We start from the raw sequence: 54,155 nt of genomic DNA on the forward strand, positions 1-54,155 counted from the left end.
AGAGTGCCGTTGCGAGGGTGTTCAGGTTGTTCGTCACAAAACGATCATGAACGCCCTCGCTTCATGCCCGCAGGCCATCCCTTGGAATCAATCATCTAGGCGGGGGCGGTGAGGTAAGCCCCTGATGACCGGCACCCGTCCGAGCGTCCGGCCTGGGAGACCGCGTCGGAGATCTTCTACCGGTGGGCGGCCGGCCCCGAGGGAGGGGTTCGTGGAGTTCGCCGGGAACATCCCCGCGACGCCCGCCTCGCTGATCGACGCCGGGAACGGATTCGCCGCGATCGCCGGCCGCGAGCCGCGCTGCCATGAAGTCACAGGCGAGTCCGACGTCTGATCGCGTCGAGACCGGCACCCTGCCGTATTCGTCTGTGTCGTACTGGCCGGACCGGCGCGGCTGCCGGGGCAGCGGCCGGCAGCGATGAGGTGCTTGGTGGCGGTGCCGTGATGGCAGCCGAGGGCCTGAGCGACGAAGGTGCAGGGACTTGGAGCACGAGTTGCCGGAACGTCGCGGTGCGGGCCTGGGCGACCGGCAGGCCGTGCGCGCGCAGTTGCCGTAGGAGTGCGCGTGGGCGGGGCGTCGGCCGGTTCCTGGCCGGCGTGGTACCGCGAGCGTGGACGCGGCGTTCCCGCAGTTCCGCTCCTGGCCAAGCGCCTGCCGATGCCGGGACCCGGGGAAACTGGCCCGGTCACGTGTGGGTCCGTTTCACCGACGTCCGCCCGCTGTGAGCGGGTGCCAGGCGTCCGGCTCTAGGGCGCCTCTGCGGTGTCGGTGGTCGTGATGCCGCTTGTTCGGTGCTGGGCGCTCAGTACGGAGTCCAGCAGGCCGGGGAACAGGGCGTCGAGGTCCTCTCGGCGCAACCGTACGAGCCGGGATCGGCCCTGCACCGTCGTCCACGTCACGCCGGCCTCGCGCAGCACCCGGTAGTGGTGCGACAGCGTCGTCTGATGCACGTCGATCTCGGCGCCGATCGCGTTGCAGAAGTCCTCGCCCATCCGGTCCAGGCGCAGGACGAGGTCCAGCCGCACCGGATCGGCCAGAGCGCGCAGCACCTCCACCAGCCGGATGGCCTCGGTCGCGGGCTGTGACACCTCACGCATCGCCGCCCCCTGTGTTCAGCACGCCCGCTACGCTACCAACTCATTGATAGATGGACAAGTATCCATGTATCGCCTAGGGTTCCGCTCGGTACTTCCGAGGTCCCTTCGAAAGGCGGCACCACCCGGTGTTCAAACGACTGCTTCCGCTGGCCCTGGCGACCTTCGCCGTCGGCACCGACAGCTACGTCATCGCCGGCCTGCTCCCGGCCATCGCCACCGACCTTCGGGTCTCCACTCCCGCCGCCGGGCAGCTGGTGACGGTGTTCGCCCTGGTGATGGCCTTGTCGGCGCCCATCATGGGCGCGCTCACCAGTGGACTGGACCGGCGGTCCGCGCTGCTGATCGCGTTGAGCGTCTTCGTGGCCGGCAACGCCGCCACCGCCCTGGGTACGACCTACGAGGTGGTGATGATCGCTCGCATCGTCACCGCCGCCGGGGCCGGAATGATCAACTCCGCCGCGTCCAGCACCGCGGGGGCCATCGCGCCTCCGGAACGCCGAGGCGGGGCCCTGGCCTTCGTCCTGGGCGGCCTCACGCTGGCGACGGCGCTGGGGCTTCCGCTCGGCACGCTGATCGGGCGTACCGACTGGCACATCACCCTGTGGGCCGTCGCGGGCATCGGCCTCGTCGCGATCCTCGGGATCGCCTTCGGCCTGCCCAAGGTGAGGCTCCCCGCCGCCTCACTGGGTGACCGGCTGCGCCCGCTCAAGCAGGGCCGGGTCCTCGCGCTGCTGGCCGTCACCGCACTGAGCTTCGTCGGCGCCTACACCCTCTACACCTACATCGGCCCCGCCTTGGAGGACGTGACCGACGGCTCCGAATCGGTGCTCACCGTCATCCTGTTCGCCTGGGGACTGGGCGTCCTGGCCGGGAACATCATCGCCGGACGGCTCGTGGACCGGCATGACCCCGCGCACGTGCTGACCGGTCCCCTGGCCGTCGCCGCCATCGCCCTCGCCCTCGCTCCGGTGGCGACCGCGACGCTCGTGTCCACCCTGGTGTGGGCCGCGATCTGGGGCGCGGCACTGGGCGTCGTCGTCGTGCCCCAGCAGCACCGGCTCATCGCCCTCAGCCCGGCCGCGGCACCGGTTCTGCTCGGCCTCAACTCCTCGGCCATCTATGCCGGGATCGCCCTCGGCGGCGGCTTGGGCGGACTGGTGCAGGAATGGTTCGGCGTCGAGCCGGCCTCACTGGGGCTGCCCGCCGCCGCCGTCACGATCCTGGCACTGCTCTACCACCTGACGACCGCACGCCGCCGCGCGTCCGCGACTCCCCGGCAGGCCCCCTCCACCACGGAGGCCCTCAGGGACGGCTCGCGCCGGTGAGGCGGGCGGCGATGCCGTCGAGAACGTAGATCAGGCCCTGGTCGAAGGTGGCGTCCCAGTCGTGTCCGCTGAGGTGGCCGTGCTCGGCCAGGGTCGGATAGCGGTCGCGCCGCTCCCGCAGGTGCTCGTCCGCGGCCCGCCGGACGTCGCCCTCGTCCTGGCCCCCGTCGCGGCCCTGCCATGCCGCCTGCATCATCGCCGCGCCGATGACGTGGTGGGACAGCGCGTAGGCGGCGGCCGTCCGCTCCAGGCCCGCCAGCCCCGCGTCCAGGAGCGTCGCGTGCAGGAACTCGGTGCGCTCCAGCACGTTCGGCCCGAGCAGGGGACGGGCCAGCAGCGTCGCGGTCCAGGGATGCCGCAGCATCGCGGCGCGCCACTCCCCCACCAGCGCGGTCACGTCCGCCCGCCAGCCGCCCGACGGCGGCTCCGGCAGGCGCGCCTCCCCGAACACCGCGTCCAGCGCCAGGTCCAGGACGTCGTCCTTGGTCTGCACATGCCAGTACAGCGTGGTGGAACCGGTGTCCAGCCGCTCGGCGAGACGGCGCATCGTCAGCTTGCCGATGCCCTCCTCGTCGAGCAGGGCCACGGCCTCCGCCACGATGCGCTCCCTGGTCAGAGGGGGTCCTTCGCGCCTGGGCCGCGTCTCCCTGAACCAGACCCGTCCCGCTTCGCCGCTCACCATGGCGACCACTCTAGTACGTTGTGCGGTGACCGGATCATTGGTCTAGTACTGGACCGACGTACTAGTGGGGGTTCGCATGGGGCACATCGAGGTGAGCGGGCTCACGCACGTCCTGCCCGACGGGCGGGTCCTGCTGGACGAGGTCTCCTTCCGCGTCGGGGAGGGCGGCAAGGCCGCTCTCGTCGGCCCGAACGGCGCGGGAAAGACGACCCTGCTGCGGGTCATCGCGGGCGAGGTGGCGGCGTTCGCGGGAACCGTCGTCCAGTCGGGCGGGCTGGGGGTGATGAGGCAGTTCGTCCCCGGCGACCGCACCGTCCGGGACCTGCTGCTGTCGGTGGCCCCCGACCGGATCCGGGCGGCCGCCGAGGCGCTGGCGGCGGCCGAGGCGGCGCTGGACGACGGCGAGGCGAGCCAGCTTGCCTACGCGGAGGCCATCACCGACTACACCGACGCGGGCGGATACGACCTGGAGGTCGTCTGGGACGCCTGTACCACCATCGCGCTCGGGCTCTCCTACGACGTGGCCGGGGATCGGAAGGCGGGCACCCTGTCGGGCGGTGAGCAGAAGAGGCTCATGCTGGAGGCGCTGCTACGAGGTCCCGACGAGGTGCTCCTGCTCGACGAGCCGGACAACTACCTGGACGTGCCGGGCAAGGAATGGCTGGAGGAGAGGCTGCGGAGCACCACGAAGACCGTCCTGCTCGTCTCGCACGACCGCTGGCTGCTCGACCGGGCCGCCGACCGGATCATCACCGTGGAGGCCGGGACCGTCTGGGTGCACGGCGGAGGGTTCGCGAGCTATCCGCAGGCGCGGCACGACCGCGCCGCCCGGCTCGACGAGCGCCGCCGTCGCTGGGACGAGGAGCACGCCCGCCTGCGGCGCCTCGTGCACGTCCTGCGGCAGCGGTCGGCCGGGAACGACGCGGTGGCCGGGGCCTACCAGGCGGCGCGGACCCGTCTCGCCCGGTTCGAGGAGGCCGGGCCGCCGGAGAGCCCGCCCCGCGAGCAGCGGGTGCGGATGCGGCTGCGCGGCGGGCGGACCGGCAAGCGCGCGGTCATCTGCGACGGCCTGGAGCTGACCGGGCTGGCGCGGCCCTTCGACCTGGAGATCCACTACGGGGAGCGCGTCGCGGTGCTCGGCTCCAACGGCTCCGGCAAGTCCCGCTTCCTCCGGCTCCTCGCCGGGCTGCCCGCCGCCGACGTCCCGCACCTCGGCTCGGCGCGGCTCGGCGCCCGCGTCGTCGCGGGGCACTTCGTCCAGACCCATGCCCGGCCCGACCTGCTCGGCCGCACCCCGGCCGAGATCATCATGACCGGCCACGCGCAGACCCTCAACGACGCGATGCGCGCCCTGGCCCGCTACGAGCTGGCCCCCGCCGGGCGGCAGCCGTTCGAGACACTGTCGGGGGGCCAGCAGGCCCGGTTGCAGATCCTGCTCCTGGAACTGTCCGGCTGCACGTTGCTGCTCCTCGACGAGCCCACCGACAACCTCGACCTGGCCAGCGCCCAGGCGTTGCAGGACGCCCTGGAGGACTTCTCCGGGACGGTGCTCGCCGTCACGCACGACCGCTGGTTCGCCGCCGCGTCGGACCGCTACCTGATCTTCGGTGCGGATGGCCGGGTGCGTGAGAGCGACGAGCCGGTCTGGCGTGACGGCTGAGCGGTGGGCGCTCCTAGGAGGCGGAACCGGTTGGGCGGCCCGCCGCCCGCGCGGTGAGAACGCCGAACGCGCAGATGACGGCGAACCCGAACATCACATATCGCGCCGAGACGGCCGTCGACCCGCCCAGGTTGACCAGCACGCCCGCGACGGCCGTGCCGAAGGCGGTGGACAGCGTCGTCACGGCGGCGACGGCCGCCGCCGCCCGCCTCCCCTCGTCCGGGTCGGGCGCACTGGACATCGCGGCGACCGACAGGTGCGGGAAGGCGATCCCGATGCCGGACCCGGCGACGACCAGCACCGGCACCCAGACGGCCACCAGCCAGCCCGGGGCGTCCTCGCGCTGCAGGAGCCCCTGGAGGAGGAACCCGGACGCCAGCAGCACCGGGCCGAGGGCCCGGAGCCGCCGCACCGTCCGCGCGCCGGTCGCCGACGAGCTGCCGATCTGCGTGACCGACCAGCCGAGCGAGACCGCCGCGCCGAAGAACCCGGCCGCGAGCGGCGGCAGCCCGCCGAGCCGCTGGCCGAACAGCGGGACGAACGACTCGACCGCGACACCGAACGTCAGCAGCGCGAGCGTCAGGTACACCCACTTGAGCGGCGAGCCCGCCCGGTACGTGGCGCGCGGGAAGACCCGCACCTCGCTGCGCCGCTCGTGGACGACGAACGCGGCCACCAGCAGCAGGCCCGCCGCGACCGACACGGCCATCCAGAACGTCCCGGGCACGACGCCCGCCACGCTGACGGCCACGGTCGCGGCCGTGACCAGCGCGAGCGACCCGGCGGGCACCGGGACGCGCGCGCCGCCGCGCTCACCGCGCGGCAGCACCTTCGGGACGGCCGCGCAGCACAGCCCCGCGACGGCCGCCACCAGCACGAACGCCAGCCGCCACGAGCCGAACTGGGCGCACAGCCCGCCGAGCGCGGGCCCGGCGAAGTTCCCCACGCCGTACATCGCGGACATGAGCGCGTTGCCGCGGGTCCAGAGGCGTCGCGGCAGGGCCGAGTGGACGGCGGCGAACCCGAGCCCGGACAGCAGCCCGGCACCGAGCCCTTGGACGCCCCGCCCGGCGAGCAGCACCGGCATAGCCGGGCTCGCCGCGCAGGCCAGCGACCCGGCCGCGAACCCGGTGAAGCCGAGCAGGTAGGCCGGGACGGTCCCCCACCGCGCCAGCGTCCGGCCGACGAGCATCGTCGCGACCACCATGGCGACGAGGTAGACGGTCATGTTCCAGGCGTAGAAGCCGGCGCCGCCGAGGTCGGCGACCGCCGTCGGGAGCAGGCTGGAGGCCAGGTAGATGTTGACCGCGCCGACGAGGACGCCCCCGGCCAGCACGATCACGGCTCCGAGGTGCTCGGGCCCCAGCAGCTCGCGCCACGCCGGCGGGCGCTCCGGGACGTCCTCCTCCAGGGCGCGGGCCGCGCCGCGCGGTTCGTCAAGAGTCATGCCTTCAGCCTGTCGTTGAAGGCGTCCCGGAGACTTCGCGGCGATCACGCCGTCACGTGCAGGCGCGGCGCGCGCGGAGGTCTCAACCCCCGCTCAGGGGTTCAGCTCTTGAGGAACTCCAGCAGGTCGGTGTTGAACTTCTCCTTGTCGCCCGGCACCAGGGCGATGCCGTGGGAACCGTCCTCGTAGACCTTCAGGGTGGCATCGGGGATGATCTCGGCGGACTTGCGGGCGGTGGCGTCGATCGGCACGATCTGGTCGTCGTCGCCGTGGACGATCAGCGTGGGCACATCGATCTTCTTCAGGTCGGCGTGGAAGTCGGTGTAGGCGAAGGCGTCCACGCACCTGACACCGGCCTCGATGCTCTGGTGCATCGCCATGAACCAGAAGGCGTCCTTGTTGCCCTGGGTGACCCGGTTGCCCGGCCGGTTCGCGGAGAAGAACCCCTCGGCGGTGTCCTTCCAGAACTGCGAGCGCTCGGCGAGGATGCCGCTCTTGAGGCCGTCGAAGACCTTCTCCGGGACGCCCTCGGGGTTGTCCGGCCCCTGGAGCATCAGCGGCGGGATCGCCGACAGCAGCACGGCCTTGCGGACCCGTCCGGTCCCGTGCCGTCCGATGTAGCGCGCCAGCTCGCCGCCGCCCATGGAGTGCGCGACCAGCGTCACGTCGCGCAGGTCCAGCGCCGTGATCAGGTCGTTCAGGTCGTCGGCGAAGGTATCGAAGTCGTAGCCCTCCCAGGGCTGATCGGACCGGCCGTGGCCGCGCCGGTCGTGGGCGATGCCGCGGAACCCGTCGTCGGCCACCGCCTTCATCTGGTCCTCCCAGGCGTCGGCGTTCAGCGGCCAGCCGTGGCTGAACACGACCGGATCGCCGGAGCCCCAGTCCTTGTAGAAGATCCTGACGTCGTCGCGCGTGGTGATGAAGGGCATGGCGGTCCGCCTCCTGCGTCGCTGCGATATGGGAACCCGGGCGGCCTGGCGCCCTCCGGGGAACCGGGCGCCCCGCACCGGCGGTCGCCCGTGGACGCCATACCCCTCCCGGCCGCCTCCGACCACCAAGCCTCGGTCGGAGGATCTTTACCGAGGAGGGCCTGCCCTCATCGTCCCGGCCGTCGGCCGCGCCACTCCGCCGATCGTGTTCGACAACAGGTGCGCGTGGAGCTGGCGGCGCTGCTCGGCACGATCACGCGGCCCTTCGGGACTAGAGTCGATCAGGTGAGCACTGTTCTCGAACTGCGCGTCTACGCCATCCACCCCGGGCAGCGGGACCGGTTCCACACGCTGATGGCCGAAGGCGTCGTCCCGATGCTCGGACGGCACGGCGTCGACGTGGTCGGCCACGGCCCGTCACGGCACGACGCCGACCACTATTACCTGCTCCGGGCCTTTCCCAGCGTCGAGGCCCGGGAGAAGGCGCTGACCGCCTTCTACGGCAGCCGGGAATGGAACGACGACCACGACGGGCCGGTCATGGCACTGATCGCCTCGTACAACACGGCCGTGCTGCCCGCGTCGGCGGAGACGGCCCGCAGCCTCGCCGCCGACCTGGCCTGACGCTGCGCTCCCTTTGATCGGGTCGAGTCCCTGCTGATTCGGGGGCGCAGGGAGCCCAGCGCGTGCCGACGGTCAGCGCCGAGGTTGGATGCCGAGACGCGGCACGCGTCGCTCAGGCGAACCGCCGCCGGGTGGATGCGTCGGCAGGTAGGAAGGTCTCCTTGTGCAGGCCCTCCAGGGCGGCATCGGCAGGAGTGGTGAGCTGGGCCGAGGTGCTGAAGAAGCGCAGTGTGCCTCCCTCGCCCGTGGCGAGTTCCAGGATGAGGACCGTTCGTGCTCACCATGACCTCTGAGGTCATGGTGAAACGTGCGATGCCCGTCCACGGTGGAGCCGTCAACGCAACGGCTATCCAGAGGATCGACATGGATGCGAATGCTGTCGTCGGGGCTTACCTGGCCACGTGGAACTCCGAGGGCGAAGACCGGGTGAAGCTCATCGCCGAGCACTGGGCGACCGACGTGCCCGCCGGCGCCTGAGCCCGGGCCCGGCCTCCGGCGGCGCAGAGCCGCAGAGCGCAGCCGCCGGCTTTTCTCACAGGGAGCACCAGAATGACCACGGACGTCAGTCCCACCAGGCCCGATGCAGAGGCGACACCACCGGACGAGGCGGGCAGCGCTCACGGCTGGGGTGCGCTGGCCCTCGTCATGGTGGGGACCTTCCTCACCGTCCTCGACTACTTCATTACCAATGTCGCGATTCCCACCATTGAGACCGATCTGGACGCCAGCCACGCCCAGACACAGTTGGTCGTCATCGGCTACGGCGTGACCTTCACCGCGGGCATGATCACCGGTGGACGACTCGGCGACCTCTACGGCAGGCGACGCCTGTTCACGCTCGGCATGCTGGGATTCACCATCGCCTCCGCGCTGTGCGCCGTGGCGCAGAGCGCCGACACCCTGGTCGCCTTCCGGGTGCTGCAGGGGGGCGCGGCCTCGCTGATGGTTCCCCAGGTGCTCGGCATCCTCGGGGTCGTCTACACCGGGGCCGCCCGGGCGCGCGCCTTCGTCGTCTACGGCTTGGTGATCGGCATCGCCGGAGTCTTCGGCCAGGTCATCGGCGGCGCTCTGATCTCGGTCGACGTGGCCGGACTCGACTGGCGGAGCATCTTCCTGATCAACGTGCCGGTGGGCGCGGTGGCCCTCGCCCTGATTCCGCGCGTGATCCCCGAGTCCCGCAGCCCCGAGGGTGGACGGCTCGACCTCGTCGGCGCCGTCCTTGCGACGGCGACCCTGGCGGCCATCGTGTACTCGCTCGTCCAGGGCCAGGAGCGGGACTGGCCGCTGTGGAGCTGGCTGCTGCTCGCAGCCGCGGTGCCGCTGGGCGCCGTCTTCATCGCCCACCAGCGCCGCCGCACCCGCCAGGGGCTCAGTCCGCTGATCGACCTGGAGCTGTTCCGCAGTCGCGCGTTCTCGGTCGGGCTGGTCGGCATGTTGACGTACTTCCTGGCCATGGGCTCGTTCTTCTTCCTGCTCGCGCTCTATCTGCAGCAGGGGCGGAGCCTGTCGCCGATCGAGGCCGGGGTGGTGTTCCTCACCCTCGGCGCCGGGTACTTCGGCTCGTCGTTGCTGTCCATGAAGCTGGCCGCGCGCCTGGGTCACCGCTTGTACGCGGCAGGCCCGCTGACCCTGGCCGCCGGTTACGCCCTGACCGGGCTGACCGCCTCGTGGCTCGGTACCGAGGGCCACATCTCGTGGATCATCGCTCCGCTGATCATCTCGGGTGTCGGCATGGGTATGACCACGGGCCCGCTGACCGGTGCCGTCCTCGCGGGCGCCGCTCCGGAGCACGCCGCCGCGGCCTCCGGGGTGACCAACACGGTGCAGGAGGGCGGGGTCGCGATCGGTGTGGCCATCGTCGGTGCCGTGTTCTTCCCGGCGCTCGGGAACGCGGCACCGGACGACTATCCGCACGCCTTCGGCGTGGGGCTGATCCCCCTGGTGGCCTTCAGCCTCGCCTCCAGCACGATCGTGCGGTTCATGCGGTCGCGCGCACCGGGGAGAGCGGGTCGCCGAATCTGAGCCTCGCGGCCGTCGACGGCCGGATCGACGCACCACGCCGGTCCGGCCGTCACACGCGACGGAGCCGAACCGGCGGCGGGTGAGCGGCGTAACAGGGGCCAGCCCACATAGGCCCAGAACCCACATTGAGATGATCTTGCGCATGCCACGAGGCTCTGAGCTGCGTGTTTGAGGGCATCCGTTGGGATCTGGCTTCCAGGGCCGGCGATACGGACGCGGCTGGCAGGTCAGCCGGCTACGGCCGCCGCTGTGATCGCTGTTGTGATGCGGTCCAGGTCGGTGTCGTCGGTGATGTAAGGCGGCATGGTGTAGACGAGGTCGCGGAAGGGGCCTACCCAGACGCCGTGCCGTGCTGCGGCCCTCGTGGCGGCGGTCATGTCCACTTCGTGATCGAGCTGGATGACGCCGATCGCGCCGAGTACTCGGACGTCGCGTACCCCGTCCAGTCCGCGGGCGAGGGTAAGGCCTGCTCGCAGCCTCGCCTCGATCCGCTTGACCTGCTGTCGCCAGTCTTGGTCCCCCAGCAGGTTGAGCGAGGCGTTGGCGACGGCGGCGGCAAGGGGGTTGGCCATGAAAGTGGGGCCGTGCGCGAGCACCGGGAATGCGCCGCGGCTGATGCCGCGTGCCACGTCGGGTGTGCACAGGGTGGCCGCCATGGTGAGGTAGCCGCCGGTGAGGGCCTTGCCCACACACATCACGTCCGGCGCGACGTTCGCATGGTCGGCCGCGAACAGCTCACCCGTACGGCCGAATCCGGTGGCGATCTCGTCGAACACCAGCAGAACCTTGTGCGTGTCGCACAGTTCGCGCAACGATGACGGCCGCCAGCTCATCCGCGTGCCGTTCGATCAGCTCAGCCAGATGGGCGACGTAGCCGGGGTCGGGTTCGGCATCGAAACCGGCGGGCGGGGCGTCGGCGAAGACCTGCCGCGGCAACACCCCGGTCCACAGACGGTGCATGCCTCCTTCGGGATCACACACCGACATCGGGTGGAAGGTATCGCCGTGGTACCCGCCCCGCCAGGTCAGCAGGCGACGTTTGTCCGGCCGCCCGAGCGATCGCCAGTACTGCAGGCACATCTTGGCCGCCACCTCAACTGCCACCGAACCAGAGTCGGCCATGAAGACGTGCTGGAGCGGATCGGGAGCGAGTTCGGCCAGGCGGGTGGCGAGGCGTATCGCGGGCTCGTGGGTGAGCCCGCCGAACATGACGTGACTCATCCGGCTCAGCTGGTCGTGGACTGCGGCGTCCAGGACCGGGTGCCGGTAGCCGTGGACGGCGGCCCACCAGGAGGACATCGCATCCACCAGTTCGACCTGGCCCTCGATCGGCTGGGCCAGCCGCAGCCGAACGCCTTCGGCGGACTCGATCAGCAGCGGTTCTTGTGTGCTCGGCATCGGCGCGTACGGGTGCCACACGTGAACCCGATCCAGCTCCAGCAGGTCGGCGACGCGCTGTGGGTCACGCATTGGGCGGCACTTCCGTGCCCGCGCCGCGGCGGCGCAGTGCCATCAAGTCGGCATAAGCGGAGCCAGGCGGCCGGCTGGTTCGGTCGTTGACCCGGCGCCCGAACCAGTGCCGGCGTACCTTACAGGCGGCGGCCACCACGTTGAGCAGGTCGTCATCGGAGGTGCCGAGGATCGCGCGTGCCTCGTCCCGAGTCGGCAGCTCACGCCGCAGTTCTTTGTCGGCCAGAGTGTCCAGGAGATCCATGGCGTTGATCCTCGCCTGGTGCGTAGGCCGCGACCAAGGTTCGCACCCTACAAGGCGGGCCGATCAAGATATGTGCGAAACCTCGGCCAGTAGCCGGTCGAAGGCCTGGGGCCGTAGCCGCAAGTACGTCGGTGGCGTACACGCCGAACCGAGCGATGTGCTCGGTGATGTACGGCGACAGATGGGCGACCTCCTCGGCCGAGATCTCCCAGCCTCCGCGATGAGCTGGCGGATCACCTCGGTCATGTCCAGTGAGACCGCCGTTGCCGAACCGCAGCCAGGCGGCGAACCGTTGTGGGCCTCGACCGGCTCGGGAGTCATGACGCTCCCCATGATGTGGGCCCTCAGCTGGCCGCTGCTCGCAGGATGCGCTCTCGCGATGGCGATGACGGCCTGTGCGCCGCCCCTCGTACGCCGCGTCACCGTTCGCCGTCCGGCTCCGGGGCGTTCGCCGCGCGGGCGGCTCGTCCGGCCAGGGCGTGGACGTGGGAGCGCAGTTCGGGCGGGCCGTGCACCTCGAACTCGCAGCCGAGCATGATCAGGCGCGCCGCGAGCCAGTCGAGGGTGTCGGCGTGCCCGGTGAGGCGGCAGGTCGCCGGTGTGAGCGGGCGGATCTCGCCGGTGTCGGCGCCGAGGCGCGCCCGAGCCTGTGCGGCGGGCAGGTGCAGGGTCGCTTCGGCGTGGTAAGTGGGCGCCATGCCCCGCAGGCGGCTCTTGAGGAACTCGGCGGCGTCGCCGCCGGGCAGCTCGCGCGGTGTCCGGCGCTGGCCGGTGGGACGGGGCTGGGCGATGCGGTCGACGCGGAACATCCGCCAGTCGTCGCGGTCGAGGTCGTAGGCGATGAGGTACCAGCGGCGTCCGGCGGCGACGATGCGGTGCGGCTCGGCCAGGCGGCGGCTGTGCGTGCCGGCACCGGACCGGTAGCCGAACCGCACGCGCTCGCTGTTGGCCGCCGCGGCGGCGAGGACGGCCAGGTGGGCGGGGTCGACGGTGGGACCGTCGGCCGCGGGGAGCGGGACGGTGGCGGCGCCGAGCGAGGCGACGCGGTGCCGCAGCCGGGACGGCAGGACCTGCTCCAGCTTGGCCAGGGCCCGCGCGGACGCCTCGCCGATGCCGTCGACGGGATGCCCGGCGGCGGTGCGCAGCCCGACGGCGATCGCGACGGCCTCCTCGTCGTCCAGCAGCAGCGGCGGCATCGCGGTGCCCGCGACCAGCCGGTAGCCCCCGTCGGGCCCCTTCGCCGACCGGACGGGATAGCCGAGCTCACGGAGCCGCTCGATATCGCGCCGAACCGTCCGGCCACTGACCGCCAGCCGCTCGGCGAGCTCCGCGCCCGGCCACTCTCGGGGCGTCTGCAGCAGCGACAGCAGGTTCAGCAACCGGACCGACGGATCGGACATGCGCCCCAGCATGCCGCAAATAGAGGACAGGGCCCGGCCTAAACGGGCTCTAACCTGCTCTCTCGCCAGGATGTGTTGTCCCGGCGGACACGGAGGAGGCTCGACGGTGACCATCATGTCGTGGACCCAGGTATGCGCGCGGCGCCTCGAACGGCACGCTCTGTCCGCGCCGTCCAAGGAGGCGCCCGCCGAGGTGGTGGCGGGGCTGGCAGGGGTCCACGCGCAAGTGATGTCCGCGGCGGAGCTCGGCATCGGCCTGCGCCTCGACGGGGCGACGCGCGCGGACGTGCGGCGGGCGCTGTGGGACGAGCGGAGCCTGGTCAAGACCTACGGGCCGCGCGGGACCGTGCACGTCCTGCCCGCCCGGGACCTGCCGATGTGGGTGGGCGCCCTGTCCGCCTCGCCCGCGCCGCCGAGCCCGTTGCGCGACCCGGTCCGGATGACCCCGGGGCAGACCCGGGAGGTCGTCGCCGCGATCGGCGCGAGCCTCGCTGAGGAGGACCTGACGATCGACGAGCTGAACGAGGCCGTGGTGGAGCGGACCGGCCCGTGGGCCGGTGAGCTGGTGATGCCCGCCTTCCAGACGCTGTGGCCGCGCTGGCGCCAGGCCATGGGGCAGGCCGGTATCGAGGGCGCGCTCTGCTTCGGCCCCGCGCGGGGCCGCAAGGTCACCTACTCCAGCCCGCGGCGTGTGCTGCCGGGCTTCCGGCCGGCCGAGCCCCGCGCCGCGCTCGGCGACCTCGTCCGCTGCTACCTGCGCGCCTATGGCCCTTCGGCCCCGGACCGGTTCGCGCACTGGCTCAACACGCCCTCCGCCTGGGCGGCGGAGCTGTTCGCCTCGCTCGACCTGGAACGGGTCGAGGTGGAGGGCCGGGCCGCCTGGGTCTCCCCCGGGGACACTCTCGCGCCGCAGGACGAGCCGCGCGGCGTCCGGCTCCTGCCGTACTTCGACGGATACGCCTACCGGGTCGGCAACCAGCCCCCGGACCTGCTCTACCCGGGGCGCGCCGCCGAGCGCGTTCTGCGCGGCAACTTCCAGGTGCTGCTGGTGGACGGCGTCGTCGGGGGCCTGTGGCACCAGCGCCGGTCGGGGCGCCGGATCGACGTCACGGTCGAGCCGCTGATCCCGCTCACTGCGGCGCGGCGGGCGGAGCTGGACGAGCAGGTCGACCGGGTCGCCCACGTCCTGGAGGCCCGCCCGCGGCTGGAGATCGGCCCGGTCACGGTGGGCGGGCACGCCTAAGGGAACGCCTAGGCGCGCAGGTCGAGGCGCCAGTCGTTGGAGCGGTTGATGTGGCCGGGCGGGTATTCGAAGTCGCACTCGGACATCAGGACGAACCCGGCCTTCCGGCAGACCGCGTTCGAGGCCGGATTGCCCACCGAAGGGAAGGCGTGCAGATACCGCCTGTCGCCTCGGCGGGCGGCGGCCACGACCTCGCGGACGGCGGCGATGGCGATGCCCCGGCCCTGGAACGAGGGAAGGACTCTCCAGCCGCTCTCGTACACGGGCTCGTCCTGCCAGACGCGCCCCCAGAAACCGACGTTGCCGGCCGGCTCGCCCTCGGGCAGCGCCACGATCCGGTACATCTGCCCGCCGAGAAAGCCGTCGCCGTTGACATAGCGGCGATGCCGCGCGAGCACCTGCTCCTCGGTCTCGGGCCCTCCGAGGTGCTCCTTCATCTCCGGGGCGTTGATGCGCCCCAGGAGTGCGAGGTCGTCCTCGGACCAGGGCTCGATCCGTACCGCCGCCGCACCGCTCACGCCGCACACCTCCCGGTCGGGTCCCCCGCGTCTCGTTGCCTTCCCGGCAGGAGTCGAACCTGCGACGCACGGCTCCGGAAGCCGGTGCTCTGTCCTCTGAGCTACGGGAAGAGGCCCCGCCCCCGGGTGACGAGGGGCGGGGTGGTGACCTCGGCGGGAATCGAACCCGCGTTCGGCGGCGCGGGGTGCGCCGGTGCTCTGCCAGAGCTGCGAGGACGAAGCGAAAAGGGGATCCCGGGCGGGCGGCGCCGGGCCGCTCACACGACGATCAGGATGCGTCCGGGCGGGGACGCGGGGCGTTGTGCCGGTCCATGATCCGCTCTCCCCTCGATGTCGGCGTTCACTGACCAGACTGCTCCGCGGCCAGGACGTCCGCAACGGGTTTTCCGGTCGTGCGGGGCGAGGGGCAGATGCCCTCGCGGTAGGCGCGCTGGCGGCAGGCGGCCGAGCAGTAGACGCGCGGCCGTCCGCGGCCGCGGACGGGCAGCGGCGCCCGGCACATCGCGCAGGACGGGTTTTCGTCACGCGGATGGTCATGCTTTTCGTCATGGACGCGGGACGCGAGCCACGCGTCGAGATCTTCGCCGCACACCGGGCACTCGGTGATGTCCGGGCGTGAGCAGCGCAGCATCCACTCGATGTAGCGCTGGGCGGCCCGCGCGGCGGCGACGCGCTCCTCGAGTTCGGCGATGCGGCCCCGGGCCACCCGGCGCCAGTCCGCGCGGGAACCGGGATTCATCAGCGAGCCGAGGTCGTCCAGGCTGAACAGGCCGGTCTCCTGCCACATCCGGATGAAGGCCAGGCGGCGGACCTCGGCGGGCCCGTAGCGGCGCTGCCCGCCCGCCCGCACCCGCGGGGTCACCAGACCCCGCTCGTCGTAGTAGCGGAGCGTGGACACGCTCGTCCCGAGCCGGCGGGCGACCTGCCCGATGGTCAGCAGTTCCTCGGCCATGTGCGGCTCCCCGGTTTGACCTCCAGTCGGCTGGAGCTTCCATCGTAGATCGCGTCATGGACGGGAGGGGGCCGGATGCGCGACGGGACGGCCGCGGGACGGGCGGCGATCTTCGCCGGGACGTTCGCGGCGCTGCTCAACATGAGCGTGGTGACGGTGGCGCTGCCGCGGACGGCGTCCGGGCTGGGCGCGGACCCGGCGTTCCTGCGGTGGGTGGTGGACGCCTACACGCTGTGCCTGTCGGCGCTCATGCTGTCGGGCGGGGCGCTCGGCGACCGGTACGGGCGGCGGCGGGTGTGGCTCTGGGCGGTGGCGCTGCTGGGCTGCGGGTCGGTGGTGTGCGCGACGGCGCCGTCGGCGGAGGTGCTGGTCGCCGGGCGGGTCGTGCAGGGCGCCGCGGCGGCGGTGATCGTCCCGGGGGCCATGTCGCTGATCGCGCAGGCGCGTCCGGAGCCCGCCGGGCGAGCCCGGATGATCGGCTGGTGGAGCACGGTGGCGAGCCTGTCGGTCGGGCTGGGCCCGCTGCTCGGCGGTGTCCTGGTGGACGTGGCGGGCTGGCGGAGCGTGTTCTGGATCGACGTGCCGGTCTGCCTGGCGGTGCTGGTCCTCGGCGCGTCCGGCCTGGCGGAGAGCCGGGACCCGGCGCACGCGGCGCTGGACCTGCCGGGGCAGGTGCTCGGCGTGGTGTGGCTGGGCTCGCTGAGCTACGGGCTCATCGAGGGCGGGCGGCTCGGGTGGACGTCGGCGGCTCCGGCGACCGCCCTGGTGGTGGCGGTGGCGGCGCTGGCCGCCTTCGTGGCCGTGGAACTGCGGGCGCGGCGGCCGATGCTGCCGATCCGGCTGCTGCGGGACGGGCGGTTCGCGGCGGCGAACGGCGCGGCGCTGCTGCTGGGCCTGGGCGCCTACGGCATCTTCTTCCACCTGTCGCCCTACTTCCAGGAGGTGCGGCACGGCTCGGCCACCGGGGCGGGCCTGCGGATGCTCCCGATGGCGCTGGGGATGAGCCCGCTCGGCGCGGTCGCGGGGCGGCTGACCGCGCGGCACGGCCCGTACGGGCCGATGGCCGGGGCGTTCGGCCCGTACGGGCCGATGGCCGGGGCGTTCGCGCTGATCGCGGCGTCGCTGCTGGCGATGGCGGCGGTCCTCGGGGTCGGCACGCCGTACGCGGTGCCGGCCGTCCCGCTGCTGTGCCTGGGCGCGGGCATCGGGGTGGTGCTGCCGCCGCTGAACGCCTCGGCGCTCGCCGCGGTGCCGCGCGAGCGCTCCGGCGCCGCCGCCGCGACCGTGAACGCGGTGCGGCAGACGGGCACGGCGCTCGGCATCGCCGGGCAGGGCGCGATCCTGGCGGCGCGCGGCGGCGGGGGCGCGGGAGGCGCCGGGTTCACGTCCGGGCTGCGGGTGGTCGCGGCGGCGGCGGGCGCGATCTCGGTCGCGGCGATGATCATGGTGCTGGTCCTGCGGCGGGCCGCGGCGCCGGGGCCTGGAGGCGCTCCGGCCGAGGACGTCGCCCTTGAGTTCCGGCCAATGGAAAACTGAGGTTCCACGCGCCCCGTGATCTGGACAGGCTTGGGGCGGGAGACCCGTGACCACCCCGCGGGTCGTACGGGCGTGCTCCTGAGGAGGAACGATGACGTTGCTCGACCCCGGAGTCTGGACCGGGAAGATCTTCGATGGCGGCTGGGGCCCCGGCGAGGGCGGCGGCTACGACGTCGTCGAGCCCGCGACCGGCGGCTCGCTGGGCGTGCTCGGCCAGGCCGGTGCGGCGGACGTGGCGCGGTCGGCGGCGACGGCCGCCGCGGCGCAGCGGGACTGGGCCGCCCGGCCCTACGAGGAGCGCGCGGCGATCCTGCGCCGGGCGGGCCGGGTGTTCGAGGAGCACGCCGAGGAGATCCGGGGCTGGCTCGTCCGGGAGGCGGGGTCGATCCCGGGGAAGGCGGAGCTGGAGGCGCACTTCGCGGCGAACCTCTGCTACGAGGCGGCGGCACTGGCCTCGCATCCGCAGGGCCTGGTGCTGCCGTCGGCGCAGCCGCGCTGGAGCCTGGCGCGGCGCCGCCCGGCGGGAGTGGTGAGCGTGATCGCCCCGTTCAACTTCCCGCTGATCCTGTCGATGCGCTCGGTCGCCCCGGCGCTGGCGCTCGGCAACGCGGTGCTGCTCAAGCCCGACCCGCGCACGGCCGTCTGCGGCGGCGTCGTGCTCGCGCGGGCGTTCCAGGAGGCCGGGCTGCCCGAGGGGCTGCTGCACCTGCTCCCCGGCGGCAAGGACGTGGGCGAGGCCGTCGTCGAGGCGCCGGAGGTGCGGGTGGTGTCCTTCACCGGCTCCACCCGGGCCGGTCGCGCGATCGGCGAGGTGTGCGGGCGGCTGCTCAAGCGCGTCCACCTGGAGCTGGGCGGCAACAACGCGCTGATCGTCCTGCCGGGCGCGGACGTCCCGAAGGCCGTGTCGGCGGGAGCGTGGGGCTCGTTCCTGCACCAGGGCCAGATCTGCATGACGACGGGACGGCACCTGGTCCACGAGAGCCTGCACGAGGAGTACGTGGCGGCGCTGGCCGACAAGGCCGACGGGCTGCCGGTCGGCGACCCGGCCGCCGGGCCGGTCGCGCTCGGGCCGATCATCGACGAGCGGCAGCTCGCGCACGTGGACGGGCTGGTGCGCGACACCGTCGCGGCGGGCGCGCGGCTGGCGGCGGGCGGCACCCACGAGGGCCTGTTCTACCGCCCGACGGTGCTGGCGGGGGTGACCCCGGCGATGCCCGCCTACGCCCAGGAGGTGTTCGGGCCCGTCGCGCCGGTGGTGCCGTTCTCGACGGCCGACGAGGCGATCGCGCTGGCCGCCGACAGCGAGTACGGGCTGTCGCTCGGGATCCTCGGCGACGTCGGGCAGGCGATGCGGATCGCCGACGCCGTCCCGACGGGGCTGGTGCACATCAACGACCAGACGGTGAACGACGAGCCCGTCGTCCCGTTCGGGGGCCTCGCGGCCTCGGGCAACGGGTCGCGGTTCGGCGGGCCGGACGCCAACATCGAGGCGTTCACCGAGACGCAGTGGGTGACCATGCGCGGCGAGATCGCCCCGCACCCCTTCTGAGCGGACGGGAGGACGCCCCGGGCCGTCGTGCGCGCCCGTCCGGGCGTGCGCGGCGCGGCCGTGCTCGGGCTCGCGGCGAGCGGGCCCACCGGCGGGTCATCTCGGGATGGCGGGGCCGATGCCGGTCTCGCGCAGCCGCCGGGATTCGCAGGCGCCCGCGTCGGGGGCCACGGTCACGGGCGCCGCGGATCTCACGACATGGCCCGCCTCCTCGTCGCCGGGCTCGGCGACGACCTTCTCGTAGTGCGGCGGCCATCGCAGCATCAGGCGGCGGCCGCAGGTCGGGCAGACCCACTCCTCCAAGCCGGACTTCCCGGTCCTGACCATCCGCATCTCGTGCGCTTTCCGCACGACGGTCCCCCTTCACCGCCGGGACCGCACGGTCCTCCGGACCGATCGCGGTTCCGGCATCGGTACGGACCATCATTGCCCTTGACATCGCCTTTAAACGGCTTTACCGGATCTGACCTGCGCCGATGCCTTCTTTGGACGATCGGACGAGCCGGGAACCCCCGCGGCGCGCGGCCATCGGCGAATTCAAGATCCGCGTCGTGGACGGGGCGCCGGCGCTCACTCCTCGGGCAGCAGCGTCCCCAGGGGCCCCAGGTCGAGATTGAGGTCGTGATCGTCCAGGCCGAAGTGGTCCTTGAGCTTGGTCATCGCCTCGTCCAGGCGCAGCAGCGCCAGGCCGAGGCTCTCGACCTGCTCGTCGGTGAGGCCGCCGCCCTCCGCGCGGCGCAGCGCCTGCCGCTCCATGAGCTGGCGGATCAGCTCGACCAGGGTGAGCACCAGCTTCACCAGGTCGCGTTCCACCGTCTCCGGATCGGTGCGCAGGCGCCGCGCCGTGCGGGAGGAGGACGGTCCGGGCCGGCGGGCGGGCGCGGCCCGGACCGGGGCCTGCTCGGCAGGGCCGCTCGCGCGGCCGGCCGCGATGTCGAAGGCGTCGGCCGCCACCGGGTCGCGGACGGAGAGCTTTCCGGTCACGGGGTCGCGGGACGGTGAGGTCACTGCTCCTCCTCGGGGTCCAGGCCGTCCCGGACGGCGGTGACCAGGGCCCGCAACGAGACGTGCACCAGATCGATCTCGGCGATGGAGATGACGAGGTCGCCGGTGATGACGACGCCGCCCGACAGCAGCCGGTCGAGCAGGTCGACCAGCGCGACCCGCTCCGCCGGGGCGCCGGGCCCGGTGTCCAGGACGGCCGTCACCGGGGCGCGTCCCGCGGGCCCGGCGGCGGGGTGGTCTCGCCGGTGTCGATGAAGGAGTACGGCGGCCACGGCCCCGTCACCTCGACCTCGACGTCCGTCATGCGCTCGGCGAGGGCCCGGACGACCGCCTCGAAGCCGGGCGCCTGCTCATCGTCGAGGAGGTAGGAGACGTTGAGGATCTGGGGGTCCGGGCGGCCCGACAGCCGCGGGTCCTGCGCGGGGTGGTGGCGCGCCGCCACGGCGTGGTCGGCGAGCTCGGCGTGGACGGCGGCGGCGCGTTCGGCCACCCGCCGTTCCGCCTCGGCCCGCCGGCGGCGCTCGTCCTGGCGGCGGCGCAGGTAGGCGGTTCCCACCCCGGCCGCCCCGGCCGGGGTGGGCGCGTGCGTGCCGGTGAGGGGCTCGGCCCTAGACACGAGCCCCCCACCGGGATCATGGCCGGGCTCGGGCCCGGCGGTCGTCGGCGCGGCGGTCGTCGGCACGGCACGCGCGTACGCCTTGACGCCCCATTCGGAACGTCCGGTGATCCGGTCGAACACCGCGCCGAACCGCGCGCCCTCCTCGGTGAGGACCTCGGCGACCCGCGCGTCGTCGCGGTACAGGGTGGCGATCCGCACCGGCGCGGTCGGCGCCGCGTGCGCCGCCCGGTCCACCACCTCGTGGTGCGCGCGGGCGGTCGCCTCCAGCCAGGCGAGGTCCTCCAGGTTGGCGCGCAGCGCCGCCTCCCCGTAGTCCTCCAGCCGGACGGTGCTCACCAGCGCGGTCAGCCCGCCCGCGACCACCCCGCGGACGGTCGTGCCGGCCACGCCCTCGGCGCCGCCGAGCGCGTCCGGGTCGAGGCCGCGGGCGACCCCGTACAGGTACACGGCGGTACCGGTCATGACGTTCCCTCCTCGCCGCCGTCCGCGCCGGACCCGCTCACGCCCGCACGGGCCTCCAGGGCGGCGAGACGCTCGCGCAGCAGCCGGTTCTCCTCGAGCAGCGCGTTCTCCGTCGCGCCGTCCACCTGGTGGTCGCCGTCGGCGGAACCGAGGCGCCCGTCTCGGGAGTCGTTCTCTCTACGGGCCCCCGATGACAGCGTGGGGTCGTGCTCCCACCAGTCGATTCCCATCTCCTTGGCCTTGTCGACCGAGGCGACCAGCAACCGCAACTTGATCGTCAGCAGTTCGATGTCCAGCAGGTTCACCCGGACGTCCCCGACGATGACGATGCCCTTGTCGAGGATGCGCTCGAGCAGGTCGGCCAGGTTCGCGCCCTGCTGCGGGGACGCGGGCCGGGCGGGCGACCGGCCGCCGGTCCAGGAGATCTCGCTCAACGGTGCTCAGTCCCTCTCGACTCGTCCACGGGGGTAGCGGCGGGCGCGGCGGTAGGAGACCAGCTCGCCGTCGGCGTCCACCTCGGTGTCGTACGCCGCGAGGATGTCGGCGGAGTCGGGGATGCGATGGGTCTCCACCACCTCCACCGTGACACGCCAGCCGTCGCCGGCGCGCTCGATGCCGACCACGCTCTCGGCGCTGCGGCCGGTCATCACGGTGACGTGCTCGACCGCGTGCTTGGCCGCCTCCGCAGCGGAAATCATCACTGGCCTCCCTGTCGCCGCCCGTCACCCGCCCGCTCGTCACCCGCGCCGCGCGCGGCCCTCGTTCAGCCGGCGGATCAGTTCCTCCTCGCGCTCCGCGGCCTCCTCCTCGGTGATCTCGCCGGCGGCGGTCTCGTCGGCGATCTGCTGCATCTCCGCGGCGATGCGCCCCGGGTCGTACAGCTGCGCCTCGGCCTGCTCGGTGAGCACGTCGGCGAGCCAGACGACGCCGCGGACGGGCGCCACCGGCAGGGTCAGCAGCCCGGAGAAGAAGCCCATGGCCTCATGCCTCCGGGACGAAGTCGTACGGCGGCAGCGGCCCGATGAGCCGGACCTTGATGCGCTCGCCGTGCGTCTCCCCGAGCTTGTCCACCGCCTGCTCGAACTCCGCCCGCCGGTCCGCCTGGACGAGGAACGACGCGTCCAGCACGTCCTCCTCCCGGGCGGGCGTCTTGCGGACGAACGCCTCGGCGGAGGGCGCGACGGCCTCCAGCAGTCCCTGCCCGTCCCGCTCGCGCAGGCGTTCCATCGCCTGCGCGATGAGCTCGCCGAGCCGGACGCGGTCGTAGTAGACCGCGTCGGCGGCGTCCGCGGGGACCTCGCGCAGCCGGGCGCCCAGCTCGGCGATCTCCGGCTCGCCGGTCATGATCTCGCGGAGCACGGCGTCCTGGACGTAGGTGGCCTTGACGCGCATCTCCAGCCGGCCCTCCAGCTGGTCGAGGACCTGCCCGAGCCGTTCGGCGTTGTCGGCCAGCAGTTCCTTCTCCACGGCCGCCCGGTCGGCGAGCGCGGCGCCGAACCGGAACGGCAGCACCACGAGACCGGCGTCCAGCAGCGTGTTCAGCACCCGCTGGTGCGCCACGAGGTCGGCGCGCTCGCCGAGCGCCCGCTCGCGCGGCAGGTCGCTGATCACGGCGGCGCACCGGCCGCCGTCTCCGGCCAGGGTCACCGGCTGGTCGTCCAGGCCCGTGACGTCCTCGGGGAGCCGCGCGCCGGCGCGGGTCACACCGTAGACGTACTGCGGCACGGCCGAGGTCTCCGGGGTCTGTGGCGTGGTCATTCGTCGTCCTCCTTCTTGCCGGACGAGCGGCGCCGCGCGGGTCGCCGTTCCTCTTCCTCGTCCGACTCGTCGGAGTCGCCGGAGCCGAAGGTCTCCTTCAGCCGTTCCTGCGCGCCTTCGAGCGCGCCCTTCGTCTTCTTCTTGGCGCCTGACTCCTGCATGCCCTCGACGAACTGCGGCAGCCCCTGGGAGGTGCCGTCATGGGCGATGTCGAGCCGGTTGACGGCCTCGGCGAACCGCAGGTACGTGTCCACGCTGGCGACGACGATCCGGACGTCCACGGTGAGGATCTCGATCCCCACCAGCGACACCCGGGCGTACAGGTCGATGACCAGACCCTTCTCCAGGATCAGGTCGACGACGTCGGCCAGGCCGCTGCCGGAGCCGCCGCGCTGGACAGTGCTCGTGCCCGAGGTCTGCTGGGCGATCGGCCCAGTCATCTCATCCACTCCTCACGGGGGATTGGGGGGGTTGAATGTCGGGGTTGGGGATGTTCGGGCCATCCCGTACCCATATCGATCTCCCTAAACAGAAAGATCTGTTTCGGTCCACGATCGGACGGGGCGGTCAGCGCCGCCGCGACACGCGCCGCCCGACCGCCACGGCCACGCCCGCGGCCGCCACCACCGGCGCGGCGCGCAGCAGGCGCCGCAGGGTCACCAGCCGCGCGAGACCGGCGACCCGGCCCGGCAGCGCCGTCACCTGGGAACCGACCTGGGCACCGGCCCGGGCCGCTCCCCCGGCCGTGTCCTTCGCCGTGCGCTCGACGGCCTTCCCGGCGCTCGCACCGGCGGATCCGGCCTTCCGGCCGGCGGATCCGGCCTTCCGGGCGGCGTCCTTCGTCCCTGTCCCGGCCGCGCGTCCGGCGCTCTTCGCGGTGTCGCGTGCGGCATCGCCCGGTACCTCGGGGGGTTTCATCGTGCTCCTTCCATGGGGGGGTGTGCACGGCGGTCTACCCGGCTCGGCATGCGCAAACATGCCGGCGCGACGGAGCCCACGGTTGGAACCGTCCGGAGGGGTATGCGAGAGACCATGACGACGCCACGGCCCGCCCGGTACCTGCGCCCCGGCCTCGCGCGGACCGCGGCCGAGCCGCTGGCGTGGTGGACGGTTCTCCTGGCCGTGTACCTGGCGCTGGTCTCGGCCGTCTCCCCCGGCGAGATCGCCGTCGGCGCGCTCGCCGCGGCGGCCGGTGCGGCGGCGGCCGTCGCCGCGCGCCGCGTCCTGCTCACCACGGCCCCCGGGACCGGCCCCCGGGGACGGCCCGTCCCGCCCGCGCGGCTCGTCCGCCCACTGGCGCTGCTGCCCGCCCAGATCGTGTCCGACACCGCGCGCCTCACCGTGCGCGGAGCGCCGGAAGGCGGCTGGAGCCCGCTCGCCGTCGCTCCCGGACCGGCCAACCGGGGCACGGCCACGCTCCTGCTCTCCACCTCGCCCGGCACCTATGTCGGGCTCGTCGACCCCGGGCGCGAGAGGCTGCGCGTCCACCGCCTCGACCCGCGCCCCTCACCGTTCGAGCGCGGCCTCCGGGACGCCGGGCTCATCGGCTCCGCCGACCCCCGGGAAACGGGCGCCGCCGCGAACGGGAACGGGGAGCGGCCATGAGCATCGCCGTGCCGGCCCTCGCCCTCATGCTCGGCGCGCTGCTGCCCGCGCTGCTGACCACGCTGCGCGGGACCCCGGTGGACCGCCTCGCCGGGCTCATCGTCACCGGCCCACTGGTGACGCTCGCGCTGACCCTGCTGGCCGCCGCGTACGGCCGGCCCGCCTACCTCGACGTCGCCCTCGTGCTCGCATTGCTGTCGTTCGCCGGTTCGCTGGTGTTCGCGCGGTTCCTGAGCCGGACCTTGTGACGGGGACCCCGATGAGCCTCTCCCTCCTCTCCGACGTGCTGATCTGGGCCGGAGCCGCCGTCGCCGTGACCACCGGGCTGCGGCTGCCGTTCACCCGCGACGCCGCCGGCCGCCTGCACGTGGTCGCGCCGGTCACCGTCCTCGCCGCGCCCGTGCTGCTCGCCGGGCTCGCGCTTCGGCCCTGGTCGTCCTGGCACGACGTCGCCAAGATCGCCGTCATCGCGGTGCTGCTCGCCGCCACGGGGCCCGCGACCGTGGTCACGACGGGCCAGGCCGTCGGGAGGGCCCGTGGATGACGCGCTGTCCGGCCCGCTCGCCGACGTCCTCATCGGCACCGGCCTGGCGCTCGCCGCCCTCATGGCCACCGCGGTCGTCCTCACCCGCGACCCGGCCCGGCAGGCGATCGTCCTGTCCGGCTACGGGCTGGTCCTCGGCCTGCTCTTCCTCATCCTGCAGGCACCGGACGTCGCCATGTCGCAGATCGGGGTCGGCACGGTCGTCGTCCCGCTGATCGTCGTCCTCGCCCTGCACGCCACCCGCCGCCATCGCGACGCCCCAGAGCCCGGCGGCGACCCCGGGGACGGCGCCGGCACGGGCGCCGGCACGGGACCGGCGGACGGAGAGCGCCGGTGACCAGGAGGCCCCGCGTCCTGCTGTTCGCGATCGGCGCGGCCGGCGTCGCGGCCCTCTTCACGGCCGGGGCCCTGGACCTGCCGTCCTTCGGCGGCGCCGCGCATCCCTACGGCGACCGGGCCGTGCGGGCGGCGCTCGCGAGGGGCACCAGCAACACCATCTCCTCGGTCAACTTCGACCAGCGCGCCTTCGACACCATCGGCGAAGAGCTGATCCTGCTCGCGTCCGCGCTCGGCGCCGTGGTGCTGCTGCGCGCCGTCCACCGGGAGGAGGAGGACGACGGCGCGTCCCACGGGCACGGTCCGGCGGAGGTGTCCGACGCGCTGAGGATCGTCGGCTACCTGCTGCTGCCGCTCACCCCTCACCATCGGGGTCTACCTCATAGCCCACGGCGCCCAGTCGCCCGGCGGCGGCTTCCAGGGCGGGGTCGTGCTCGGCACCGCCGTCCACCTGCTCTACCTCGCCGGGGACTACCCCGCCCTGCAGCGGCTGCGCCCCATCCCGGCGTTCGAGTTCACCGAGGCGCTCGCGGCGGGGATCTTCGTCGCGCTCGGCCTGGCCGCGGCCGGGCGGGTCCCCGAGCTGAACGCCGCCGTCGGCGCCGAGGTCGGCTGCGCCCTCGTTCTTCTCCTCGGCAAGTTCTTCGAGCAGGCCCTGCTCGTCCGCGAGCCCCCGGAGACGTCATGAGCCACCTCCCCTACCTCGTCGCCGGCTGGATCATGCTCGTGGGCGTCTACGGCATCGTCACCAGCCGCGACCTCGTCCACGCCGTGGTGTGCCTGTCGGTGACGCAGTCCGGCACGTACGTGCTGCTGCTGGCGATCGGCTACCGCTCCGGCGCCACCGCCCCGGTGTTCTCCGACCGCTCCCCCGGCGGACGCCCGGTCACCGACCCCGTCGTCCAGGCCATGGCCCTCACCGACATCGTCGTGGGGGCCACCGTCACCGCGTTGCTGCTGGCCCTCGCCGTCCAGGTCGCCCGGCGCCGCGGCACCCTGGACCCCGGTGAGCTGCGGTCGCTGGAATCGTGATCCTCCAGCTCACCGTCGCCCTGCCGGTCCTCGTCGCGGCCGTGCTCGCCGCCGCCGGCCGGTGGCTGCCGCGGCTCGTCGTGGACGTCGCGGCCGTCCTCACCGTCTGCGCCGTCATCGCGCTGTCCACCCTCACGCTGGCCCGCTCCCCCCACAGCGCCCAGGTGACCTGGCTCGGCGGGTGGCGGCCCTCCGAAGGCGGCGTCGGCATCCCCCTGGTGGCCGATCCGCTCGCCGCCGGGCTCGCCCTCACCACGGCCGTGCTCACGCTCGGGGCGCTGGTCTTCTCCTGGCGCTTCTTCACCGAGGTCCAGGCGATCTTCCACACGCTCGTGCTGCTGTTCCTGGCCGCCATGTGCGCCTTCGTGTACACCGGCGACCTGTTCGACGCGTTCGTGTTCTTCGAGCTGATGAGCGTCGTGGCGTTCGCGCTCACCGGCTACCGCTCCGAGGAGCCGCCGACCGTCCACGGCGCGCTGAACTTCGGGATCATCGCCTCGCTCGGCGCCTACCTCACCCTCGCCGGGATCGGCCTGATCTACGCCCGCACCGGGGAACTGGGCCTGGCCGCCATCGGCCGCCACCTCGCCGGGACGGGCCGCGGCGACGCCCTCGCCACCGCCGCGTTCGTGCTCATCTGTACCGGTTACCTGGTCAAGGCCGCCGCCGTCCCGTTCCATTTCTGGCTCGCCGACGCCCACGCCGTCGCGCCCACTCCCGTGTGCGTCCTGTTCTCCGGCGTGATGGTCGAGCTCGGCGTGTACGGCGTCGCCCGCACCTACTGGTCCACCTTCGCCGGGCTCGTCCCGCTGCGCGCCATCGCCGTGCTCGGCGCCGCCGCGGCGCTGCTCGGCGCGGTGATGTGCCTCCTGCAGCGGCACATCAAGCGGATGCTCGCCTACTCCACGATCAGCCATGTCGGCCTCCTGCTCGTCGGCGTCGCCGCGCGGACGCCGGACGCGCTCGCCGGCACCGCCTACTCCCTGGCCGGGCACGCCGGCGCGAAGGGGGCCCTGTTCCTCGCCGCGGGTTCGCTGCTCAACCGGCACGAGTCCGTCGACGAGCACGACCTGCGCGGACGCGGCCGCGACATGCCGGTCACCGGAGCGACGTTCCTGGTCGGCGCGCTCGTCCTGGCCGGGCTGCCGCCCTCGGGACTGTGGGCCGGGCACTCGGTCACCGAGCACGCCGCGGAGGAGGCGGGCTGGTGGTGGTTCGCCCCGCTCTCGATCGCCGTGTCCGGGCTGACCGCCGGTGCCGTCCTGCGCGTGTGGCTGAGGGTGTTCCGCGACGCCGAGGACCCCGTCCCGGACGGCACGGCGGAGCAGGGACACGAGGAGGCCGAGACCCGCACGCTCCTGCCCTCCCTGCCCTGGACCATGGTCGCCCCCGGAGCCGTCCTCCTGGCCGGGGCGTTGCTGACCGGCCTGATCCCGGGCGGCCCGATGGCATCGGCCGCCGCCATGTTCACCGACCGGCGCGGTTACGCCGGGCTCGTCCTGGACGGGCACGTCCCCCACCCCCACGTCGCGCCCGCCGACCCCTGGACGGTCCCCGGGCTGGTGAGCGCGGCCCTGACCCTCCTCCTCGCGATGATCATCGCCGGTTGCGCCGTGCGGCCACGGGCGACCCGCCGGGCGAGCCCCAGGGCCGCGCAAGCCCTGCGGCGAGTCACGGACGCCGGTGCGGCGCGCCTGCACGCTCTGCATTCAGGCCATCTGGGCGACTACGCGGCCTGGCTCGCCTTCGGGGTCGCCGTCCTCGCCCTGCTCACCACTGGCCTATGACAGCACGGCCTAGAGTCGGTGAATCGACATTCACCACCTGGAGACGCCCATGGCCAGCGACCGTCCCTTCACCACCGCGGCCTTCATGGCCACGAGCCTGGACGGATACATCGCCCGCGCCGACGGCGACATCTTGTGGCTCACCGAACGCGCCGAGGAGGCCTGGGACGCCAGCTACACGGACTTCGCCGCCGACGTCGACACCCTCGTCATGGGACGGGGCACCTACGAGGCAGTGCGCACACTGAAGCCGTGGCCCTTCACGAACAAGCGCGTGGTGGTGCTCAGCACACGGCTTCGTCTCGGCACCGATCCCCGCATTACGGTGCACCACGACCTGGACACACTGGTGAAGGACCTCAGCGACGCTGCACGTAGACGGCGTCGTCAACGGCGACCGCCTATGCGTGTGTATGGTGCCGCGCCGGCATGGACGTCTTCCACACCGGCGCGGTCGGCCACACTCCGATGCCGATTCACCGTGGCCGCCGAGATCGACGCACGCTGGCCCGCCGACCGGCGCAACGACGGTGCCACACTGGTGGTCTGCCCCTGCCCTGCCTGCTGACGCCTCGACGGGAGGAATCTCCGGGGACGTTCCGGGACCTGTTCCGGGAGGTCTCGGTGACGGGCTTCTGAGTCGGCACCGGGCTCAAAACCAACACGAGGGAACACCTGACAGGCGGCCGGGACGATGCCCCTTCGCCCGTGGTCTCGTCGCCTCACTCCGCGCTGACGTTCGCATCGGACTTGCATGGGCGACTGGCATGGGCGAAGGGGCCTCGGAGCGCCGCTACCTCGATGGGCAGAAGATCCTCTCCATGGCCTTGCCCATGGCCTGGCCTGCGGCGTCGAGGTCCTTGCCCTTCAGGGTCGCCGAGATCGCGAGCTGGCGGCGGCCGTCTTCGGTGTAGAAGGTCATGGCGAGGAAGCCGGGGGCGGTCCCGCCCATGATGTAGATGTCGTCGCTGCAAAGGCTGCGAATCTTGGCCCGAGGCTGGGAGTCACTGGGGAGCCGGTCGGTCAGGACTCGCTGAAGCTCCGGCGACAGCAGCTTGCCCTGGGTGAACGCCCGCTGGAAGGCGCTGATGTCGTGGGCAGTGGAGACCACCCCTCCGGCCGCCCCTCCGACGCTGGCGTTGAACCGGTCCACATCGCGCAGCCTGCCGTCGGCGTCCGGGTAGTAGCCGTGGCCGTGCGGCCCCTTGATGCCCTCCGGCGGCCTGAGCGGGAGGTAGGTCTTGGTCATCCCGAGCGGGCCGAACAGGCGCCCGTGCAGCTCGGCGGCCAGGTCGTGGCCGGTCAGCCGCTCGATGATCAGGCCGAGGAGGGTGTAGTTGGTGTTGGAGTAGGAGAACTTCTCGCCCGGCTCCCCGGTGCGGGGGCGGGGGCGGCTCCACTTCACCACATCGAGCGGCCGGTAGTAGGTCGTGAAGTCGAACACGTCGAACGAGGGGTCTTCTCCCTCGGTCCCGTCCGGGTTCGGCTTGGCGGCGTACCAGTCGGGAATGCCGGAGGTGTGCCGGATCATCTGCCGTACCGTGATCTCGCCGGCCCGTTCCACCAGATCCTTCTCCACCACCTCCGGCAGCAGGTCGCCGAGCTTGTCGTCCACGCCCAGCCTGCCCTCCCCGACCAGTTGGAGCACGACGGTGGCCACCATCTTCTTGGTCTGTGAGCCGATCCGGAAACGCGCGCTCGCGGGGATGCTGCCGCCCTTGCCGTCCAGCAACCGGGAGCCGGCGCTCCCCGCCCCGACGGGTTTCCCGTCGACATAGGCCCCGCCGACGGCGCCCACGACCCCATGAGCCCCGGCCAATTCCTCCATCGCCTCCTGGACGTTCCCGACCTGCGGCGGGTCGGCGGCGGCAGGCGCGGCGGGGGCCAGCATCAGAATGGCGACACCAGCGGCCAGTCCGGCGCTTTTCAGCGGCGGACGAATGTTCCTGTATGACACGACGCGCTCCTTCTTGGAGCCGGGGCGCCACGCCCTCGGCATGGACCGTCGTGGTCCATGCCTCTACTGAAGACGGAAGGCGGTTGCGGTGACGTATGCGTTTTTTGATACGCCCGCGATATACGCCTCCCGGCATAAAGGAACTGGCGCGTGCGGGCAGTGAGAGGGCCCCGGCGGAGGTGATCGCGACAGCCCGGTCACTGCAAGTCGTGGAGCGGCCTTCTGCTTGTCGCTTCAGTGGGTCGTTGTGGGAGGTGGACGGTGGTGAGGAGGCCGCCGTCGGGCCGGGGCGCGAGGTGAAGGGTGCCGTGGTGCGCTTGGACGATGCTGTGGACGATGGCCAGTCCGAGGCCGACGCCGGCGTGTTCGCCTGTGTGCGTGCGTTGGGTTCCGCGTTGGAAGGGTTCGGTGAGGGTGGGCAGCAGTTCGAGTGGGAGCCGGTGGCCGGTGTTCTCGACATGCAGGACGCCGGCGCCATTGCGTGTTTGGGTGTGCACCGTCACCGTACCGCCAGTGGGGAGGTTGTGGACGATGGCGTTCTGGACGAGGTTGGTCACCATGCGCAGCAGCAGTGCGGGGGATCCGAGGGCGTGGGTGGGTTCACCCGTGACCTTGAGGGTGATCTGACGCTTTTCGGCGAGGGGGAGGAGTGTCTCGGTGGCTTCTTCGGCGACGAGGGACAGGTCGACGAGTTCGCGCGTGAACGTCCCGCGGTTGCTGCGGCTGAGGAGCAGGAGGGCTTCGGTGAGGTCGATCGCGCGGGTGTTGACGGTGTGAAGGCGTTCGATGAGTTCGCCTTGGTCTCGTCCGGGGTCGTTCCGGGCGACGTCCAGAAGTGTTCGTGAGATGGCCAGCGGGGTGCGCAGTTCGTGGGAGGCGTTCGCGGCGAATCGTTGTTGTTCGGCGACGTGGGCGTTGAGTTGCCGGAGCATGGCGTCGAAGACGTCGGCGAGTTCGCGGAATTCGTCGTTGGGGCCTTCAAGGCGGATCTGGTGGGTGAGTGATCCGTTGGCGGCCATGCGTGCGGCGTCGGTGATGCGGGCGAGTGGTCCCAGCATCCGGCCGGCGAGAATCCATCCCCCCACGAGGCCGAACAGCAGCAGAACCGCCATCGCCATGACCGCACGGGGGACGAAGGCGCGCTGGAGGTCGGTGCGGTTGGGTATGTGCGGAGGGGGCGGCGCCCCGGGGTGGCGGTCCCAGTCGTTCACGAGCGCTCCGTCGGGTACGTAGCGCAACAGATACACCCAGACCACGGCCAGCAGGAGAGCGCCGGCGAGGAAAAGGAACCCGGCGTAACTGATGGTCAGTTTCAACCGGACGCTGAGCCCCGGACGCCTATCCACGGGTGCCGCCTGCGTCGGTGGTGTCCGTGCCGGTGTCGATGCGGTAGCCGACACCGGGGACGGTGGCGATGACCCAGGGCCGGCCCAGGCGTTTGCGCAGAGCCGAGACGGTGATCCGGACGGCGTTGGTGAACGGATCGGCGTTGGCGTCCCAGGCCCGCTCCAGCAGCTCCTCGGCGCTGACGACACCGCCCTCGGCCGCCACCAGCACCTCCAGCACCGCGAACTGCTTGCGGGTGAGCGCGACGTGGTGCCCGTCGCGGAAGACCTCGCGGCGGAACGGGTCGACCCGCAGGCCCGCGATCTCGCGGACCGGGGGCCGGGCATGGGCGCGCCGGCGGTCCAGGGCCCGCAGCCGCAGCACCAGCTCGCGGAGCTCGAACGGCTTGGTGAGGTAGTCGTCGGCGCCGAGCCCGAACCCCGAGGCCTTGTCGTCGATCCGGTCGGCGGCGGTGAGCATCAGGATCGGGACGCCGCTGCCGGAGGCGACGATCCGCCGGGCGACCTCGTCCCCCGAGGGGCCGGGGATGTCACGGTCCAGGACCGCCAGGTCATAGGAGTTGACGCTCAGCAGTTCCAGGGCGGTGTCGCCGTCGCCGGCGATGTCGGCGGCGATCGCCTCCAGCCGCAGGCCGTCACGGACCGCCTCGGCCAGGAACGGTTCGTCCTCCACGATCAGCACGCGCATGCCCGAAGCCTAAACAACACGACATATCGTCAACATATGCAGTCCGGGCACGTCGATCGGCATCGCCGGCATGGCGCCCGCCTGGTCGAGGACGGATGCGGCAGCCGGACCGGCTCGACCGTGCGGTACTCGAAGTGCCACCATTCGTTGCCGTAGATGCGGTAAAGCCCGTACCGGCCGCCGTGCTCTTCGAGCCACCGCGCGCCCTCGGCCGGGCGGACGTCGAGCGCGAACCCTCGCACATGGCCCGACTCCTCGGGCGGCAGCACCCGGCGCCGCGCCGCGGCCACCGAGCCGGTGCGCCGAACCTCCTCGGTGAAGATCCGGTGCTGTTCCGCCGCGTCGCGATATCCCGAGGTGAGGCCGATCAGCTGGCCGTCGCGCCAGAACGCCTCCGCCCGCGCGTGCGTGAACGCCGTCAGCGTTTCCGGTGCCAGCCCGCGGAGGTCCTCGGCGGGAAAGCGCAGGCCCAGCGCCCACTGGCAGGCCAGGAAGCGGGCGCGGCCGGGAGCGCGGCAGAAGGCGACCGGCACCAGCGGCACCGCGATCAGCCGGGTGAGGGCCGCCAGGACACGCGTCTTGAGCGCCGAGCGTGGAATCGTCACGGCTCACCCCCGAAGGGTCGGGCCGTGCGCGGGACCTCGGTCGGCGAGAGGCGGGCGGGCATGGGGGCCGGCGATCACCGCGCCGAGGATCGCCGAACCGACGGGCACGGGATCGTGCCCGTGAACGGCCGACGCCGACCGGAATGCACTGTGGTTCATGCGTCCACGGAAGACGGAAGACCGTTGCGCCGGCGTATGGGTTTTTCCATATGCCCGCGAAACCACCGGCGTTCGGGGACTGGCACGCCGACGGTGAAATGGCCCCAGTGGGCCTAGTGCGAGAGCACCAGGACACGGGAGCGGCCGGTCAGGGTGCACCAGGGGAAGACGGCGGCCGGGGACGATGCCCGGCGGGGCACCCGAGGGAAGTGTGGGAGGCGCGCGAATCTCGCGCATTCCCCTTGCCCGACGGCGTCTGGAGTGATCAGCAAGTGGCAGCGTTTCTTTATCGGATCGGGCGGTGGGCCTTCCGGCGTCGCCGGCTCGTGACCGCTCTGTGGCTGGGTGTCCTGCTGCTGGCCGGGATCGCCGCCGCCATGGCGCCGTCCGGGCAGGACGAGGACCTCTCCATGCCCGGCACCGAGTCGCAGAAGGCGTTCGACCTGCTGGACGAGCGTTTCCCCCAAAGCAACTCCCAAGGCGCCGAGGCCCGCCTGGTGTTCCGGGCCCCGGACGGCCAGCGGGTGACGGCCATGGAGAACAAGGCGGCCGTCACGAACGCGCTCCGCTCACTCAAGGGGGGCGATCAGGTCGCCTCGGCCACCGACCCCTACGAGACCGGCGCCGTCAGCGAGGACGGCGCCATCGCCTACTCCACGATCACCTACACCGCGGACGCCGTCGACCTCACCGAGCAGGCCAAACGCGCTCTTGAGGACGCCGCGGGCCGGGCCCGGGACGCGGGGCTGACCGTGGAGATCGGCGGCTCGGCGCTGGACTCGGACGAGTCGCCCGGCGGCACGACGGAGATCATCGGCGTGGTGGTGGCGGCCGTGGTGCTCGTCCTCACCCTCGGGTCGCTGGTCGCGGCCGGGCTGTCGCTGCTGACCGCCTTCCTGGGCGTGGCGATCGCCTTCGGCCTGGTCTCCGCGCTGGCCGTTCCGCTGGGCCTGACCTCCACGGTCGCCATCCTGGCGCTGATGCTGGGGCTGGCGGTCGGCATCGACTACGCGCTCTTCATCACCTCCCGTTTCCGCGACGAGCGCGCCCAGGGCCGCGAGCCGGAGGAGGCCGCCGGACGGGCGGTGGGCACGGCCGGGTCCGCGGTCGTCTTCGCCGGCGCGACCGTTTTCATCGCCCTGGTCGGGCTGGGGGTCGTCGGCATTCCCGAGCTCACCAAGATGGGCATGGGCGGCGCGGGCGCCGTGGCCCTCGCCGTCCTCGTCGCGCTGACCATGGTCCCCGCGCTGTTCGGCTTCTCCGGCCGGCGGATCCTGTCCCGCGCCGTCCGCAAGGCCGCCCGGCCGGGAGGCGGGCACCCGCACCCGGTGGCCGCCGCCGGCCGCCCTGGGCTCGGCACCCGCTGGGCGCGGTTCGTGCTGCGCCGTCCGACGACCGTGCTGGTGATCGCCGTACTCGGGCTCGGTGCCGTCGCGCTGCCGGCGCTGAGTCTCGAACTCGGGCTGCCCGGAGACGAGTCCAAGTCGGTGGAGACCACCCAGCGCCGTGCCTACGACCTGCTGTCAGAAGGCTTCGGCCCCGGCTTCAACGGCCCGCTGACCGTCGTCGTGGACATGCCGGAGTCCGCGGACGCCCGGGCCACCACGGACCGGGTCGCCAAGACCGTACGGGGAGTGGACGGGGTCGCCTCGGTCGGTGAGCCGGTCCTCAGCCGGACCAAGGACACCGCCGTCCTCACCGCCGTCCCGCGGACCGCGCCGAACAGCGGCGAGACCAAGGACCTGGTCCACGCGATCCGGCGCGCGGCCTCGGGTGTGGAGGCCGACACGGGCGCCGTCATCCTGGTGACCGGCACCACCGCGTTGAACATCGACATCTCCGAAGCGATGTCCGGCGCCCTCGTCCCCTATCTGACGGTGGTCATCGGCCTGGCGGTGCTCCTGCTGATGGTGGTCTTCCGCTCGGTCTTGGTCCCGGTCAAGGCCGCGCTCGGCTTCCTGCTGTCGGTGGGCGCGGCCTTCGGCGTCCTCGTCGCCGTCTTCCAGTGGGGCTGGGGAGCGGACGTGGCCGGCATCGAGCAGACGGGACCGGTCATGTCGCTGATGCCGGTTCTCATCATCGGGATCGTGTTCGGCCTCGCCATGGACTACGAGGTCTTCCTCCTCACCCGGATGCGGGAGGCCCACGTCCACGGCGCGTCCCCCGGCGAGGCGATCGTCAGCGGTTTCCGGCACAGCGGACGCGTGGTGGCCGCGGCGGCGATCATCATGATCAGCGTGTTCACCGGTTTCGTCGGGATGAACAACCCGACCATCCAGACGATGGGCGTCGGCCTGGCCTCCGCCGTCGCCTTCGACGCCTTCGTGGTCCGGATGGCGATCGCGCCCGCGGTCCTGGCTCTGCTCGGTGACCGGGCCTGGTGGCTGCCCCGTAACCTGAACCGTGTGCTCCCGAATTTGGACATCGAGGGTGAGGCACTGAGCGGGCACGCCTCCGTCCCCGAGCCGGACGCGGCGCGGCTCCCCCACGGCGGACGCTGAGGCGGCCATGTCGAACACGGGTGGCGGCGGCCCGCGACCACGCGGCATGTGGTGGCGGGAGGGGGCGATCACGGCGACGGCGTTCGCGCTCTGCCTGCTCGGCGGAGTGGTCCGGGTCGACGACACGCTGTCGGCCCCGCCCGCCGCCGCCTACGTCGTCGCCGTGGTGTCGTGCGCCGTGCTGCCGCTGCGGCACCGGGCGCCGCTGGCCGCCATGGCGGCCACGACCGCGGTCGGCGTGCTGGTGCCGCTCGCGGGTCTCCTGCTGAGCCCGCTCATCGTCGCGCCCGCCGTGATCACCGCCTACTCGCTCGCCGTGCGCACCGAACGGCGCGCGGCGAGCGCGGTGTCGCTCACCTCCGCGGCCCTGATGGTCGCGTCCACCCCCTTCTTCGGCGCCCTCTCCTGGCAGGACGCGAGCAGGCTGGGCGCGGTGGCGGCGTTCCCGCTGATCGCCGGCGTCCTCGGTCACTCGACGCGGAACCGGCGTGCCTACCTCTCGGCCGTGGAGGAACGGGCCCGGCGGGCCGAGGAGAGCCGGGACGGCGAGGCGCGCCGGAGAGTGGCCGAGGAACGGGTGCGCATCGCCCGGGAACTGCACGACCTCGTGGCCCATCAGATCACCCTTGCCAACGCGCAGGCCACGGTCGCGGCCCACCTCTTCGACACCCGTCCCGAGCAGACCCGCAAGAGCCTGGGGGAGCTCGTCCAGACCACCGGCGACGCGCTCGACGACCTGCGGGCCACGGTCGGCCTGCTGCGCCAGTCGGGGGACGCGGCCGCGCCCGCCGAACCGGCGCCGGGGCTGTCCCGCCTTCCCACGCTCCTCGAATCCTTCCGCCGCGCGGGACTTGAGGTGTCGGTCCACCAGGAGGGCACGGTCAGGCCGCTGCCACCGGGAGTGGACCTCACCGCCTACCGCATCGTCCAGGAGGCCCTGACCAACGTGACCAAGCACGCCGGTAGCGGTAGCGCCCGCGTGCGCTTCGCCTGGAGCCGCGACCGCGTGACCATCACCGTCGCCGACGACGGAGGGGACGCCCGCACGGCGCCGACCGCGTCCACGGGGCCGGATCGTCCGCCCGGTTACGGCTTGATCGGGATGCGTGAACGGGCCACCGCGGTCGGAGGACACCTCTCCGCGGGCAGTCGCCCCGAGGGCGGCTTCCTCGTCTCCACCCAGCTGCCCCTTCCGCCCGTCAAGGTGACGACGCAGAAGACCGCCGGGGACACGCCATGACGCTCCGCGTGCTGCTCGCCGACGATCAGGCCCTGCTGCGCGATGCCTTCCGGATGCTCCTCGACACCGCCGACGACATCACCGTGGTCGGCGAGGCCGGCGACGGCCGGGAGGCGGTGAGGCTCACCCGGGAGCTGCGCCCGGACGTGGTGATCATGGACATCCGCATGCCCGAGGTGGACGGCCTCACCGCCACGTCCGAGATCTGCGCGGACCCGGAGCTGCGCGCCAGCCGCATCCTGATCCTCACCACCTACGAGACCGACGAGTACGTCGCCCAGGCGCTGCGCGCGGGGGCCGGCGGCTTCATCGGCAAGGGCATCGGGGCCGAGGACCTGCTGGACGCCGTGCGGACCATCGCCGACGGCGACACTCTCCTGTCCCCCGCCGCGACCCGCTCCCTGGTCGCCCGTTTCCTGGCCACACCCGACGCTCCGCCGCACCACCCCGAACGGCTCGCCGTGCTCACCCCGCGCGAACGCGAGATGGTGGCCCTGGTCGCGACCGGCCTGTCCAACCAGGAGATCGCCGAGCGCATGTTCCTCAGCCCCTTCACCGTCCGCGCTCATGTGCAGCGCGCGATGACGAAACTGGACGCCCGCGACCGCGCCCAACTCGTCGTCATCGCCTACCAAACGGGCCTGGCCCGCCCCTCCCCCGACAGCGGCTAGTTGGCAGGCACGCCGGAGAACGCCGGAAACCTCGTGGGGGCATCACGGCCCCTGCGACCTCTCCGGTCACGCCCGTCTGCCCTATTGGGCAGGCCCGCACCCTGCTGATGGAAGACATCCGCTGCAGGACGAACTATCAACTGAGCGACCACGACGGCGTCGATGCCGGAACGCAGCGGGCTGGTGCAAGGTGTGCTCCCTGCTGTCCGGGCTTGGACTCCGGGGCCGTACACGTTGACTTTTCTCATGATCACGCACAATATACCCCCATGACTAACCCCATCCATAACCCCATGCGTGATGCCCTGGTCGGACTGGCCGGCGACGTGCAGGCGACGGCCGAGCGGCTGGCCGCTCTGCCTCAGGTGCCCGGCGTCCAGGTCGCCGCGATCGCGGACGGCCGGATCGGGCTGGGGGCCGCCGGGACGGCGGACGCGCAGACCGGACGGGCGGTCACCTCCAGCACCCGCTTCCGGCCGGGATCGATCACCAAGCTGCTCACCGCGGGCCTGGTGACCGCGTGCGCCGCCGACGGACGGCTCAGCCTGGACGACCCGGTCGGCCGGTTCGTCCCCGGCCCATGGGACGAGGCCCTGCGCGTGCGGCATCTGATCTCGCACTCCTGCGGCCTGGACGCCGCGGATGTCTTCGTCGACGTCGGCGACGAGGACGACTGTGTCGCCCGCTACGTCCAGCAGCACGTGGCCGGTGCGGGGACGCTGTTCACGCCCGGCACCACCTTCTCCTACTGCAACGGGGGCTTCGTCCTGGCCGGTCGCGTACTGGAGGTCGTGCTCGGCAGGCCCTTCGAAGAGGCCCTACGCGCCGAGGTGCTAGTCCCTGCCGCGACCACCGACACCTGCTTCGCTCCCGGACACGCCTCCCATGACGACGGCGTCACCGCCCGCGGGCACCTGGTCAAGGGCCAGCAGGTGGAGCCGGTGCCGTACCGGATCGCGCACCCGATGTGCTCACGCGGGCTGGGCCCGGCCGGCGGCACCCTGGTCTCCACCGCGCACGACCTCGCCCGCGTCATCGCCCGGCACCTGCAAGGCCCGGACACCGCGTCCATGCGGACCCTGCACGCCCATGCTCCCGGCGGAGTCGCCGGAATGCGCGGCGCGGGCCTCGGCTGGATGATGTGGGACGATCCCGCGGTCCCCAGCGTCCGCATCGGTGGCGCGGTCCCCGGCCAATCCGGTCTCATTGTGGCCACCCCGTCCGCCGACACCGTCCTGGTCGTGCTGACCAACTCCGACCAGGGCGCCAACGCCGTCTCCTTCCTGCTGGACGGAGAAGCCGCCACGGCGACCGGCCCGCGACAGGACTCCGACCCGCCCGCCGATCTCGGTCGCTACGCGGGCCGCTACACCTCGCATGTCAGCACGCTGGACATCACCGCCGAAGCAGGCGGACTACGCGCGACCAGCCCCGGGCTCCCGGAACTGACACTGACCCCACAGGACCGCATCACCTTCGCCACCCCGATCGGCCCGGTGGCGTTCTTCGGCGCCGATGACACCGGCGCACCCCGCTACCTGCGCTGGCGCATGCGGGTCTGGCATCGGACCACCTGATCGCAGCGTCCGGGACGTGAGCCGCGGTCGGAGGCCGACGCGGCCTCGGAGCGGTCAGGGGACGATCTGGGCGACGGCCTTCTCCAGGCCGTCCAGGACGAGCCCGAGGCCGCCCTCGAAGGTCTGCCGCGCCAGGTGCTCCAGATAGGGCACGCCGTCGTCGGGCGGGACGGACGGCGCGCCCTCGGAGTCGAGCCATGCCACGGTCGGGAACCGCTCGACGAAGTCGGGGACCAGGTCCCGCAGGGCGTCCGAGCGGCCGTGCCACCATTCCTCCTCCGACAGGCCCGTCGACCGCGCCGCCTGCCGGGACTCGGCGACGGTCTGCGCCGCGCCCCGCACCACGTGCGCCAGCGTCGCCACCGCGCGCCGCACGTCCGCCGCGCCGAGCCCGGTCGAGGCCAGGACGCGCAACAACGTCTCCAGGACGCCGTACTCGTTCGGGCCGAGGACGGGCCGGGCCTGGGAGACCTGGAGGAACCAGGGATGGCGCAGGTAGAACGCCCAGGAGTCTTCAGCCCAAGCCGTGATCGCCGCTCTCCACCCGGCGCTCAGGTCGTAGTCCGCGGGCAGTTCGGCCAGGGCACGGTCGTACATGAGGTCGACGAGCTCGCTCTTGCCCGGGACGTAGGTGTACAGGGCCATCGCCGTGCGGCCGAGCCGCTCGCCGACCGCGCGCATCGACAGCGCCGCCATGCCCTCGGCGTCGGCGACGGCGATCGCGGTCGCCACGATCACCTCCACGCTGAGCGCCGGTTTCGGACCGGGGCCCGGCGGCCGGGAGCGGGGGCTCCACAGCAGGTCCATCGAGCGGCGCGCGTCGCCCTGTCCGGCGAAGACGACCAACCCACGACTCCTTACGGCATAAACTGATTTTTCCGCGAGTATCCTTTTACGCCCTAAGCTTATCAACTCTGGAGCGAGGAGCACGATGGTCCAGCCAGCGACGCCCACCCGGTCGACGCCCACCCGGTCGGCGGCCGACAGCCACGACGTCATCGAGGTCCGCGGCGCCCGGGAGAACAACCTCGCCGACCTCGACCTGGACCTTCCCAAGCGGCGCCTCACCGTCTTCACCGGCGTGTCGGGATCGGGCAAGTCGTCCCTGGTGTTCGGCACCATCGCCGCCGAGTCCCAGCGCCTGATCAACGAGACCTACACCGCGTTCGTCCAGTCGTTCATGCCGAGCCTCGGCCGCCCGGACGTCGACGCGCTGCGCAACCTGAGCGCGGCGATCGTCGTCGACCAGGAGCGGATGGGCGCGAACTCGCGCTCCACGGTGGGCACCGCCACCGACGCCCACACGATGCTGCGGATCATCTTCAGCCGGCTCGGCGTCCCGCACGTCGGCACCTCCACGGCGTTCAGCTTCAACAACGCCGAGGGCATGTGCCCCGAATGCGAGGGGCTCGGCCGGGCCACCAGCGTCGACGTCGACCGGCTCCTCGACCGGGACCTGTCGCTGAACGAGGGCGCGATCACCGTGCCGAACTTCGCCGTCGACTCCTGGTACTGGAAGCTCATCGCCGGTTCGGGGCTGTTCGACCCGGACGTCAAGCTCCGCGACTACACGGCCGGGCAATGGGACGACCTGCTCAACAAGCCGGCCACGAAGATCAAGGTGGGCGGGCTGAACACCAACTACGAGGGGCTGCTGGTCAAGGTCCAGCGGCTCTACCTGAGCAAGGACAAGGAGTCGTTGCAGCCCCACATCCGCTCCTTCGTGGACCGGGCCGTCACCTTCTCCACCTGCCGCGCGTGCGAGGGGACCCGGCTCGGCCCGGCGGCGCTGAGCAGCCGGATCGGCGGCCTCAACATCGCCGACTGCGCCGCGATGCAGATCAGCGACCTGGCGGAGTTCGTCCGCGGCATCGACGACGAGCGGGTCGCGCCGCTGCTGGCCACGCTCGGCGACACCCTGGACGCCCTCGTCGAGATCGGCCTCGGGTACCTCAGCCTGGACCGCGAGTCCACCAGCCTGTCGGGCGGCGAGGCGCAGCGGGTGAAGATGGTCCGCCACCTCGGCTCCAGCCTGACCGACGTCACCTACGTCTTCGACGAGCCCACCATCGGACTGCACCCCCACGACATCCAGCGGATGAACGGCCTGCTGCTGCGCCTGCGCGACAAGGGCAACACCGTGCTGGTCGTGGAGCACAAGCCGGAGACGATCGCGATCGCCGACCACGTCGTCGACCTGGGTCCCGGCGCGGGCGCGGCGGGCGGGCGGCTGTGCTTCGCCGGCGACCTCGCCGGGCTCCGCGCGTCCGGCACGCTCACCGGCCGCCATCTCGACCACCGCGCGAGGCTGCGCGACCGCGTCCGCGAGCCCGCCGGCCAGCTGGCGATCAAGGGGGCGAACCTGCACAACCTCAAGGACGTGGACGTCGAGATCCCCCTCGGCGTGCTCACCGTCGTCACCGGCGTCGCCGGATCGGGCAAGAGCTCCCTGATCCACGGCTCGCTGCCCGGACGCGACGGCGTGGTGGTGGTCGACCAGTCCCCCATCCGCGGGTCGCGGCGCAGCAACCCCGCCACCTACACGGGCCTGCTCGACTCCGTCCGGACGGCGTTCGCCAAGGCCAACGGCGTCAAGGCCGCCCTGTTCAGCGCCAACTCCGAAGGCGCCTGCCCCCGCTGCAAGGGCATCGGCCTCGTCTACACCGACCTCGCGATGATGGCCGGAGTCGCGTCGGTCTGCGAGGAGTGCGAGGGCAAGCGCTACACGCCCGAGGTGCTGACCTACAAGCTGCGGGGCAAGGACATCAGCGAGGTGCTGGCCATGTCCGTCGACGAGGCCCGCGCGTTCTTCACCACCGGGCAGGCGGGCGCCGTCCTCACCCGCCTCGCCGAGGTCGGCCTCGGTTACCTGGGCCTCGGCCAGCCGCTCACCACCCTCTCCGGCGGTGAGCGGCAGCGGCTCAAGCTGGCCATCCACATGGCGGAGAAGGCCGCCACCTACGTGCTGGACGAGCCGACCACGGGCCTGCACCTCGCCGACGTCGACCAGCTCCTGGCCCTGCTGGACCGGCTGGTCGACGCGGGCGGCTCCGTCATCGTGATCGAGCACCACCAGGCGGTCATGGCGCACGCGGACTGGATCATCGACCTCGGCCCCGGCGCCGGGCACGACGGCGGAGAGGTCGTGTTCACCGGCACGCCCGCCGACCTGGTCGCCCGGGGCGACTCGCTCACCGCCCGTCACCTGCGCGACTACGTCGCCGGGCCGTGAGGGGCCCGTGCCGGGGCCGCGCCGTCCGGCCGGCTCCGGCACGCCGGTCAGGCCGCCCAGCGCCCGTCGCGCATGAGGTCGCGGCCCTCCAGCTCGTTGGCCTCCCGCCACGCCTGAAGCCGTTGCGGTCGCACGTGGAAGTACAGGTACGGCGTGACGAGGTCGCGCGGGTCGAAGCCGGTCTTGGCCGCGAACGCCTCCCCCACGGCCTCCGGGATCTCCGCGGCCGGCGTCGCGTCCGCCGTGCCCTCGACGAGCACCACGTCGCGCGTCGGGCCGATGCCCAGCCGAACCCGCCCGGTGGCGCTCAGGTTGCGGCCCGTCGGACTCGCGGCGGGCGTGGCGATGAGCAGCGTCTCGCCGTCCCACAGGAACGACAGCGGCACCATGTAGGGCGTGCCGGTCGCCGGGTCGGCCGTCGCCACCCATGCGTCGACATCGTGGTCGAGCCGGTGGAGCACGTCCTTCTTGCGCTCCTCGAACGTCCGCGCGGGCGGGGTCATGGGCATCGGCCTTCCTGATCGAGTACTGGTCCACCAGCATGACCCGTTCCCGCAGGTGGACGTGACAGGCCGGCCCCGCAGAATGGAGGGCATGCGCGATCCGTCCGGACGGCTGCTCCGGCTGCTGTCCCTCCTGCAGACCTCTCGCGAGTGGCCGGGCGCCGAGCTTGCCGAACGGCTGGGCGTCACCGCCCGCACCGTCAGGCGCGACGTCGACCGGCTGCGCGAGCTGGGCTATCCCGTCCACGCCACGCGCGGCAACACCGGCGGATACCGGCTCACCGCGGGCACGGCGATGCCGCCGCTGCTCCTTGACGACGAAGAGGCCGTCGCCATCGCCCTGGGGCTCCGCACCGCCGCCGCCAACGCGGTCTCGGGCATCGAGGACGCGTCGCCGCGGGCCCTGGCCAAGCTGGAGCAGGTCCTCCCGCACCGGCTGCGGCATCGAGTGGCGGCACTGACCGAGGCGGCGGTCGCGCTCCCCGCGCGGGACGGCGGCGTCCCACCCGCCGACCCCGGCGTCCTCGCCGCGCTGGCGGCCGCCTGCGTCGCCCACGAGCGGACGCGGTTCGGCCACACCCGCGCCGACGGCGCCACCGCGCGGCGCGTCGTCCAGCCGCACCGGCTGGTCGCCGCGGGCCGCCGCTGGTACCTGGTGGCCTTCGACGAGGACAGGGCGGACTGGCGCCTGTTCCGGGTGGACCGCGTCACCGAGCCGCACCGCACCGGTGTCCGCCTCCCGCCCCGCGAGCTGCCGGGCGGCGCCGACGCGGTCACGTGGGCGATGGACGCGCTGGCGGGCGGGTCGGGCACCATACGGGCACGGGTGCGCCTGCACGTCCCGGTCGAGGAGGCGTCGGCTCGGGTCACCGCCTGGCAGGGCGTCCTGGAACCGGTGGACGATCGGTCGTGCCTGCTGCACACCCAGTCCGACTCGATGCGGTTCCTCGCCTACCGGGTCACGCTGCTGGACGTCGACTACACCCTGCTCGACCCGCCCGAGCTGGCCGTTCACCTGGACACCATCGCCCGTCGCGCGTCCGCCGCGACCGCGTCGTTCAGGTGAGGCCGGCGGCGGTCCGCCCGGTGAGCATCCACCGGCTGAACGCCGCGTAGTGCCGTGCGTAGTCCTCCGGCCCGCCGGCTCCCTCGACGGCGTCGGAGAACTCTCGTACCCGCTCGAAACGGGACAGACGATCCGCCTCGTACGCCTTGAGCGCGGCTCCCTGTGAGGGGTACCGGGCGAGGGCGCGGACGAGCACGCCGACGTCCTCGACGCCGAGCGTCCCGCCCGCCGCGATGTGCGGCGACAGGCCGTGCGCGGCGTCGCCGGCCAGGACCACGCGCCCGGACGTCCAGCGCGGCAGCGGCGGCACGCGCATGATCTGGTCGTGCAGGATCGCCTCGTCCGGAGTCGACTCGATCAGCTTCGTCAGCGCCTCGTTCCACCGGCCGTCGCTCAGGTGGCCGGCCCGGGCGAGGGCCTGTTCCTTCGCCGTGCCCGTCAGCGGCCCGCAGCCGAACTGGTTGACCATCCACATCACCCGGCCGCCATGGGTGCGGGCGAAGCCGCCCCGTGTGCGGTGCCGGCCGACGGTCAGCACGCTGCCCCCGGCCGGCTCGTCCCCGGACGGCACCGTCGCCCGCCACGCGTGGTGCCCCCGATGCTCCCGCGCCGGGAATCCCGGGACGAGTCCGTCCCGCACCCGGGAGTGAACGCCGTCGGCGCCCACGAGGAGGTCGGCGCGCTCGCCGGTGCCGTCCTGGAAGAGGACGGTGACCCCGTCACCGTCCTCCTCGAAGCCGACGACCTTGCGGCCGAGCCGCAGGGACGAGGGACCGACCATGCCGGCCAGCGACTCGGTGAGCCGAGCGCGGGGCAGCAGCAGGAACTCATGGTCGGCGGCACCGGACCCGAGAGCGCGATAAGGCCGCCCAGAAGGGTCGTAGAACCAGGTCGACACGAGCGTTCCCAAATCGTTCGCCATATCGCCCGCGCCGATGTCGTCGAAAACGTCCAGGGCGTTCCGCCACAGCCCGATCGACGCACCACCGGCGCGGACCTCTCCGGCCTGCTCGCAGACCACGACGTCCGCCCCGGTCCGGCCCAGGGCCACCGCCGCCGTCAGCCCGACGATTCCCCCACCCGCGATGATCACGCGCATTCCCTCGCCACCCTTTCTCGTACCGTCGACACAAACGGTAAAAGCCCGGCGAGCCGCTTACAAATGCACATTGTTGATGTGCCATATAACGCGGACGCATGTTGGAAAGGCGGTGAAGGCCAGGGGTGCTTCACTCGCCACCCGGGGGTCGGCCGGTGGACCCGACCGCCCGCCGGACCCGCGATCGCAGCCAGGTATGCGCCGCGTCGCCGTCGTACCGCCGGTGCCAGCTCATCACCAGCGGGACCGGCCGCCGTTCCAGCGGCAGCGAGAGGGCGCGCAGCCCGAGGGCCGCCGCTTCGGGCCCGGCCGCCATCGCGGGCACGGCGGCCACGAGGTCGCCCGCCGCCACCAGCCGGAGGGCCGCCGCCGTGGTGGGAACGCAGGCCACGACACGGCGGGCCAGACCCCGCGCCTCCAGGACGTCGTCGACGGGGTCGCGCAGCCGCCCGCGGCGCGACACGATGACGTGATCGGCGGCGGCATAACTCTCCCAGGTCAGCGCCGTGATCGGGTGCCCGGTCCGCAGGACCGCGACCAGGCCGCCGGCGCCGACGACCTCCGAGCGGAGTTCCGGCCGCGGCCGGTGACCCGCCGAGACCTCCAGGTCGACGCGTCCCGACCGCAGGTCATCGGTGTCGTCCACGGGCTCGGCGAGGAACCGCAGCCGCACGCCGGGCGCCTCGGCCCGCACGGCGCCCAGCAGCACGGGCCCCGCGGCGTCGGTGACGGCGTCGTGACAGCGCAGGGTGAAGGTCCGCTCGAGAACGGCGAGGTCGAGTTCGCGCACCGGGCTGAGCAACGCCTGCGCCTGCTCCACGAGATCGTGCACCCGTTCCCGTACCGCGATCGCGTACGGCGTCGGCAGCATCACCTGCCCCGAGCGCACGAGGATCTGATCACCGGTCGCCCGGCGGATGCGCCCCAAGGTCCGGCTCACCGCCGGCTGCGACAGCCCCAGCCGATCAGCGGCACCCCCCACGCTGCCCTCTTCAAGCAGCGCGTCGAGCGCTATCAGCAGATTCAAGTCCAGTTGCACTGAAAATCCGGGAGATGGTGCCCTGGTCTGGAGCGAGACCGGTCGGCCCGGCCAGAAGCGCACGTTAACGCACACGGGCCCACACGGGCCAACCTGCCTGCACACAGGCGGGTGCAAGCCCAAGACCGCTTCGAAACCTCCTTACATTCTGTGAGACCGCAAGGACACATTGTGCATCCAGAGGCTTGCTCAGAGCTTCCATGCTGGGTGATGGTGGTCGCCCCCGGGTGGGCCATCTTTGGGTACACCCCCGACTGCGGAGGGCTCCGTGGCACTACGTTTCCTCGGCAAGGACCCGGAGAGCAAGGACGGTGACTCGCCTACGCTCTGGCATGACGACACCGATGACAGCGTCGTCGTGCAGGGATGGAAGGAGGAAGACCCGCTGGTGATGGCCGAACTCCTGGCTACCTCTGGACGCCACCACATCCCGCCTGGCGAGGCAGTAGTTCGGATCCCGGGCCGCCTCCTGCCGCTACTCGTGGAGTTGATGAATGACGACAGTCCCGACGCCCGCTGATCTCCTTCGGTCAGCACGATCCAGTGCCGTCCACTTGGAGATGCGCGACGGTTACGCCGTGGACCGAGAGGACGAGGAGTTCGCAGCGTGGAAAGCCGGCCATCGAGACGACCCAACCGACCCGGCTTCATGGTGGCGCCCGTGGCTCTCCCTCGTCCAAGATGTCGCGGCGCGTGGCGTCCAGCTCCGTCGCGCCCGTATTGTGTCGGAGCCGGTGAGCGAATACATCCGATTCGAGTATGACGGCACGTTCACCAACGTGCATGCAGGCGAGCTAGTCCGCTGGCTACCCAGGCGGCGAGCGGCCGATCTGTGCCTTCCTGGTACCGATTTCTGGCTCTTCGATGGCGAGTTGGTCATGTGGAATCATTTCGACGGGGACGGGCGGCCACAGCAGAAGGAGGTCACCACCGATTCGGCGGTGGTCAAGCTCTGCTCGTCGGCGTTCGAGGCGGTATGGGAACGCGGAGTTGATCACGCGGACTACCGGCCGGCCTGACGTATCGGCACACCTTCATCGTGTCGACCACGTCGCCCTCATCCAGTGCTCAGCAGGCCCGGAAGGCTCTGGCCGACCGCCTCCGCGAACTCCGTCTCGATGCTGGTCTCACCGGCCGTGGCCTTGCCGCTGCGGCCGGATGGGACCGCACCAAGGTAAGCAAGATCGAGCATGTGGCCCGCCCGCCCAGCAGCGAGGACATTCGCACCTGGTGCCGGGTGTGCGGCGCCGAGGACCAGGCTGCTGATCTCATCGCGGCCCTCCGCGCCGTCGAGGGGGCCTTCAGTGAGTGGAAACGCCTCCAAAGGTCCGGGTTGCGGCGCCTCCAAGAGTCCCGGGGCAAGCTCTACGAGCGCACTCGTGTCTTCCGTGTCTACGAGCCTGGGATCGTGCCTGGTCTCTTGCAGACCCCCGAGTATGTGCGGGCGGTCCTCACCAAGGTCGGCTCCTTCCGCAGCAGCCCTACCGGCGACCTTGACGCGGCGGTTGCCGCTCGGATCGCGAGGCAGCACGTGCTACGGGATGGCGATCACCGGTTCGCGTTCCTCGTCGAGGAATCTGCCTTGTGGGTGCGCCTTGGAGGCTCCGAGGTGCTGGCCGAGCAACTCGCGCACCTTCTGGAACTCATAGGTCTGCCAAGGGTCTCCCTCGGCGTCATACCCTCGGACGCCGACCGGGAGCTCTGGCCGGTCGAGGGCTTCTGGATGTTCGATCAGGAACGGGTGTCCGTCGAGACGGTCTCTGGATGGCTGACGATCACCCAGCCCGGAGAGATCTCCCAATACGCCGCGGTTTTCGAGGAGTTCGCCGAACTGGCCGCGTACGGCGCAAAGGCGCGCCGCGTGATCAGCAACATCCGAAACACCCTGGTCTGAAAGCCACCTGCCACACATGGGCACACGTGTGGCAGGTGACACCCAGCCCTACCTAGCGTCCTGGGCATCGCGCTACGGGCGTTGCCCGATGAGGAGGGTGTTGTGGGGGCGTTGGACGGGCCGCGGGAGGCGGGGGCCGAGCGGGTGGGCGATCCGCGTGGTGCGGCGTTCGTGGCGGGGTTGGCGGGGTTGGCTCGGGGACAGCGGTTGACGGTGACCGAGCTGAGCGAGACCGGGTTTCGGGTGTCGGCGGGTCCGGAGTCGCGGTCGTTCGTGGTCGAGGCGCGGCGCCGTGACGATGACGGGGGCCGCTGGTGGTTCTGCTGGGGCGGCACGGTGTGGCTGTGCGAGGCCGACAACCCGGCCGATGCCCTGGTGCAGATCAAGGGGGCATTGCGGCGGATCGGCCCGGCGCAAGGTGGCCCGAGCCGGGAGACGTTGTGACCGGCGCGGTGTGGCGGGCGGGGCGGCGGCCTCGATGAGCGGTGGGGCGCCGGGCGGCCGGGCGAGTGCCCGGGAGCGGCTGGGTGCGCTGGACGAGGCATTGCGGCGCAGTGGGGTGCGGACCGAGTTCACCGGCATCGGTGTGGGTGAGCTGACGGTCGAGCGGCGGGTCAAGGTCGCCTGCCATGCGCGTCCGTGGAACGGGCCGTTGTTCTTCTGTGTGCCGTGTCCAGGCGGGCCGTGCAGGGCTCTGGGCCGGGCCGAGCAGGTCACCGAGGTGGCCGGGGTGGTGCTGCGGATGGTGCGTACCAAAGCGGACGGTGCCGACACTTCACCGGGGACGGCCGGTGGCCTGTAGTGCTCTGGGCTGAAGCGCTCCCGTACCGCCGACCCCGATGTCCGCCGGCGTCCTGCGCGGCCGTTCCAGGTCAGAAGGCCGTCAGCGCAGGGACGTGTCGCCCAGTGATTCCAGCAGCGTGCGCAGCAGGCCGGCCAGCCGGTCGCGGTCGGCGGGTTCCAGCGCGGCCAGCAGGCGGTCCTCGTTGGCGACGTGCAGGCCGACCACCTCGTCCACGAGGGCGAGCCCCTCGGCGGTCAGCCTGATCCGCACGGACCGCCGGTCCCCGGTGTCGCGGATCCGCTCGGCGAGCCCCCGGGCCTCCAGCCGGTCGATCCGGTTGGTGATGGCGCCGGAGGTCACCATCGCGGCCTTCAGTAGAGCCCCCGCCGTCAGCTCGTAGGGGGCGCCGGAGCGACGCAGCGTGGCGAGCACGTCGAACTCCCAGCCCTCCAGGCCCCGGGCGGCGAAGAAGTCCTTGAGTTCGCGGTTGAGCACCAGGTGCGCCCGGGAGATCCGGCCGATGACGCCCATCGGCCGGGCGTCCAGGTCGGGCCGCTCGCGCGCCCACTGGGCCAGCACCTCGTCAACGGCGTCCGCCACCGCGCCCTCCCTTAATGTCTCAATATTAAGATTATCGATGAACCTCCATTGCCGTGACCGATCATGGCGAAACGCCGGCGGTCCCGCCCAGGGCGGGATGATCAGATCGGCGTGTCCGAGAGCACCTCGGCGGCGGGGTCCGCGTCCGCTTGCGCGGCGGGCTTGCGGCGGAGCCCGGGGGCGAGGGCGACGGTGACCGCGATCGACGTCGCGGCCATGATCGTGATGCCGGTGCCGGCCGAGGTCCGCTCCGCGACCGCGCCCGCGAGGGCGGCGCCCACGCCCTGCATGGCGAGCATGCCCGAGGAGTGCAGGCCGAGGGCGTGCCCGCTGAGCTCGTCCGGCGTGATCTCCATCAGCCGGTCCTGCATCAGCAGGGTGGCCGCGTAGCCGACGGTCGCGAAGACCACCGCGATCGCGGCGATCGGCACCGCCGGGTGGAACACGAAGACCAGGTGCGGCGCGGCCAGCAGCAACCGCAGCGGCGCCTCCAGCCGGGCCCGCCACTCCCGCGGGACGAACCGGCCGGCGAGGGTGTCCCCGGCGAGCATCCCCACGGCGCCGCAGGCGAACAGGACCCCCGCGTCACCGGGGGCGTAGGGGACGTACAGCGACTCGCACCCGACGATCAGCCCGTTCGGGACCCACAGGGCCAGGTAGACGTAGCGGCGCCGCTTGGACGACCACAGCAGGGCGTTGGTGCGCCAGGTCTCGGCGGCCGACGCCCGGCCCGTGGCGCGCGGCGGCCGGCCCGCCAGGCCGAACCGCGCGACCACCGCGGCCAGGAGGTACAGGCCCGCGCCCACGAGCAGTGTCACGCGCGGCGAAAGGGCCGCCACGAGGCCGCCGCCCGCGGCGAACCCGACGATCTGCATTCCGCCGGCCGACATGTTGAGGACGGAGCGGCCGAGCAGGTAGCCGTCCCGCGCGAGCATCTCGTTGAGGAGCCCGTACCGGACGCCGCCGCCGAGGGACGCGGTGACGCCCAGCGCAAGCACGATCGCGAAGGTCCCCCACACGGGCATGCCGGGCACCGCCTGCGCGGCGGTGCCGAGGGCGAACAGCAGCGCCAGGCCGGTCAGCGCGCCGCGCGGGGGAAGCCGGTCGGCCGCCGACAGCAGCGTCGTCGCGCCGATCAGCTGGGCCAGCGACGGCCCGAACATCGCGAGGGAGGACAGCAGGGGCGAGCCCGTCGAGGAGTAGACCATGGTGCCCAGGGCCAGCCCGCTCACGGTCTGCGCCGCGACCTGCCCGGAGGAGGTGAGGAACAGCGGCGTGAACTCCGGCGTCCGGAAGAGTTCTCGGTACGTGCGCATGGAACCGGAGTTTCGGGCCCGTCCCGCGACCGCCGGTAGAGTTTCGCGAGGAGGCGAAACATGGGCTGGTGGCAGATCAGTACCGACACGCTCGCGGCGAGCCGGTTCGTGGTCTCCCCGCTGGCCGAGACGGTCGCGACCATGAAGGCGCTGGAGCGCGGGACGGCCGCGCATCCGGGCGAACGCGCCTGGCTGGACGCCCACCTGCCCGCCTACCGGGCGCGCCTCGCGGCCGACCCGATCACGGCGCTGCTCATCCGCGCCGCCCTCGGCGCCACTTGGAACGCGGACTTTCTGACCCCGACCCCCAGCCACGACGGCGAGGCCTCTTTCGAGGAGGAGGTCGCCGCCGTCGGCGCCGTCGACGCGGGCACGGCCCGTGAGCATCTGACCGTGTCGCTGGGCGGCCCCGTCCCGCCCGAGCTCGACCGCCCCGACCTGCCCGCGCGCACCGCCGACCACCTCCAGTGGGTGTGGACGCACGTGGTGCTGCCCTCCTGGCCGCGCCGCCGGCGGATCATCGAGGCCGACATCGTCGCGCGCACCGCCCAGCTCGGCCGGGACGGCTGGGCCGGGGCCCTGGACGACCTGCGCCCCGGCATGCGCTGGCTCGGTGGCAGCCGCCTGCAGGTCAATACGCACGACTACCCGCCGCACGATCTGGGCGGCGCGCAGCTGATGTTCGTCCCGGTGACGCCGCGCCACGGCTGGACGAGCTGGGACGAGTCGCAGCGCCGCTTCGCGGCCGTGTACCCGTGCTCAGGCGCTCTGGCGGGCGCGCACATCGCCGCGCCCGAGGCGCTCGGCCGCCTCCTCGGGCCCGCTCGCGCGGGCGTCCTCGTCCTGCTGGACGACCCGAAGAGCACGACGCAGCTCGTCGCGCTCACCGGCCAGGCCCTCGGCTCGGTCGGCCGCCACCTCCGGGTGCTGCTGGACGCGCGCCTGGTCGGCAGGCGGCGCACCGGCCGGTCGGTGCTCTACTACCGGACGGAGACCGGTGAGGCCCTGGTCGCCGCCCAGCGCGACGGCTGATCCCCCGCATGCGCCCTGCGAGGTGGCCGCTGGTCCCGCCCGGCGCGGCCACAGGACGGGGCCTCGCCGTGACCCGCCTCATTCCTCGTCGCGGGGCATGCCGTACTCCGAGCAAAGGCATCCGGTGGCCTTCTCGATCCAGTCCCGCCCGGACCACTCCGGATGCCGCTGGACCATCAGCGCGGCGACCTCCTCGGCGACCGCCTCCGGGGCGGTCCCCGAATCGCGGCGGGCCCACGTCTCGTCCCGCAGGACGCGCAGGTAGTCGCGGACGTCCGTCAGCAGCCGGGGGCCGCCGACCTCACCGTGCCCCGGCACCACGATCTCCGCGCCCTCCGCGGCCAGCCGCCTCATGACCGCGAGCCACCGGGCTCCCGAGACGTCGGTGTCGTGCGGCGGGAACCAGGGGAAGATGGCGAACTGCCGGGCCTCCACGAGATCACCGGTGAACAGGACACCCGCGTCCGGTACCCGGATCACCTGGTCGCCGCGGCTGTGCGCCCGCCCGGTGGCCCGCAGCCGCACCACCCGCCCGCCGAGGTCGAGGTCGTACTCCTTCTCGTAGACGACGTCGGCCTCGCGCAGCTCGACGCCCTCCAGCGCCCGGGCGACCGGCTCGCCGAGCCCCTTGAACATCTCCAGGTAGCCCTCGCCCTTCTCCTTTACCTCGTCGGCCTGGTCCCGGTTGACGAGGAAGGTCGCCGCCCCGGTGAAGACCTGCGCGCCGAACGAGTGCTCCGGGTGAAAATGAGTCGTCGTCAGGTACAAACGGCGTCCCCGGGCATAGTCGGCCGCGAATTCCAGCACCTTTTCCGCATTCCGCGGCCCCAGGCCCGTCTCCACGACGAGAACGGCGTCACGGCCGCCGATCACACCGACGTTCGGGACGAGCTGGACGCGATGATCCGGGATGACCAGCACGTCAGGGGCGATCTCCTGCGCGTCGGAGACGTCCACCACGGGGTCATGTTCGATCATGGAGAACTCCTGAGGGTCGTCCCGCCCAGCGGGTTCGGCGTGGGTGGTCCCACCTCACCGCGGAATGCCGCGGGGCGTCCAACACCGATCCGGCATTCCCGATACCGAGCGGGTATCGTCGCCGGTAATGGAGCTGAGAACACTGCGCTATTTCGTGGCCGTCGCCGAAGAACGCCACTTCGGCAGGGCCGCCGCGCGGCTGCGAATGACGCAGCCGCCGCTGAGCCGGGCCATCAAGCGGCTGGAGACCGACCTCGGGCGTGAACTGCTGCGCCGCTCCCCCACGGGAGTGTCCCTCACGCCCGCCGGGGTCCTGCTGTACGACGAGGCGCGCACGCTGCTCGCGCAGGCCGACAAGGTGCGGGCCCGCATGGACGCCACGGCCGCGCTGACGCTCGGTACCCTCGCCGGCAGCGCCGACCAGCGTCTCGTCGAGGCGTACCGCCGCCGCCATCCCACCGCGCAGATCCGCATCCGCGAGTCCGACCTCACCGACCCGACCGTCGGGCTGCGGGCCGGCCTCGTCGACGTCGCCCTGACCAGGGCACCGTTCGACGACTCCGGTCTCAGCGTCCGCGTTCTGCGCTCGGACCCGGTCGGTGCCGTCCTGCGCGCCGACGACCCGCTCACCGGCCGCGGTCACCTTCGCCTGGACGACCTCGCCGACCGTCCCTGGTTCCAGTTCCCCGAGGGGACGGACCCGCTCTGGCGCGCCTTCTGGACCGGGCTGCCCGGGGCCGGCCGAGGCGGGCCGGTGGTGAGGACCGTCGAGGAGTGCCTGCAGTCCGTGCTGTGGAACGGCAGCGTGGGACTCACCCCGCTCCCCGACACCCAGATTCCCCATGCGCTGCCCGACGGCCTCACCGCGGTGCCGGTGGTCGACTCCCCGCCCAGCGACCTCGTCATCGCCTGGAACAGCGCGTCTTCCACCTCCCTGATCCGCTCGTTCGTCCACATCGCCATCGCCCTGTACCGACCGTCCCGGCCATAACCCGGGAACCCGCGCTCAGAAAGCGGAGGCCGGGCCCCGCGCGGCCCACACGACGCCGCGCCGCTCATGGGCGAAGAGGGTCTCGACCGCGTGGGCGATCTGGGGACCGACCTCGCGCTCGACCAGATGGAGGGCCAGATCGAGGCCCGAGGTGACCCCGCCGCCGCTGATGAAGTCGCCGTCGTCCACCACCCGCGCCCGCACGGGCACGGCACCGCAGGGCGCCAGGATCTCCCGGCCCAGGTCGTGCGCGGTGGCGTGACGCCCCTCGATCAGCCCGGCCATGGCGAGGATCAGCGAGCCGCCGCACACCGTCGCGACGAGGGTGTCCTCGGATTCGAGGGCCTCGGCGGCCAGCGCGGGCAGGCCGGTCTCCAGTGTCCGGGCGAGGATCGCGGGGACGGTGCGCCCGCGGTCCCGCTCACCGATCTCCTCCTCGGGGCGGACGTCTCCGGCGGCGCCCGGCAGGATGATCACGTCGGCGGCGGCCGGGTCGAGCGCCCCCATCGCCCGCAGGGCCAGCGGCGGCGTGCCGCTGGGGACCTCGCGGGCGCCCTCGGCCGTGACCAGTTCCACCGTCACCGCGCCGCCCGTCGCCATCCCCGCCGCGTGGAGGACCTCGTACGGGGCGACGACGTCCAATGGGTCGAAACCGTCGAACAGAACGATCTGAGCGTGCATCGAGAACCGCTTTCCTTTCGTGCCGTCACCATCTCGCGGCGAAACGCTAAGCGGGCCGCGCGGCCCGGCCCAGCAGGTAGAACGACAAATTCCCACGGGTTCTCGCCAGCATCAGAATCTCGCGCGACAAGAGTTCGGTTCCGGTCTTTCGTTTCCGGGCCAGTCGGCCACGGCTACCGTGTCCGCCATGCACACGGTGGCGGTCCTGGCCCTGGACCATGTCGTCGCGTCCGACCTGGCGACCCCGATCGAGGTCTTCCGGCGCGCCGAGACGGCGGACGGGCACCGGCCCTACCGGGTCCTGGTCTGCGCGGAGGCGCCCCGGGTCGACGGCGAGACCTTCACGATC

Annotated in this window: 61 protein-coding genes, 2 tRNA genes and 1 pseudogene (1 of these 64 running past the window's edge); 31 read left to right on the forward strand and 33 right to left on the reverse strand. The window is 72.4% G+C overall.

From position 1 onward, the window contains the following. Nucleotides 1-211 precede the first annotated feature (211 nt). The gene (locus E1291_RS44530) at nt 212-334 is read left to right on the forward strand and encodes a hypothetical protein (protein WP_278045235.1); all 123 of its coding nucleotides are present in this window, start codon (nt 212-214) and stop codon (nt 332-334) included. A gap of 413 nt (nt 335-747) precedes the next feature. Here E1291_RS44530 and E1291_RS06430 read toward each other — a convergent pair whose 3' ends face one another. Then, a complete protein-coding gene (locus E1291_RS06430; RefSeq protein ID WP_131736803.1) occupies nt 748-1,098 on the reverse strand; it encodes an ArsR/SmtB family transcription factor in 351 nt (116 codons plus the stop codon). Between the two features lie 125 nt (nt 1,099-1,223). Between E1291_RS06430 and E1291_RS06435 the strand changes: the two genes are divergently transcribed. After that, nucleotides 1,224-2,423 carry an MFS transporter gene (locus E1291_RS06435; RefSeq protein ID WP_131736804.1) on the forward strand — a complete coding sequence of 400 codons (1,200 nt, stop codon included), beginning with the start codon at nt 1,224-1,226 and terminating at the stop codon, nt 2,421-2,423. On the opposite strand, the gene E1291_RS06440 is transcribed toward E1291_RS06435, so the two are convergent. Next, nucleotides 2,401-3,021, reverse strand: a complete 621-nt coding sequence (locus tag E1291_RS06440; RefSeq protein WP_242613977.1) for a TetR/AcrR family transcriptional regulator — start codon at nt 3,019-3,021, stop codon at nt 2,401-2,403. The two genes, E1291_RS06435 and E1291_RS06440, sit on opposite strands and share 23 nt — an antisense overlap. 160 nt (nt 3,022-3,181) lie before the next feature. Here E1291_RS06440 and E1291_RS06445 point away from each other — a divergent pair, with 160 nt between their 5' ends. Then, a complete protein-coding gene (locus E1291_RS06445; RefSeq protein WP_131736806.1) occupies nt 3,182-4,765 on the forward strand; it encodes an ABC-F family ATP-binding cassette domain-containing protein in 1,584 nt (527 codons plus the stop codon). 13 nt (nt 4,766-4,778) lie between these two features. Here the strand turns inward: E1291_RS06445 and E1291_RS06450 are convergent, their stop codons facing one another. Next, nucleotides 4,779-6,212 carry an MFS transporter gene (locus tag E1291_RS06450; protein ID WP_131736807.1) on the reverse strand — a complete coding sequence of 478 codons (1,434 nt, stop codon included), beginning with the start codon at nt 6,210-6,212 and terminating at the stop codon, nt 4,779-4,781. A 101-nt stretch (nt 6,213-6,313) separates the two neighbouring features. Then, a complete protein-coding gene (locus tag E1291_RS06455) occupies nt 6,314-7,141 on the reverse strand; it encodes an alpha/beta fold hydrolase (protein WP_131736808.1) in 828 nt (275 codons plus the stop codon). A gap of 285 nt (nt 7,142-7,426) precedes the next feature. On the opposite strand from E1291_RS06455, the gene E1291_RS06460 reads away from it, so the two are divergent. The 3 genes from E1291_RS06460 (at nt 7,427) to E1291_RS06475 (ending at nt 9,787) form a co-directional block, all read left to right on the forward strand. Further along, complete coding sequence (locus E1291_RS06460; protein WP_131736809.1) at nt 7,427-7,765, forward strand: NIPSNAP family protein; 339 nt, start codon at nt 7,427-7,429, stop codon at nt 7,763-7,765. Nucleotides 7,766-8,038: 273 nt separating this feature from the next. Then, nucleotides 8,039-8,242: a hypothetical protein gene (locus E1291_RS06470; RefSeq protein ID WP_131736810.1), complete on the forward strand. Its 204-nt coding sequence runs from the start codon at nt 8,039-8,041 to the stop codon at nt 8,240-8,242. A gap of 72 nt (nt 8,243-8,314) precedes the next feature. Continuing rightward, nucleotides 8,315-9,787 carry an MFS transporter gene (locus tag E1291_RS06475; RefSeq protein ID WP_131736811.1) on the forward strand — a complete coding sequence of 491 codons (1,473 nt, stop codon included), beginning with the start codon at nt 8,315-8,317 and terminating at the stop codon, nt 9,785-9,787. A gap of 227 nt (nt 9,788-10,014) precedes the next feature. Here E1291_RS06475 and E1291_RS06480 read toward each other — a convergent pair. From E1291_RS06480 to E1291_RS06490, 3 genes and pseudogenes are all read right to left on the reverse strand, one after another. Then, nucleotides 10,015-11,257: pseudogene (locus E1291_RS06480) on the reverse strand (aspartate aminotransferase family protein). Then, nucleotides 11,250-11,501 (reverse strand): hypothetical protein, encoded by a 252-nt coding sequence (locus E1291_RS43140; RefSeq protein WP_207400591.1) that lies wholly within the window; start codon nt 11,499-11,501, stop codon nt 11,250-11,252. The pseudogene E1291_RS06480 and the gene E1291_RS43140 overlap by 8 nt, the downstream one beginning before the upstream one ends. A gap of 419 nt (nt 11,502-11,920) precedes the next feature. Then, entirely contained in the window at nt 11,921-12,901 is a 981-nt protein-coding gene (locus E1291_RS06490) for a helix-turn-helix transcriptional regulator (protein ID WP_131736812.1), read from the reverse strand. A gap of 115 nt (nt 12,902-13,016) precedes the next feature. On the opposite strand from E1291_RS06490, the gene E1291_RS06495 reads away from it, so the two are divergent. Next, nucleotides 13,017-14,144 carry a winged helix DNA-binding domain-containing protein gene (locus E1291_RS06495; RefSeq protein WP_242613984.1) on the forward strand — a complete coding sequence of 376 codons (1,128 nt, stop codon included), beginning with the start codon at nt 13,017-13,019 and terminating at the stop codon, nt 14,142-14,144. Nucleotides 14,145-14,152: 8 nt separating this feature from the next. Here E1291_RS06495 and E1291_RS06500 read toward each other — a convergent pair whose 3' ends face one another. The 4 genes from E1291_RS06500 to E1291_RS06515 all read right to left on the reverse strand — a co-directional run bounded on the left by E1291_RS06500 (nt 14,153) and on the right by E1291_RS06515 (nt 15,614). Further along, nucleotides 14,153-14,662: a GNAT family N-acetyltransferase gene (locus E1291_RS06500; RefSeq protein ID WP_207400592.1), complete on the reverse strand. Its 510-nt coding sequence runs from the start codon at nt 14,660-14,662 to the stop codon at nt 14,153-14,155. Nucleotides 14,663-14,700: 38 nt separating this feature from the next. Continuing rightward, nucleotides 14,701-14,773, reverse strand: a tRNA-Arg gene (locus tag E1291_RS06505). A 31-nt stretch (nt 14,774-14,804) separates the two neighbouring features. Beyond that, nucleotides 14,805-14,879 (reverse strand) — tRNA-OTHER (locus E1291_RS06510). Nucleotides 14,880-15,002: 123 nt separating this feature from the next. After that, on the reverse strand, nt 15,003-15,614 hold the full coding sequence (locus tag E1291_RS06515; RefSeq protein ID WP_131736815.1) for a MerR family transcriptional regulator: 612 nt from the start codon (nt 15,612-15,614) through the stop codon (nt 15,003-15,005). A 75-nt stretch (nt 15,615-15,689) separates the two neighbouring features. Between E1291_RS06515 and E1291_RS06520 the strand changes: the two genes are divergently transcribed. Then, entirely contained in the window at nt 15,690-17,150 is a 1,461-nt protein-coding gene (locus tag E1291_RS06520; protein ID WP_131736816.1) for an MFS transporter, read from the forward strand. Between the two features lie 91 nt (nt 17,151-17,241). Then, nucleotides 17,242-18,699: a benzaldehyde dehydrogenase gene (locus E1291_RS06525; RefSeq protein WP_131736817.1), complete on the forward strand. Its 1,458-nt coding sequence runs from the start codon at nt 17,242-17,244 to the stop codon at nt 18,697-18,699. A 96-nt stretch (nt 18,700-18,795) separates the two neighbouring features. Here E1291_RS06525 and E1291_RS06530 read toward each other — a convergent pair whose 3' ends face one another. From E1291_RS06530 to E1291_RS06575, 10 genes are all read right to left on the reverse strand, one after another. Beyond that, nucleotides 18,796-19,050, reverse strand: a complete 255-nt coding sequence (locus tag E1291_RS06530; protein WP_131736818.1) for a hypothetical protein — start codon at nt 19,048-19,050, stop codon at nt 18,796-18,798. A gap of 219 nt (nt 19,051-19,269) precedes the next feature. Beyond that, nucleotides 19,270-19,707 carry a gas vesicle protein K gene (locus E1291_RS43145; protein ID WP_242613978.1) on the reverse strand — a complete coding sequence of 146 codons (438 nt, stop codon included), beginning with the start codon at nt 19,705-19,707 and terminating at the stop codon, nt 19,270-19,272. After that, nucleotides 19,704-19,907, reverse strand: coding sequence for a gas vesicle protein (locus E1291_RS06540; protein WP_131736819.1), 204 nt, complete (start codon nt 19,905-19,907; stop codon nt 19,704-19,706). Before E1291_RS06540 ends, E1291_RS43145 begins: the two co-directional genes overlap by 4 nt. Next, a complete protein-coding gene (locus E1291_RS06545; protein ID WP_131736820.1) occupies nt 19,904-20,785 on the reverse strand; it encodes a GvpL/GvpF family gas vesicle protein in 882 nt (293 codons plus the stop codon). Before E1291_RS06545 ends, E1291_RS06540 begins: the two co-directional genes overlap by 4 nt. Beyond that, nucleotides 20,782-21,219, reverse strand: a complete 438-nt coding sequence (locus E1291_RS06550; RefSeq protein ID WP_207400593.1) for a gas vesicle protein — start codon at nt 21,217-21,219, stop codon at nt 20,782-20,784. The genes E1291_RS06545 and E1291_RS06550 overlap by 4 nt, the downstream gene beginning before the upstream one ends. Nucleotides 21,220-21,225: 6 nt before the next feature. Continuing rightward, nucleotides 21,226-21,483: a gas vesicle protein GvpO gene (gene gvpO, locus E1291_RS06555; protein ID WP_131736821.1), complete on the reverse strand. Its 258-nt coding sequence runs from the start codon at nt 21,481-21,483 to the stop codon at nt 21,226-21,228. Nucleotides 21,484-21,522: 39 nt separating this feature from the next. Then, nucleotides 21,523-21,762 (reverse strand): gas vesicle protein GvpG, encoded by a 240-nt coding sequence (locus tag E1291_RS06560; protein ID WP_131736822.1) that lies wholly within the window; start codon nt 21,760-21,762, stop codon nt 21,523-21,525. Nucleotides 21,763-21,766: 4 nt separating this feature from the next. After that, nucleotides 21,767-22,543 (reverse strand): GvpL/GvpF family gas vesicle protein, encoded by a 777-nt coding sequence (locus E1291_RS06565; RefSeq protein ID WP_131736823.1) that lies wholly within the window; start codon nt 22,541-22,543, stop codon nt 21,767-21,769. Further along, nucleotides 22,540-22,983 carry a gas vesicle protein GvpJ gene (gene gvpJ / locus E1291_RS06570; protein ID WP_131736824.1) on the reverse strand — a complete coding sequence of 148 codons (444 nt, stop codon included), beginning with the start codon at nt 22,981-22,983 and terminating at the stop codon, nt 22,540-22,542. The genes E1291_RS06565 and gvpJ overlap by 4 nt, the downstream gene beginning before the upstream one ends. A 127-nt stretch (nt 22,984-23,110) precedes the next feature. Beyond that, nucleotides 23,111-23,461: a hypothetical protein gene (locus E1291_RS06575; protein WP_131736825.1), complete on the reverse strand. Its 351-nt coding sequence runs from the start codon at nt 23,459-23,461 to the stop codon at nt 23,111-23,113. Between the two features lie 114 nt (nt 23,462-23,575). Between E1291_RS06575 and E1291_RS43150 the strand changes: the two genes are divergently transcribed. The 8 genes from E1291_RS43150 (at nt 23,576) to E1291_RS06615 (ending at nt 28,415) form a co-directional block, all read left to right on the forward strand. After that, nucleotides 23,576-24,148, forward strand: coding sequence for a hypothetical protein (locus E1291_RS43150; RefSeq protein WP_207400594.1), 573 nt, complete (start codon nt 23,576-23,578; stop codon nt 24,146-24,148). Further along, complete coding sequence (locus E1291_RS06585) at nt 24,145-24,396, forward strand: monovalent cation/H+ antiporter complex subunit F (protein WP_131736826.1); 252 nt, start codon at nt 24,145-24,147, stop codon at nt 24,394-24,396. The genes E1291_RS43150 and E1291_RS06585 overlap by 4 nt, the downstream gene beginning before the upstream one ends. An 11-nt stretch (nt 24,397-24,407) precedes the next feature. Further along, entirely contained in the window at nt 24,408-24,692 is a 285-nt protein-coding gene (locus E1291_RS06590; RefSeq protein ID WP_131736827.1) for a monovalent cation/H(+) antiporter subunit G, read from the forward strand. After that, nucleotides 24,685-25,029: a hydrogenase subunit MbhD domain-containing protein gene (locus tag E1291_RS06595; protein ID WP_242613979.1), complete on the forward strand. Its 345-nt coding sequence runs from the start codon at nt 24,685-24,687 to the stop codon at nt 25,027-25,029. The genes E1291_RS06590 and E1291_RS06595 overlap by 8 nt, the downstream gene beginning before the upstream one ends. Nucleotides 25,030-25,410: 381 nt before the next feature. Then, complete coding sequence (locus E1291_RS43155; RefSeq protein ID WP_242613985.1) at nt 25,411-25,716, forward strand: MnhB domain-containing protein; 306 nt, start codon at nt 25,411-25,413, stop codon at nt 25,714-25,716. Beyond that, the gene (locus E1291_RS06605) at nt 25,713-26,060 is read left to right on the forward strand and encodes a sodium:proton antiporter (RefSeq protein WP_131736828.1); all 348 of its coding nucleotides are present in this window, start codon (nt 25,713-25,715) and stop codon (nt 26,058-26,060) included. Before E1291_RS43155 ends, E1291_RS06605 begins: the two co-directional genes overlap by 4 nt. Beyond that, the gene (locus tag E1291_RS06610; protein WP_207400595.1) at nt 26,057-27,847 is read left to right on the forward strand and encodes a complex I subunit 5 family protein; all 1,791 of its coding nucleotides are present in this window, start codon (nt 26,057-26,059) and stop codon (nt 27,845-27,847) included. The genes E1291_RS06605 and E1291_RS06610 overlap by 4 nt, the downstream gene beginning before the upstream one ends. A 49-nt stretch (nt 27,848-27,896) precedes the next feature. Then, nucleotides 27,897-28,415 (forward strand): dihydrofolate reductase family protein, encoded by a 519-nt coding sequence (locus tag E1291_RS06615; RefSeq protein WP_131736829.1) that lies wholly within the window; start codon nt 27,897-27,899, stop codon nt 28,413-28,415. A 225-nt stretch (nt 28,416-28,640) separates the two neighbouring features. Here the strand turns inward: E1291_RS06615 and E1291_RS06620 are convergent, their stop codons facing one another. From E1291_RS06620 to E1291_RS06635, 4 genes are all read right to left on the reverse strand, one after another. After that, a complete protein-coding gene (locus E1291_RS06620) occupies nt 28,641-29,804 on the reverse strand; it encodes a serine hydrolase domain-containing protein (RefSeq protein WP_165494984.1) in 1,164 nt (387 codons plus the stop codon). Between the two features lie 197 nt (nt 29,805-30,001). Continuing rightward, entirely contained in the window at nt 30,002-31,120 is a 1,119-nt protein-coding gene (locus E1291_RS06625; RefSeq protein WP_278045236.1) for a sensor histidine kinase, read from the reverse strand. Between the two features lie 22 nt (nt 31,121-31,142). After that, nucleotides 31,143-31,838: a response regulator transcription factor gene (locus E1291_RS06630; protein ID WP_131736831.1), complete on the reverse strand. Its 696-nt coding sequence runs from the start codon at nt 31,836-31,838 to the stop codon at nt 31,143-31,145. 29 nt (nt 31,839-31,867) lie between these two features. Beyond that, nucleotides 31,868-32,443 carry a M15 family metallopeptidase gene (locus tag E1291_RS06635; protein ID WP_207400596.1) on the reverse strand — a complete coding sequence of 192 codons (576 nt, stop codon included), beginning with the start codon at nt 32,441-32,443 and terminating at the stop codon, nt 31,868-31,870. A 485-nt stretch (nt 32,444-32,928) separates the two neighbouring features. Between E1291_RS06635 and E1291_RS06640 the strand changes: the two genes are divergently transcribed. From E1291_RS06640 to E1291_RS06655, 4 genes are all read left to right on the forward strand, one after another. Beyond that, entirely contained in the window at nt 32,929-35,103 is a 2,175-nt protein-coding gene (locus E1291_RS06640; RefSeq protein ID WP_242613980.1) for an MMPL family transporter, read from the forward strand. Between the two features lie 7 nt (nt 35,104-35,110). Next, entirely contained in the window at nt 35,111-36,343 is a 1,233-nt protein-coding gene (locus E1291_RS06645; protein WP_131736833.1) for a sensor histidine kinase, read from the forward strand. Further along, complete coding sequence (locus E1291_RS06650) at nt 36,340-37,014, forward strand: response regulator transcription factor (protein ID WP_131736834.1); 675 nt, start codon at nt 36,340-36,342, stop codon at nt 37,012-37,014. The genes E1291_RS06645 and E1291_RS06650 overlap by 4 nt, the downstream gene beginning before the upstream one ends. Before the next feature lie 293 nt (nt 37,015-37,307). Continuing rightward, a complete protein-coding gene (locus E1291_RS06655; protein ID WP_165494985.1) occupies nt 37,308-38,591 on the forward strand; it encodes a serine hydrolase domain-containing protein in 1,284 nt (427 codons plus the stop codon). A 54-nt stretch (nt 38,592-38,645) separates the two neighbouring features. Here the strand turns inward: E1291_RS06655 and E1291_RS06660 are convergent, their stop codons facing one another. Further along, a complete protein-coding gene (locus tag E1291_RS06660; RefSeq protein ID WP_131736836.1) occupies nt 38,646-39,437 on the reverse strand; it encodes a TetR/AcrR family transcriptional regulator C-terminal domain-containing protein in 792 nt (263 codons plus the stop codon). A gap of 85 nt (nt 39,438-39,522) precedes the next feature. On the opposite strand from E1291_RS06660, the gene E1291_RS06665 reads away from it, so the two are divergent. Beyond that, nucleotides 39,523-41,823, forward strand: coding sequence for an ATP-binding cassette domain-containing protein (locus E1291_RS06665; RefSeq protein WP_131736837.1), 2,301 nt, complete (start codon nt 39,523-39,525; stop codon nt 41,821-41,823). A 47-nt stretch (nt 41,824-41,870) separates the two neighbouring features. On the opposite strand, the gene E1291_RS06670 is transcribed toward E1291_RS06665, so the two are convergent. Beyond that, on the reverse strand, nt 41,871-42,332 hold the full coding sequence (locus tag E1291_RS06670) for a pyridoxamine 5'-phosphate oxidase family protein (protein ID WP_242613981.1): 462 nt from the start codon (nt 42,330-42,332) through the stop codon (nt 41,871-41,873). An 85-nt stretch (nt 42,333-42,417) separates the two neighbouring features. Here E1291_RS06670 and E1291_RS06675 point away from each other — a divergent pair, with 85 nt between their 5' ends. Then, nucleotides 42,418-43,392 carry a helix-turn-helix transcriptional regulator gene (locus E1291_RS06675; RefSeq protein ID WP_131736838.1) on the forward strand — a complete coding sequence of 325 codons (975 nt, stop codon included), beginning with the start codon at nt 42,418-42,420 and terminating at the stop codon, nt 43,390-43,392. Here the strand turns inward: E1291_RS06675 and E1291_RS06680 are convergent. Together E1291_RS06680 and E1291_RS06685 are read right to left on the reverse strand one after the other, a co-directional pair. Further along, nucleotides 43,385-44,491 (reverse strand): FAD-dependent oxidoreductase, encoded by a 1,107-nt coding sequence (locus tag E1291_RS06680; protein ID WP_131736839.1) that lies wholly within the window; start codon nt 44,489-44,491, stop codon nt 43,385-43,387. The two genes, E1291_RS06675 and E1291_RS06680, sit on opposite strands and share 8 nt — an antisense overlap. Before the next feature lie 130 nt (nt 44,492-44,621). Next, nucleotides 44,622-45,518: a LysR family transcriptional regulator gene (locus tag E1291_RS06685; RefSeq protein ID WP_207400597.1), complete on the reverse strand. Its 897-nt coding sequence runs from the start codon at nt 45,516-45,518 to the stop codon at nt 44,622-44,624. Nucleotides 45,519-45,798: 280 nt separating this feature from the next. On the opposite strand from E1291_RS06685, the gene E1291_RS06690 reads away from it, so the two are divergent. From E1291_RS06690 to E1291_RS06710, 5 genes are all read left to right on the forward strand, one after another. Further along, the gene (locus tag E1291_RS06690; RefSeq protein ID WP_131736841.1) at nt 45,799-46,050 is read left to right on the forward strand and encodes a hypothetical protein; all 252 of its coding nucleotides are present in this window, start codon (nt 45,799-45,801) and stop codon (nt 46,048-46,050) included. Beyond that, nucleotides 46,025-46,549 (forward strand): DUF6879 family protein, encoded by a 525-nt coding sequence (locus tag E1291_RS06695; protein ID WP_131736842.1) that lies wholly within the window; start codon nt 46,025-46,027, stop codon nt 46,547-46,549. The genes E1291_RS06690 and E1291_RS06695 overlap by 26 nt, the downstream gene beginning before the upstream one ends. A gap of 20 nt (nt 46,550-46,569) precedes the next feature. After that, nucleotides 46,570-47,424 carry a helix-turn-helix domain-containing protein gene (locus E1291_RS06700; protein ID WP_131736843.1) on the forward strand — a complete coding sequence of 285 codons (855 nt, stop codon included), beginning with the start codon at nt 46,570-46,572 and terminating at the stop codon, nt 47,422-47,424. 213 nt (nt 47,425-47,637) lie between these two features. Next, nucleotides 47,638-47,868, forward strand: coding sequence for a hypothetical protein (locus E1291_RS06705; protein ID WP_165494986.1), 231 nt, complete (start codon nt 47,638-47,640; stop codon nt 47,866-47,868). Between the two features lie 34 nt (nt 47,869-47,902). After that, nucleotides 47,903-48,226, forward strand: a complete 324-nt coding sequence (locus tag E1291_RS06710; protein ID WP_131736845.1) for a hypothetical protein — start codon at nt 47,903-47,905, stop codon at nt 48,224-48,226. 81 nt (nt 48,227-48,307) lie between these two features. On the opposite strand, the gene E1291_RS06715 is transcribed toward E1291_RS06710, so the two are convergent. Further along, nucleotides 48,308-48,808: a MarR family winged helix-turn-helix transcriptional regulator gene (locus tag E1291_RS06715; protein ID WP_131736846.1), complete on the reverse strand. Its 501-nt coding sequence runs from the start codon at nt 48,806-48,808 to the stop codon at nt 48,308-48,310. A 101-nt stretch (nt 48,809-48,909) separates the two neighbouring features. After that, nucleotides 48,910-50,124, reverse strand: a complete 1,215-nt coding sequence (locus E1291_RS06720; RefSeq protein ID WP_131736847.1) for an MFS transporter — start codon at nt 50,122-50,124, stop codon at nt 48,910-48,912. A 60-nt stretch (nt 50,125-50,184) separates the two neighbouring features. On the opposite strand from E1291_RS06720, the gene E1291_RS06725 reads away from it, so the two are divergent. Next, the gene (locus E1291_RS06725) at nt 50,185-51,156 is read left to right on the forward strand and encodes an ArsR/SmtB family transcription factor (RefSeq protein WP_131736848.1); all 972 of its coding nucleotides are present in this window, start codon (nt 50,185-50,187) and stop codon (nt 51,154-51,156) included. Nucleotides 51,157-51,234: 78 nt separating this feature from the next. On the opposite strand, the gene E1291_RS06730 is transcribed toward E1291_RS06725, so the two are convergent. Continuing rightward, complete coding sequence (locus E1291_RS06730) at nt 51,235-52,134, reverse strand: MBL fold metallo-hydrolase (RefSeq protein ID WP_131736849.1); 900 nt, start codon at nt 52,132-52,134, stop codon at nt 51,235-51,237. 127 nt (nt 52,135-52,261) lie between these two features. On the opposite strand from E1291_RS06730, the gene E1291_RS06735 reads away from it, so the two are divergent. Next, nucleotides 52,262-53,125 carry a LysR family transcriptional regulator gene (locus tag E1291_RS06735; RefSeq protein WP_131736850.1) on the forward strand — a complete coding sequence of 288 codons (864 nt, stop codon included), beginning with the start codon at nt 52,262-52,264 and terminating at the stop codon, nt 53,123-53,125. 15 nt (nt 53,126-53,140) lie between these two features. Here E1291_RS06735 and E1291_RS06740 read toward each other — a convergent pair whose 3' ends face one another. Further along, the gene (locus E1291_RS06740; RefSeq protein WP_131736851.1) at nt 53,141-53,806 is read right to left on the reverse strand and encodes a DJ-1/PfpI family protein; all 666 of its coding nucleotides are present in this window, start codon (nt 53,804-53,806) and stop codon (nt 53,141-53,143) included. Nucleotides 53,807-53,993: 187 nt separating this feature from the next. On the opposite strand from E1291_RS06740, the gene E1291_RS06745 reads away from it, so the two are divergent. After that, nucleotides 53,994-54,155: the start of a GlxA family transcriptional regulator gene (locus tag E1291_RS06745; protein WP_131736852.1), read on the forward strand. It continues 789 nt past the right edge of the window; the window shows 162 of its 951 coding nt (coding positions 1-162); it begins with the start codon at nt 53,994-53,996; its stop codon lies beyond the right edge, outside the window.

The organism is Actinomadura roseirufa (assembly GCF_900659635.1).
GTDB lineage: Bacteria > Actinomycetota > Actinomycetes > Streptosporangiales > Streptosporangiaceae > Spirillospora > Spirillospora roseirufa.

Bases quoted from the DNA above. Each gene is read 5' to 3' on its own strand.
- E1291_RS06430 (WP_131736803.1), bottom strand. From the start codon at position 1,098: ATGCGTGAGGTGTCACAGCCCGCGACCGAGGCCATCCGGCTGGTGGAG.
- E1291_RS06445 (WP_131736806.1), top strand. From the start codon at position 3,182: ATGGGGCACATCGAGGTGAGCGGGCTCACGCACGTCCTGCCCGACGGG.
- E1291_RS06450 (WP_131736807.1), bottom strand. From the start codon at position 6,212: ATGACTCTTGACGAACCGCGCGGCGCGGCCCGCGCCCTGGAGGAGGAC.
- E1291_RS06455 (WP_131736808.1), bottom strand. From the start codon at position 7,141: ATGCCCTTCATCACCACGCGCGACGACGTCAGGATCTTCTACAAGGAC.
- E1291_RS06475 (WP_131736811.1), top strand. From the start codon at position 8,315: ATGACCACGGACGTCAGTCCCACCAGGCCCGATGCAGAGGCGACACCA.
- E1291_RS43140 (WP_207400591.1), bottom strand. From the start codon at position 11,501: ATGGATCTCCTGGACACTCTGGCCGACAAAGAACTGCGGCGTGAGCTG.
- E1291_RS06490 (WP_131736812.1), bottom strand. From the start codon at position 12,901: ATGTCCGATCCGTCGGTCCGGTTGCTGAACCTGCTGTCGCTGCTGCAG.
- E1291_RS06495 (WP_242613984.1), top strand. From the start codon at position 13,017: ATGTCGTGGACCCAGGTATGCGCGCGGCGCCTCGAACGGCACGCTCTG.
- E1291_RS06515 (WP_131736815.1), bottom strand. From the start codon at position 15,614: ATGGCCGAGGAACTGCTGACCATCGGGCAGGTCGCCCGCCGGCTCGGG.
- E1291_RS06520 (WP_131736816.1), top strand. From the start codon at position 15,690: ATGCGCGACGGGACGGCCGCGGGACGGGCGGCGATCTTCGCCGGGACG.
- E1291_RS06525 (WP_131736817.1), top strand. From the start codon at position 17,242: ATGACGTTGCTCGACCCCGGAGTCTGGACCGGGAAGATCTTCGATGGC.
- E1291_RS06545 (WP_131736820.1), bottom strand. From the start codon at position 20,785: ATGACCGGTACCGCCGTGTACCTGTACGGGGTCGCCCGCGGCCTCGAC.
- gvpO (WP_131736821.1), bottom strand. From the start codon at position 21,483: ATGATTTCCGCTGCGGAGGCGGCCAAGCACGCGGTCGAGCACGTCACC.
- E1291_RS06560 (WP_131736822.1), bottom strand. From the start codon at position 21,762: ATGGGCTTCTTCTCCGGGCTGCTGACCCTGCCGGTGGCGCCCGTCCGC.
- E1291_RS06565 (WP_131736823.1), bottom strand. From the start codon at position 22,543: ATGACCACGCCACAGACCCCGGAGACCTCGGCCGTGCCGCAGTACGTC.
- gvpJ (WP_131736824.1), bottom strand. From the start codon at position 22,983: ATGACTGGGCCGATCGCCCAGCAGACCTCGGGCACGAGCACTGTCCAG.
- E1291_RS06575 (WP_131736825.1), bottom strand. From the start codon at position 23,461: ATGAAACCCCCCGAGGTACCGGGCGATGCCGCACGCGACACCGCGAAG.
- E1291_RS43150 (WP_207400594.1), top strand. From the start codon at position 23,576: ATGACGACGCCACGGCCCGCCCGGTACCTGCGCCCCGGCCTCGCGCGG.
- E1291_RS06585 (WP_131736826.1), top strand. From the start codon at position 24,145: ATGAGCATCGCCGTGCCGGCCCTCGCCCTCATGCTCGGCGCGCTGCTG.
- E1291_RS06590 (WP_131736827.1), top strand. From the start codon at position 24,408: ATGAGCCTCTCCCTCCTCTCCGACGTGCTGATCTGGGCCGGAGCCGCC.
- E1291_RS06605 (WP_131736828.1), top strand. From the start codon at position 25,713: ATGAGCCACCTCCCCTACCTCGTCGCCGGCTGGATCATGCTCGTGGGC.
- E1291_RS06615 (WP_131736829.1), top strand. From the start codon at position 27,897: ATGGCCAGCGACCGTCCCTTCACCACCGCGGCCTTCATGGCCACGAGC.
- E1291_RS06630 (WP_131736831.1), bottom strand. From the start codon at position 31,838: ATGCGCGTGCTGATCGTGGAGGACGAACCGTTCCTGGCCGAGGCGGTC.
- E1291_RS06645 (WP_131736833.1), top strand. From the start codon at position 35,111: ATGTCGAACACGGGTGGCGGCGGCCCGCGACCACGCGGCATGTGGTGG.
- E1291_RS06650 (WP_131736834.1), top strand. From the start codon at position 36,340: ATGACGCTCCGCGTGCTGCTCGCCGACGATCAGGCCCTGCTGCGCGAT.
- E1291_RS06655 (WP_165494985.1), top strand. From the start codon at position 37,308: ATGCGTGATGCCCTGGTCGGACTGGCCGGCGACGTGCAGGCGACGGCC.
- E1291_RS06665 (WP_131736837.1), top strand. From the start codon at position 39,523: ATGGTCCAGCCAGCGACGCCCACCCGGTCGACGCCCACCCGGTCGGCG.
- E1291_RS06670 (WP_242613981.1), bottom strand. From the start codon at position 42,332: ATGCCCATGACCCCGCCCGCGCGGACGTTCGAGGAGCGCAAGAAGGAC.
- E1291_RS06675 (WP_131736838.1), top strand. From the start codon at position 42,418: ATGCGCGATCCGTCCGGACGGCTGCTCCGGCTGCTGTCCCTCCTGCAG.
- E1291_RS06680 (WP_131736839.1), bottom strand. From the start codon at position 44,491: ATGCGCGTGATCATCGCGGGTGGGGGAATCGTCGGGCTGACGGCGGCG.
- E1291_RS06695 (WP_131736842.1), top strand. From the start codon at position 46,025: ATGACGACAGTCCCGACGCCCGCTGATCTCCTTCGGTCAGCACGATCC.
- E1291_RS06710 (WP_131736845.1), top strand. From the start codon at position 47,903: ATGAGCGGTGGGGCGCCGGGCGGCCGGGCGAGTGCCCGGGAGCGGCTG.
- E1291_RS06720 (WP_131736847.1), bottom strand. From the start codon at position 50,124: ATGCGCACGTACCGAGAACTCTTCCGGACGCCGGAGTTCACGCCGCTG.
- E1291_RS06725 (WP_131736848.1), top strand. From the start codon at position 50,185: ATGGGCTGGTGGCAGATCAGTACCGACACGCTCGCGGCGAGCCGGTTC.
- E1291_RS06730 (WP_131736849.1), bottom strand. From the start codon at position 52,134: ATGATCGAACATGACCCCGTGGTGGACGTCTCCGACGCGCAGGAGATC.
- E1291_RS06735 (WP_131736850.1), top strand. From the start codon at position 52,262: ATGGAGCTGAGAACACTGCGCTATTTCGTGGCCGTCGCCGAAGAACGC.
- E1291_RS06740 (WP_131736851.1), bottom strand. From the start codon at position 53,806: ATGCACGCTCAGATCGTTCTGTTCGACGGTTTCGACCCATTGGACGTC.